We start from the raw sequence: 56,699 nt of genomic DNA on the forward strand, positions 1-56,699 counted from the left end.
GATGTCGGACGATCCGTATGCCATTGCTTCCTTTGCGGATGACATTTTGATCCGACCCACAGCACGGACAGCATTGCTTTTCGCTGACGGGGAAAGCTTCTATGTGAAGTTCATCGGCATCGATGGACAGGATTTGGCGGATTTTTAGCTCTGGTATGTCGAGTAATTCATTGATATACTGGTTTTGCATCTGTCTATTCCTTTTTCGTTGTTCGGTGAGACTTACAACATTACAGGATTAGCAGATGTTTTTCCATTTTCAGCCTGAGATTATTTCGTCAAGCACTGATTACGGTTTTGAGCCGAAAAAAATAGTATTAAATTCATATTCTTCTCGGGGGATCCATCCATTAAAGGATCTGCATCTAATGTCTGCCTACTGCAAAGACATATTTAAAAATTTTATTAATAAGTATAAGGAAAAAATTTCTGCTGAGTATTGGTCAAAAATTGATATGTTTAATTTGTCCACCGTATACCAAGATCATGAAGTATGGCCTATGCTGAAAGAACTAGGGGCAAATAAGATGTTTATTATTACTGCCGGGTTGGCAATAGGTCTTGGTTATGCAGATGCGACAAGAGATTATTTTATTAGTTTTACTGAAATTCACAGACAGAATGACCCTTATCAACTATATCGAAAAAGCTCTCCTATCGGATTTACACCCGTTAATGAGACGCCGGGAAACTGGGTGGTTATCGATAAGGTGTATACTGCAGGAACTATTAATTTGGCTGCGGATGTTATCAGAGAGAAAGTAGGTTCGACCGTTACAATCACTCGAGTGGGACTGTTCCCGAAATCATACGATTCATTAAAGTCTTTAGACTGGTTTGTTTATGGCGGTCGTATATATAGATGTGCTGAGATTCTGCCAAGAATAACCAAAAGTGATTGGCATAAAAGCATATTATTTCAGGAGAGCAATTTTGAAGATCATTTTAAAAACAAGGTGTTTGATGCTTTCGACGGCCAGAATAGAGATAGGTCAGGTACTTATTGAAACTCAGACTGGAAAATCACGCTTTAAATGAACTAGGGGAACGTTGCAGAGATGAAGAGAACTGCGGCTTCCTGAATTCAGGTACTGAGTTTAATCCCGACTAAGCTTACTGGATATGCGAAAGACGCATTAGTTATTGACTAACCATCTCCAACGTTGTAAATTAAATGTAAGCTCGATATAGTCATTAGTGAATAGAATGTAGCTTTGAATGAGGGAAGAATTGGGTTTCCTTATCGAACTGCATTCTTTTTGTTTTTTTAAAGGTAGTTCACACGCGGATTTGGGCCACACACCAGTTGGCGGAAATGAGTGTCAGAACAGGATGGAGCAATGGCGTTTAGCGATTAGTCATTAGAAGCCGTTACCGTTACTACTATTTATAGTAAAGCAGGTGCGGAAATGCAGATAGCGGAACCAAAGGAAGATCATCACGCCGTGTATGTGGGCGGCGGGACCTTAACGATCCGGCAGGTCGTAGAGGTCGCCCGCTTCCATGCCAAGGTGGAGCTGCGCGAAGAGAGCATCCGCTGCATGGCGAAGAGCAGGGCTTATGTGGAAACGCTGTTGCGGGAGAAAAAAGTGGTGTACGGCTTGACAACCGGCTTCGGGAAGTTTTGCGATACGTATATTTCCGGCGAGGATGTCAAAGCGCTGCAGTTGAATCTCATTCGAAGCCACGCGTGCGGGATTGGCGAGCCGTTCTCGATTGAAATCGCGCGAGCGATTATGCTGCTGCGTGTCAATGCGCTTGCGCTCGGCTACTCCGGCATCCGGCAGGAAGTGGCGCAATTGATGGTCGGCATGCTGAACGAGGGGGTAACGCCGATCATCCCGGAAAAAGGCTCGCTCGGCGCAAGCGGTGATTTGGCGCCGCTGTCCCATTTGGCGCTCGTCCTCGTCGGCGAGGGCGAAGCTTATTATCAGGGCAGGCGGATGCCGGGCGGTCAGGCGATGCAGCTTGCCGGGCTTGTTCCCGTCACGCTGGAGGCGAAGGAGGGGCTTGCCCTCATCAACGGGACGCAGGCGATGACGGCGGTAGGCGCGTTGGCTTGCCACGATGCTATGAATCTGGCGAACTGGGCAGACTGCACGCTTGCCTTGACTTGTGAAGCGCTTTTCGGCGTTCGGGACGCCTTCGATCCGCTGACCCACCTCATTCGCCCGCATCAAGGACAGCGTCAATCCGCCGAAAATGTGATCCGGTTGACCTCCGGCAGCAAATTCATCACAAGCCAGGGGGAGCGGAGGGTGCAGGATGCCTATTCCTTGCGCTGCGCGCCGCAGGTTCACGGGGCAAGCCGGGATGCGCTGGCCTATATTGCCGGCAAGCTGGAAATTGAAATTAATTCCGCAACGGATAATCCTCTTATTTTTGTGGACGAGGGGAGAGTAATCTCGGGCGGGAATTTCCATGGGCAGCCGATCGCTCTGGCGATGGACCATCTGTCGGTCAGCGCAGCGGAGCTGGCCAACATTTCCGAACGGCGGATCGAAAGGCTGGTCAACCCTCACTTGAATGAGCAGCTTCCGCCTTTTCTAACGAATAATGGCGGGCTTCAATCCGGGTTCATGATCGCGCAGTACGCAGCCGCGTCCGTCGTGTCCGAGAATAAGGCGCTCGCTCATCCGGCCAGCGTCGATTCCATTCCGTCCTCGGGCAACCAAGAGGATCATGTCAGCATGGGGACGATTGCCGCCCGCAAAGCGAAGCAGATCGTTGAGAACGCTTACGCCGTCCTCGCCATTGAGCTGCTGTGCGGGGCGCAAGCGGCTGATTTCCGCGACCCGCGGGGGCTTGGGCTCGGGACCAAATGGCTCTATGATCAATGCCGCAAGCTTGTCCCCGCCGTCGAGTCGGATCGCGTGCTTGCCGATGATTTTCAGAAGGTGGCGGATTGGATGAGAGGGACGGATGCCGCCGCGAGCATTGCGGACGTAGTCAAGCTTCAATAGGAGGACATGGATTCAAGTTTAGGCAGCGCTCCATTTCTCTAACTGGCCCGAGTTTGGCTTTAGATGGGTAACATTTTTTTAAAATACGGGGCTATTGGTCAAGAAGGGAGGTTGGCTATGAGTAACGTGAATGAAGGAAAGCGGTTCGACTGCGGCAATTATACGATGGGCAAGCTGACCTCGCTGTTGGTCATGCTGCATAACGAAGAAGCGGGCGCGGAAATTGAGCAGGAAATGAAAAAGAGAGGCTACCGCTATACGATCGGCAAGGTTGGGGCCATGGAACTGGTCAAAGTCGTGACCGCGATAGAAACGAGCGCCAAATCGAATAAGGTGATTGACCCGAACTCCTATCGGGAAGTTCATTCTCTATATCACGCCATTATCGAAGCGCTGCAGGGGATTGGAAGAGGAACGGTTCAATTCGGGGATATTTTGCGAACGGTTGGCTTAACGTTTTGCATTGCGAGAGGGATCGTCGACATTTCGGGGTATTCCGAGGAATGGTTAAGCGTCTGCGTGTACGGCACGATTGGCGCCCCCAAAAAAGGATTCGAGCACGATGTGCTCGGTTTCGGGTACAACCATATTTAAACAGCGTCATCTTGCGATGTCACCTATAATATCATGCTGCTTTGACGCAACCTGGACGGCAGGGATAGTGAGATACTTTTCTATTGAGTGGTTTTGAAGACATGGAAGCGGGCTTTGCTATGGTTTGTCAATCCGATTATAAAGGAGTGGCTAGTTGTGAAGCAAACGACCAAGCGTATCATCAGAGCGGCACATGGAACGGAACTGACGGCGAAAGGCTGGCAGCAGGAAGCGGTCCTGCGAATGCTTATGAACAATCTGGATCCCGACGTGGCCGAACGGCCGGACGATCTGGTCGTCTATGGCGGCATCGGCAAGGCGGCGAGGAATTGGGAGTGCTTCGACAAAATCGTGGAGTGTCTGACGAACCTGGAAGCGGATGAAACGCTCCTGGTGCAATCGGGCAAGCCTGTGGGCATGTTCCGGACGCACACGCATGCGCCGCGGGTTCTCATCTCCAATTCGGTAATCGTGCCTGCCTATGCCAATTGGGATACGTTCCACGAGCTGGATAAGCAGGGATTGATGATGTACGGGCAAATGACGGCCGGAAGCTGGATTTACATCGGGACGCAGGGCATTTTGCAAGGAACGTATGAGACCTTCGCCGAGGCGGCCCGCCAGCATAGAGGAGGCACCCTGAGAGGAACGTTGACGTTAACGGCCGGACTCGGCGGCATGGGAGGAGCCCAGCCGCTCGCCGTTACAATGAACGATGGCGTCATGATTGGAGCGGAGGTCGATCCGTCCCGGATCCAGCGCAGAATCGATACGAAATACTGCGATATTATGGTTCGCGATCTGGCTGAAGCGTTGAAGCTGGCGGAGGCTGCGAAGGCGGAGGGAAGAGCGCTCTCGATCGGCCTGGTGGGAAATGCGGCAGAGGTGTTCCCGGAAATAGTGCGGCGGGGGATTCGCCCCGATTTCGTCACCGATCAGACATCGGCCCACGATCCGCTTAACGGCTATGTGCCGGCAGGCTATTCGCTGGAAGCGGCGGCCGAACTGCGTGCGGCCGATCCGGCGCAATATGTGAAGCTGTCCAAAAAGTCGATGGCTATCCATGTCCAGGCGATGCTCGATCTTCAGAAAATGGGCGCGATTGTCTTCGATTATGGCAATAATATCCGCCAAGTGGCCTTCGATGAAGGGGTGAAGGATGCGTTTCAGTTCCCTGGCTTCGTTCCGGCCTATATCCGCCCGCTTTTCTGCGAGGGGAAGGGGCCGTTCCGCTGGGCGGCCTTGTCCGGCAATCCGGACGATATTTATAAGACGGATGAGCTTGTCTTGAAGCTGTTCCCGGAAAATACTCATCTCTGCAAGTGGATCAAGATGGCCAGGGAGAAGGTCGCGTTCCAGGGCTTGCCGGCCCGTATCTGCTGGCTCGGCTATGGAGAACGGGCCAAGATGGGCTTGGCCATCAACGAGATGGTGCGGAATGGAGATATTTCTGCTCCGATCGTCATCGGCCGGGATCATCTGGACTGCGGCTCCGTCGCTTCGCCGAACCGCGAGACGGAAGCGATGAAGGACGGCAGCGATGCGGTCGCCGACTGGGCGATATTGAACGCGCTGGTGAATACGGCTTCCGGCGCGAGCTGGGTATCCGTTCACCACGGCGGCGGCGTCGGCATGGGGTATTCCCTGCATGCGGGCATGGTCGTCGTCGCGGACGGTTCAGCCGAAGCGGACGAGAAGCTGGCCCGCGTCTTGAACACGGACCCGGGCATGGGCATTATCCGTCATGCCGACGCCGGTTATGAGCTTGCGATACAGACGGCGAAGAATCGCGGAGTCCGCGTGCCGATGCTGGGCATATAACGATGACGCGCAGCACGCCCGGCCGGGCGTGCTGCCTTCGAGAGGGGGATCAGGATGGAACAAAATCGTATCGACCTGTTGATCCATAACATAGGAACGCTCATCACCATGCAAGGAAGCCGGGGACCGCGGTCAGGCCGTGAAATGTCAGAGGTGGGGGCCGTGCGCCGAGGCGCGGTGGCGATCCGGGACGGCCTCATCGTTGCGGCGGGACCGGAAGATGAGGTGATGGCGCATATCGCCGGCCTGCCGATCGAGCGCAAGCATGATGCCCAGGGCTTGCTGGTTACGCCGGGGCTCATCGACCCGCACACCCACCTCGTTCACGGCGGCTCGCGCGAGCATGAGCTGGAGCTGAAGCTGAAGGGCGTTTCTTATTTGGAAATATTGGCTCAAGGCGGCGGGATTTTGAGCACGGTTCGAGCCACCCGTCAGGCAACGGAAGAGGAACTGTACGTGAAAGCGAAAGCGAGCCTGGATATCATGCTTTCCTTCGGCGTGACGACGGCGGAAGCGAAGAGCGGCTACGGGCTGACCTTGGAGGACGAGCTGAAGCAGCTCCGGGTCGCTGACCGGTTGAACCGGGAGCATCCGGTTGATTTGGTATCCACGTTTATGGGAGCCCATGTGGTGCCGGAAGAATATAAAGGCCGCTCCGGAGACTTTGTGAAGGTGGTTATCGAACAGATGCTGCCAGAGGTGAAGCGGCAAGGGCTGGCCGAATTTTGCGATGTGTTCTGCGAGCACGGCGTATTTTCCGTGGAAGAATCGGAGCAAATTCTGCTTGTCGCCAAGGAATTGGGCTTTGGCCTCAAAATTCATGCCGATGAAATCGAGCCGATCGGAGGCGCGCAGTTGGCCGGCAAGCTGGGCTGCATTTCCGCCGAGCATCTGATTGCCGCCTCGGACGAAGGCTTGGAAGCGATGCGTCAGGCGGGCGTCGTGGCCGTCTGTCTGCCTGCCACTTCCTTCAACCTGCGGCTGACGCATCACGCCCGGGCCCGCGCCATGATCGAAATGGGGCTCCCGGTAGCCCTGTCCACGGACTATAATCCGGGAAGCTCTCCTACGGAATCCATCCAGCTTGTCATGACCTTGGGCTGTCTGAACTTGGGCATGACCCCCGAGGAAGTGCTGACGGCCGTGACCATCAATGCGGCTCATGCCATCGGGAGAGCCGATGCCGTAGGAAGCCTGGAGGCCGGCAAGCAGGCGGACCTCGTTATTTTCAAGGCCGATAACCTGGCCTACTTGCCGTATCATTTCGGAATCAATCATGTTCATACCGTGTTCAAACGGGGGAACGTCGTCGTGTCTACAGGCAGTTGATCATATCCCCGGCGATCAGCGAGCCGGGGAAGGAACGGCTTGCGGCGGCGCGGTCGCCGGCAAGGCCGTGAAGATAGACGCCGAGGGCCGCGGCAAGGCCGGCGTCGTACCCTTGCGCGAGCAGGCCGGCGATCAGGCCTGCCAGCGCATCGCCCGCACCTCCGGTAGCCATTCCCGGGTTGCCGGACGCGTTCACGTACACGTCCCCGGCGGGGGTGGCGGTTACGGTGCGGGCGCCCTTCAGCACGAGCGTCACGCCGTGCTGGACGGCATAGCGGCGCGCCAGGCCGATGCGGTCGCGCTGCACTTCGCGCGCGTCGAGGCCCGTCAGGCGCGCCATTTCGCCCGGATGCGGCGTCAGGATCGCGGCTCCGTCCCGCTGCGGCCATGCATCGAGGCCGCCCGCCTCCGCGATCATGTTGAGCGCATCCGCATCGGCGACGAGCGGGCATGGCGCGCCCGTCCAGATCTCGCGCAGCCAGGCGCCGTCGCCGGGGAAACGGCCCATGCCCGGGCCGATCGCCAGCGCCTTCTTGCCGGCAGCGAGCCGCAGCACCGCCTCGGCCGGCACGGCCGCCCAGTCGCCGCGTCCGCCGTCGGGCATGCCGTGCAGCATCGCTTCCGGAAGCCGCCCAATCATCGGATCCAATAGCCGTTCCGGCAGCGCCCAGCTCACGAGTCCGGCTCCGGAACGGAGCGCCGCGGCGGAGGCCAGCAGCCCGGCGCCGCTATATTGCCGGGTGCCGGCCGCCACCAGCACATGGCCATACGTGCCTTTATGCGTATCCGCCTTGCGCGTCAGCGGCAGCGTCAGCCCGAAGCGCCGCAGGAACAACTCTTCATTGGTCCAAAAGGTCCGAATGCCTTCCTTTTCCGCCAATTCGCCCGGAATGCCGATCAAGCGGACAACGACGCGACCTGCCCGTTCCGCGCCCGGATATTGCGTCAGCCCGCGTTTGAGCAAGGCGAGGGCCACGGTTATATCCGCATGAATGCAGGGATCATGCGTCTCCCCAGTATCCGCGTCAATGCCGCTCGGAATATCGATGGCGACGACGGGCAATCCGCTCCCGTTCGCTTCCCGGATTAACGAGGCGTACGGCTCGCGCGGGGCTCCGGCCGTGCCGGTGCCAAGGAGGGCATCGACAATCCCCGCATACTCCTCCCACCGGATGCAGTCCTTCCCATAGACGGAAGCGGCGATGCCCATTATTTTGATCATCTTCGAACCGAGTTTTGATTTCGCGAATCTGGATTGCCGACGATATGAGGGGATGGTACACTATGAAGGATACACATCAGCACGGTAGAAAGAGAGTGGTTGAAATGAAGTCATATCTGGCGTTATTGCAGGACATTTTGGATCACGGGGTGAAAAAGGAGGATCGGACCGGGACAGGCACCTTGTCCGTGTTCGGGCGTCAGCTTCGCTTCGATCTGGCCGAAGGCTTTCCGCTTGTCACGACGAAGCGGCTGCACCTGAAATCGATCGTTCATGAATTGCTCTGGTTTTTGAGCGGAGATACGAATATTCGTTATTTGAAGGAAAACGGCGTCCGTATCTGGGACGAATGGGCGGATGAGAATGGCGACCTGGGACCGGTATACGGATCGCAGTGGCGTGCCTGGGAGACCAAGGACGGACGCACGATCGACCAGATTGCGAATGTGATCGAGCAGATTAAGACGAATCCGGATTCGCGCCGGCTGCTCGTCTCCGCCTGGAATGTCGGCGAGGTCGATCAGATGAAACTGCCGCCATGCCATTACTCGTTCCAATTTTATGTCGCCGGAGCCAAGCTGAGCTGCCTGCTTAACATGCGTTCGGTGGATACGTTCCTCGGACTGCCGTTCAATATCGCCAGCTATTCGCTGCTTACGCATATGGTGGCCCAGCAATGCGGTCTGGAGGTTGGAGAATTCATCTGGAGCGGCGGCGACGTTCACATTTATTCGAATCATATGGAGCAGGTGAAGACCCAGTTGGAGCGGGAGCCGCTGCCGCTTCCGAAGCTGGTCATCAAGCGCAAGCCGGATTCGATTTTCGATTACCGGTTCGACGATTTCGAATTCGTGGACTATCAGCATCATCCGACGATTAAGGCGCCGGTTGCGGTATAGGCTTTGAACAGCGGCTCAAGACTCGAATGACGACGGGTACTATAGAAGATAGTCTCGGGAGCCTTTATTAATGGAATAAAAGAGACAGAAGGGAGACGCACCGCGATGCCGATAACGATGATCTGGGCGATGGACAAGCGCCGTCTTATTGGCAAGGACAACGGGATGCCATGGCGGCTGCCGAGCGATATGGCTTATTTCAAGGCGATGACGCAGGGAAAGACGGTCGTCATGGGGCGCAAGACGTATGAATCGCTGGGGAAGGCGCTGCCGAACCGGCGCAATATTGTGCTTTCCCGCAACCCGGGCTGGACCGTGCCCGATGCGGAGGTATGGCATCATATCGAGTCCGTGCTGCCGCTGGCGGCGGAGGAGGAAATTATGGTGATGGGCGGCGCTCAAATTTACCGCGAGTTCCTTCCTTATGCGGACAAGCTTCTGGTGACGCGGATCGATGCCGAATTCGAGGGCGACGAATATTTTCCGCCTTATGACGAGTCGCTCTGGGAACTGGCGGGCGAGGCCGAGGGACCGATTGACGAGAAGAACCGGTATCCGCACCGCTTCCAGATCTATGTCCGGAAGGAAGCGTGACGCGAGATCAACCTCGCAAGCGGGCAGCGGCCCCTTTTCATATGTATTGAAATGCAAATCATTCGTGATCGACTCCATATGTTCCGGGATATCGTTTAAGGTACGATCATTGGCACAAACATGCCGGACCGTCCGATGTCCGGACATGTCATCAATCGGCACAATTGCGAACAGGCTTTGCGATTGCTACGCGAACGGATGGAGGAGTCAGCATGTCAACGCCGACCGGATTTATGGAGTATTCTCGACAAATACAAGCGGAACGGGACCCGGCTGAACGGGTGCTGGACTGGAAGGAATTCCATCTGCACCTGACCGAAGAGGAACTGCGGACCCAGGCGTCCCGCTGCATGGATTGCGGCACGCCCTATTGCCATACGGGGATGGAGCTGGCGTCCGGCACCTCCGGCTGCCCGGTGAACAATCTGATTCCGGAATGGAATCATCTCGTGTACCGCGGGCTGTGGCGGGAAGCGCTCGAACGGCTCGAGGCTACGAATAACTTCCCCGAATTTACGGGAAGGGTCTGTCCGGCGCCCTGCGAAGGGGCATGTACCGTCGGGCTTATCGGCGAGCCGGTCACGATCAAGTCAATCGAGGAAGAGATTATCGAACGCGGTTTCCGCGAAGGCTGGGTGACGGCGAAGCCTCCGCAGCGCCGGACCGGCAAGCGGGTCGCGGTCGTCGGATCGGGACCGGCGGGACTGGCCTGCGCGGATGAGCTCAATCAGGCCGGGCATTCCGTCACGGTATATGAGCGCGACGATCGCATCGGCGGTCTGCTTATGTACGGCATTCCGACGATGAAGCTGGACAAGGAAGTGGTGGAGCGGCGGGTGCGGCTGCTCGCCGAGGAAGGGATCCGCTTCGTGACGAATATCGAGATCGGAACCGATATTCCGGCCCGCGAGCTGGTCGAACAGTATGATGCGGTCGTGCTGTGCGCCGGGGCGACGAAGCCGCGCGAGTTCGTCATCGAAGGCAGCGATCTCGAAGGCATTCATTATGCGATGGACTATTTGAACGGAACGATTAAGAGCTATCTGAACTCCGGCCTGGAGGACGGCAGCTACGTGTCGGCGGCAGGCAAGGATGTCATTGTCATCGGCGGCGGCGACACGGGGACCGACTGCGTAGCGACCGCGCTGCGCCACGGCTGCCGCAGCATCACGCAATTCGGCACGCGTCCGCAGGCGCCAGCCGTGCGCGACGAGGCCGCCAATCCTTGGCCGCAGTTCCCGAATGTGTATACGCTCGATTATGCGCACCAGGAAGCGAAGGCCTTGTACGGACGCGATCCGCGCGAATTTTCCATCATGACGACGCGCTTCGTGGGCGACGAGGAAGGGCGCGTGAAGGAGCTGCACACGGTTCAGATTGAGCGGATCGTCGACGAGCAGGGACGGAAGACGTATCGGCCAATCCTGGGAACGGAGCGGGTCTATCCGGCGCAGCTCGTTATTATCGCGGTCGGCTTCGACGGCCCGGAGGCGACGCTCATCGATCAGCTCGAGCTTGATACGGATCGCCATACCAATGTGAGGACGGTCAGAGGCAAATACGGGACGAAGATTCGCAATGTCTTTGCCGCCGGAGATATGCGGCGCGGACAGAGCTTGGTCGTCTGGGCCATCCACGAGGGACGGGAAGCCGCCCGCGAAGTGGACAGGTATCTGGCGAATGACTTGTCATCCTGCCCGGAATGAGGAATAATAAATAGAAGAGAACGCTGCAAGAAGCTGCGCTATCCATAGCGCGGCTTTCTGTCGTTCGCCAGAGAGACGGGGGGAGCAGATGAAGACGCTGATTATTGCGGAGAAGCCGGATATGGGACGGAATATCGCTGCCGCCATAGAACCGAAAGCCAAAAATCACCGTTCCTATCTGGAAGGGGACAATTATATCATTACGTGGGCGATCGGGCATTTGGTCGGGCTCGCCGAGCCGGAAGCTTATGATATGAAGTATAAGAAATGGAATATCAACGACCTTCCGATTATACCCGGCGACTTCAAGCTGATCGCATACCGCAAGACGAAGGATCAATTGAAGATCATCGCCGAGCTGGCCAAGCGCAGCAATCTGCTGGTCAACGCTTGCGACGCCGGAAGGGAAGGACAATATATCTTTTCGCTCATCCAGCGTTATTTGAAGTTAAAGCATCCGGTGAAGCGGCTCTGGATATCCGATCTGACCCCGGAAACGATTCGGCGGGGCTTCGCCGAGCTGAAGGACGGATCGGAATATGACAATCTGACCAAAGCGGCGAGCGCCCGCAGCGAAGCGGATTGGCTGATTGGTATGAACGGGTCGCGCGCGTTCACGACGAAGCACAACGTGCTGCTGTCCGTAGGCCGAGTGCAAACGCCTGTATTGGCGCTTATCTATGAACGGCAGAAGCAGATTGAAGCCTTTACTTCGTTGACTTATTTCGAGGTCGAAGGCCATTTCTCCCAAGGGGATGGCACATACCAGGGTCTATGGCAGGGCGAGCGGATCACCGACCGGGCCCAAGCCGAGAAGCTGGCGGCGAAGGTGCAGGGGAAGCCGGGACGGATCGCCTCCTATCAGGCGAAGGAGACGAAGGAATATCCTTTTCGCCTGTATGATCTGACCTTGCTGCAGCGGGAGGCGAACAGCCGCTACGGGTTCTCCGCGAAGAAAACGTTGGATATCGCCCAGTCGCTGTACGAAAAGCACAAGGTTATTTCCTATCCGCGGACCAATTCGAACTATGTGACGGAGCAGAACATTCCGGAGATGCACAAGGCGCTGTCCATGCTGCAGGGCTCGGCATATGACGAGTGGGTGAAGGGCGCGAACCGGGCTCTCGTTCATAAAGGGAACAAGTACATATGCAATCCGGCCAAGGTCGAGGATCACCATGCGATTCTGCCGACCCAGCGGAAGGCCTCGGGCCTGTCTCCCGATGAACAGAAGCTGTACGATCTTATCGTGCGCCGCTTCCTGTCCCAGTTCTATCCGGCTGCGGAATACAAGATCCATACGGTCATGACGGAGGTTGAACGAGAGACCTTCAAAACCTCGGTCAAAGAGCTGCTCCATATCGGCTGGAAAGCCATCTATGCCGATTTGAAGAAGGAGAAGCCCAAGTCCGGCAGAGGGAAGCGCAAGGATGAGGAAGAAGCGGAAGAGATCGAGGTCGAGGTGCCGTTCCGGGTCAATCCCGACGAGGCGGCGCATTGTGTACGCGCCGTGGTCAAGGATAAGGAAACCCAGCCGCCCAAGCCCTATACGGAGGGCACGCTGCTCAAGGCGATGGAGAGCGCAGGCAAGCAGATTGAAGACGAGGAGCTGCGCGATGCGATGAAGGATTCCGGTCTGGGCACGCCGGCTACTCGGGCCGCCACGATTGAGCGTCTCAAAAAAGTGGGCTATATCGAGATGAAGGGCAAGACGATCCAGGTGACCCAAAAAGGCCGCACGGCGGTCGAGCTTATCCGGGCGGCAGGCATTGATCTGCTGACCTCGCCGGAAATGACCGGGCAATGGGAGCGGCGGCTGACGGAAATTTCCCGGGGCGCGGCTTCCGATGTTCAATTTATGGAAAATGTCAAGAAATTCGCAACGATGATTGTCGACAAGGTGAGGCTGCAGGCGCGGGCGGCGAAAACCTCCTTCGAAAGCGCCGAGCCGAAGCTGGGGAGCACGCGCCGGCGCAAGAGCGCAGCCGGACAAGCGTCCGCCGCGGCGCAATCCGCGCAGGACAGTCCGGCGGCCGCCGGGACCCGGCCATCTTCGAAGCGGAGTGCAGCGGTTAAGTCGGCGGAACCGCAGCGGGGCGAGGGGCCGTCTATCGTCGGGACTTGTCCGCGCGCCGGCTGCGGAGGCGTCATCTTTATGGGGCGCAAAGGGTACGGCTGCTCGAATTACAAACAGGGCTGTGGCTTCGTTATCTGGAAGGAAAGCTTCGGCCGCAAGCTTACCGATACGCAGGTGAGGGCGCTGATCGAGAAGGGCAAGACCGCAAAGATGAAGCTGGTCCTGCCGGACGGCTCCGAGACGCAAGCCCGCATCGTTCTGGCGAGCGCGGAGACCGGGAAGTTAGGGACAGAGGCGTAGCCTGTCCCGGAATGCCGTGCGGCATGCGCAGCCAGAGCGAGAGTTGTTCCGACGAACCAAGTGCAGCGTTATGGCAAATACAACAGAAGGCCGGCTCTCTCGAAGCCGGCCTGTCTCCTTACCGCGGGGTCAATATCCAATTGTGTATGACGCGTGGCACCTCGCTCAACTGCTCGATGGTCTCGAAAGCGCCGTTCGGCTCGGCATTGATATCGACGATGTTAAATGCCCATTCGTTCGCCTGCTTCAAGTAAATGGCATTCAGACCGGACAGCAGGGCGGGAATCACGTCGGTTCGCAGCGAATTGCCGATCATCCAGGTGCTCTCGGCCGGGAAGCCTTGTTCCCGCACGATAGCGGACAACGCCTCCGCTGTCTTGTGCCGGCGAATGAATATCCGATCTCCGAAATAGTCGGACAGCTTCATCTGCGCAATTTTGCGCTCTTGAATGACTTGTTCCCCGCCGGTATACAGGAAGAGCTCATGCCCGTCATCCCGCAGCCGATCGAGCGTCTCGATCATGCCGGGATAAGGCTCGATCTCGAACTCGTAGACGCTCATTCCCAGCTTCCAGAGCAGCTCGGACTCGTCGGCGGACGAGGCGCGTCCGGTCAATGCAGTGAAGTGATCGTATGTCTGGATCAACGAGCGCGGGAAATGCTCGCTCTGAAAGCCGTTGTCCTGCACGCCGGCAATATCGATGCGGACCTGCACCGCGCGGATATCCTCGGCCCGCAGCTTCCACGGCGCGAACCACGTCATCATCGTGTCGAGAAATTGTTGAATGACGATGTCAAAATATTTGTTGCAATGGACGAGCGTATCGTCCAGATCGAATAATATCGTTTGTCTCGGCATCACGGTCATGCCGAATCACCTCCTTGACGCTATCAAAGCCGCAACAGCGCAAGAGGCTGCAATCAGGCTTGCTGTCATTGTCATGAATGTATGTAGGCTTCGAGAAAAGCGGATAAATCCGCAAGCCCTTCCGGCCGCAGCGCGATCCGCTGCACCTTGCCGTTCCAGTACGTCCGGATATAGCCCGCGGAGCGCAGGACCGCCAGATGATGCTTGAGCGCTCCCGTCGACAGCGGTATATACTCCTGGATTTCCTCGAACGTATACGGCTTCTGTCCGACCAGACGCAAGATGCGCAGCCGCTTCTCGTCTGCCAATGCTTCGGTCATGCGGCGCAGGTTGTGCGACGGAGTCATCAGATCCGGTTCCGGCTTGTCCGCCGGGTACAGGACGAGAATCCGTCTTCGGAACGTACAGTTATTATTAATCGGACGATAGTGCCACATCGGGGCAAGAATCACTTCGTCAACCGAATCATGCTCCGGAATGACGACGCCGTTCGTGGCCAGCTCGATGAGATCCTGCGGCTTTATTTTGTCCAATAGCCGCCGCTTCTCTTCCGCGTCATGCAGAAGTATCGGTTCCCATTCCGGAAGCGAGTGACGGATATAGTGTTCATACCAGAATCGGAGCGCCGGAACATACAGCTCCAGGCAGCGTTCCAGCCGGAAGGAGGGGAGGCGCAGGCCATTCTCTTGTCTGACTCTGTCCCACTCGTCCGGTGTCAGCCGTTCCAGCTGGTCGAGATAGGAAGGAATATCGTTGTGATTCCGCTCCAGCGCAAGCGCGTAGAGCATGTCGAAGTCGCTTAACGAATGCTTCCGGATCTTCTCGCTGTACGCATTCGATTGCGGAGGGAGCTGCTGCTCGATGCTGCGCGCCCATTCCATTCCGTTCTCTACGTTGCGGATCCACTTGCGGTGAACGAACAACATAAAGCTTCCAATAAGTTCATATACCGATGAATAGTCGATACGAACATGGTAGGTCATGCCTTACGGAGCCCCCTTGGATAACATTGCGTTACTCTATCATTATGAATTGTGTTGCATCCTATTGTCTACTATAATGTTGAAATGTTGGTGTCATATGAAGCTTGGGGGGGCGGCCGCGCGCCGCAAGCTTCAAGCGTTCAAATCATAGTTTTGCGGAGGAAAGTCCATGTCAGCAAGACGCTTCACTACGAGTTCTCCAAGCATGCAATTTTTAATTCTTATTATTGTTGTCACATTTACCGGATTGAGTCAAGGGATGCTGCTCCCGCTCTTAACGATCTTCCTCGAGCGGATGGGCGTTCCTTCCGATCTGAATGCGCTGAATGCGACGGCTTTGTACGTCGGCGTATTCGCCATGATGTTCGCCGTCGAACGGATCCTGCTCCGGGTGGGATACAAGCGGATGCTTCTCGGCGGGCTCATCGTCGTAACGGCAGCGATCGTGCTGTTCCCGCTGCTGCCCAATATTTATGTCTGGTTCGCGCTCCGGATGATTGTCGGCCTGGGGGACAGCGCGCTGCATTACGCGACCCAGCTATGGGCGGTCTCCGTCAGCCCGGCTCACCGGCGCGGACGGAATATTTCGCTGTACGGGATGGCGTATGGACTTGGCTTCAGCTTCGGTCCGCTCGGCATTAATTTGCTCCGCGTGCATGATTCCGCGCCGTTCCTGGTGATGGCCGCGCTGTTCGTCGTTGTCATCGGACTCGTTACGTTCGTGCTGCCGAATCAGCCGGTGGAAGGCTTGCATGAAGGCGCCCGTCCCGAGAAGCGGTATGTCCGCTCTTATCAATGGGCCTGGTTCGCCCTGCTGCCTGCCTTCTTGTACGGCTATATGGAAGCCTCGATGAACAGCAACTTCCCGATTTATGCGCTGCGCATCGGCCTGGAGGAGCACTGGATCTCGTTCCTGCTGCCGTTCTTCGGCATCGGCGGCCTTATCCTCCAGCTTCCGCTCGGCATACTGAGCGACAAGCTGGACCGCAAAAAGGTGCTGATGGCTTGCGGTCTGACCGGAGGAGCGGGATTTCTCCTCATCCCGTTCGTCGGAACGAGCGTCTGGGGAATTTTGATTCTCTTTCTGCTGGTCGGCGGGTTGGTCGGCTCCTTTTTCTCGCTTGGCCTGGCCTATGCCGCGGATATTTTGCCGAAGGCTTACCTGCCTTCCGCGAATGTGATCGCATCCGTTCACTTCAGTCTGGGCAGCATTATCGGGCCGAATCTGGCCGGCTTGGGGCTGCAATATGTGTCGATGGGCAGCATGTTCTACTTGCTTGGCCTCTGGTACATCGGCTTCTCGCTGCTCGGCTTCATCTTCAAGCGGCAGGCAAAAACGCTTGCAAGTTAGGTCTCATCTTCCTTACACTTATAAATATATGTTCACAAGCGTGCAAGCCGATTTTTGGAACAGCCCTGAAAGGAAAGAAAACGGAATGCCTTCTACGGATAGAGAGGAGTCTATGCCATGATTAAAGTAGAACGTCTGGTCAAGCGGTATCCGCCGGCCCCGCCGATATTGGATCGGCTGAGCTTCGAGCTCGAGCCTGGCGAGTTCGTCGGCGTCATCGGCGCAAGCGGCAGCGGCAAATCGACGCTGCTCAAATGCATCGCGATGCGCGAGAGCTGGACGAGCGGCAAGTATAACGTCGACGGCGTCAATATTTTCGAGAATCAGGTCAACGGCAAGCGCAAGGTGATGCGCGAGTTCGCTTATCTGGAACAGAATCCGGTCCTCAATCTGAATCGAAAAGTGCTGAAGAATGTGCTCATCGGGCGCTTCCATCAGACGCCGATCTGGCGGATGGCTCTCGGCATCGTTCGTTCGGATGATTATATGGGCGCGATGGATACGCTTGAGATGCTCGGCTTATTGGACAAGGCGCATGAGCAGACAAGCAAGCTTAGCGGCGGGGAGCGCCAGCGTGTCGCCATCGCGCGCGCCCTCGTGCACGGGGCCAACGTTCTCTTGGCGGACGAGCCCGTGCTCGGCCTGGATCCGAAGGCCGCCGAGTCGGTGCTGGAGACGTTCCGCGGCTTGTGCCAGCGGGAGCGGAAGATCGTGATCGCCGTCTTCCATCAGGCCGAGCTGGCCGAGAAGTACGCGACCCGGATCTGGGGAATGAAGGAAGGGCGGATCGCGGTCGACGTGAAGGGACGCCGCCTGCTCCAATCGGAGAAGGCGCTTATACATTAATGTTGCGGCATGCCGCTTAGGCCAATGTCACGCCGCGCCTCTCCTCGCATATAGTGAGATTATGACCAATGATGAAGCGAGTGGATAGGGATGAGCACATCAACGGAAGCGGATGCCACGACGATGTATCCGCTGCCGGTCCAGGCGGATACGTATGTCATCCGCAGACCGAAGCTGACCGTCTACGTGCCTCAGATTCGCGGGCGTGACGGGGACGAAGCGGTATCCCGCATGAATAAGGCGATCCACCGCCAGGCGGTCCGGCTCATTCGGATGACCGGCTACGGCGAAGCGCCGGAGACGGAGGTAACGGGCTCCTACGAGATCAAGCTGAATGAACGCCATTATATCAGCCTCACTCTCATCGTATACGGATATACGGCGCATGCCGCGCACGGGATGACGTATCAGGCCGGGATGACGATGGATGTCAGGAACGGGCGGGAGCTGAAGCTGGCGGATCTGTTCAAGCCGGGAGCCCCCTATGTGAAGGTGCTGTCGGAGCAGGTAGCCGCCCAGATTCAGGCGCGCGACATTCCCGTGTTGGAGCCGTTCACCGAGATTCGGCCGGATCAAGATTTTTATATGACGGACAAAGCGCTTGTCCTGTTCTTCGGCCTGTATGAGCTGGCTCCATACGCCTACGGCTTTTCATATTTCCCGATATCCATATATACGTTGGAAGATATCAAGGCAGAGAACGGAATTATCGACGCGCTCTGGTATTAGCGCGGGGTTTGTCATGGTATTGTCACCTTTCGGTGACAGTTTTTTTTTATAATGATGGAGTATGTATTCTGTTAAGATATAATCATAATCAGGATAAATCTGAACTGATGAAAGAGTGATATGCGGAATGACAATGCGGTGGATACGGAGCGTGTCGCTTCTTCTCTTCGCCTGCATCCTGCTCAGCGGGTGCGAATGGCTGCAGGATCCCAAATCGTTAATGAGTCCCCCCCGGCTTCCGGAGGATAAGGCAAAGATAATGACGATTATTTCCTCGCAAATGCCGAAGGGGGCCGAGATGTTGCGGCCAGCCAATGCCGAGGATGCCAGCCGCATAAGGCTCGCCGATCTGAACAATGACGGGCGGGCGGATACGGCCATCGTATTTTACGAGACGCCGGACAAGGATGTGCGGCTGCACGGACTCGTCTTCCATAGCGACGGAGAGACGTGGAACAAGGTGGTCGAGTTCGATGGGGTAGGCGTCAGCTTGGATCGGGTCGAGCTCGTGGATCTGACCCATGACAACAAGCTGGATCTCGTCGTCGGCTATGGAGGCAGCGACAAGGATCTGAACAAAGGATTGGTCGTCTACACGTTCACGCAGGACGGCATCGTCAAAATATTCGAGCAGCCCTATTCCCAGTTCGTCATCGATGATCTGAACGGGGACGGGAAGAATCAGTTATACATCGTCAACAACCGACGCGAGATGCCGCCGGTGCTGACCATGTATGATTTCAAGGACGGGAAGATGGCCAAGCAGAATGAATTGACGCTGGACAAAGACGTGAATACGTATACGAACATGATTTCCGGCTATATCAGCAAGAACCAAAAAGGAATTGTGCTTGACGCAGTGGCCGGGGCCAATTACGGCGTAACGGATATTATCAAGTTGACACAGGATAATCAGCTCGTCTCTGTCCTGCCGGAAGAGATGGCGATCAAGCCGTATAACATCTCCAGCAGTGACATGAATGGAGACGGCATCATCGAGATTGCGATTCCCGAGAGGCCGCCGGGCTGGGATATTTATGCATCGTACGATGTTCCGTATTTCACGGGCTACTATCAGTGGGACGAGAAGAACGGGCTGAAGCTCGTCGAGAAGCAGTACCGCGATTATCAGGATCGGTTCCAGCTGAAGCTGCCGAATTCGTGGTATGGCCGGGTAACGATTGATACGAAGTCGAAGAAGGATGAATATATCCGGTTTATGGACATGCATACGAATGAGACGCTGGCCGAGATCAAGTTTTTCAACCCGGAATTATGGGAGACGTACAAGGAGAAGTGGACCTATCTCAGCTCGTATGGAGATACCATTATCGGGGTATTCAGCAAGGAGCCGCTGATGCTGAACAGAGGCACCCCGAAGATTCCGGATATCAACCGGGACAGCAATGAATGAAAGAAGGAGACGGGAAGAGATGACGAAGATACTCATTCTGGAAGATGAAGAATCGATTCGCAGCTTTATTGTCATCAACCTGAAGCGCAACGGATTTGATGTAGTCGAGGCTGCCAACGGCAACGATGCCTACCAAATTCTTGTGAACGACAATACGATTGATATTGCGCTGCTTGACGTGATGGTTCCGGGCATTGACGGCTTTGAGGTATGCCGCCGCGTCCGCCAGTTCAATGAGCGGATGGGCATCATTTTCCTGACGGCCAAGGTTCAGGAGCAGGATAAAGTATACGCGTTGTCGGTCGGTGCAGACGATCATGTGAGCAAGCCGTTCAGTCCGACGGAGCTGGTGGCCCGCATTCAGTCTCTCCTGCGCCGGGTCAACGCCTATCAGCAGCCTTCGCAGAAAGTCGTTTATCATTCGGGGCCGTTCACGCTCGATCTGATCGCGAAACGGTTCACGAAGCATAACCAACCGATTGATTTGACTCCGACGGAGTTCTCGCTGGTGCAGTTCTTCATGGAGAAGGAAGATATGACATTAAGCCGCGATGTGCTGCTTGATTATGTATGGGGCAAAGATTATATGGGCGATCCGAAGATTGTCGATGTGAATATCCGCCGCCTGCGGCAGAAAATCGAGGATGAGCCTTCGTCGCCTAAATATTTGGAAACAGTCTGGGGACATGGATATAAATGGAAAGGCTCCTCTTCATGCTAAAGCCGGGAATTCGGCGTTCCGTAGTAATGCACTATTTTATCGTCGTGTTTTTGACGATGCTTATTTTGGAGGCGATATTTCTTATCGCTGTCCGCTCCTATTATTATGATTCGATTTCTGCCCATATGTCGTCCCATTTGAGTGTGACGTCGTCCTTCTATCAGCCAGTTAACGCGGGCATCAATACACAGGACAGAAGCTGGCTTCCTGTCCTGCTGAAGCAGTACAATTTGAAGACGGCGGAAGTGCAGATTCTGAGTCCGCAGGGCGAGGTGCTGATCTCGTCCAGCTACTTTCGGGTGGACAAGCCGGTCGCCACGGCTGACGTCATCAGCGCTCAGAGCGGCACGATGGGACAGTGGATCGGCAAGCAGCCGGGGACGGGGGAGGCGGTTATGTCGATCGCGTCCCCGATCTATGCGAAGGGAGATATCGTCTATATCGTCCGTCTGGTGACTTCGCTGGATTTGGTCAATGCGCGCATTAACAGCATCGTGCTGCTGTCTGTTGTCATTTCGATCGCGGTTCTCATCGTCGTGCTCATCATCAGCATCGGCCTGGCGAATTCCATCGTGAAGCCGATTAATGAGATTACGAGCGCTTCCGCTCAAATGGCGAAGGGGCGCTTCGATGTTCGCATCAAGGAAGAGTACAAGTATGAGATCGGCGAACTGGCCCGGACGCTCAACTTTATGGCTCATGAGATCGTCCGCAGCAATCAACTCAAGAACGACTTCGTCTCCTCGATCTCGCATGAGCTGCGAACGCCGCTTACCGGGATTAAGGGGTGGAGCGAGACGCTTCTCTCCGGACAGTTTAATGAAGAAGAGAGCAAGCTGGGGATGAACGTCATCCTGAAGGAGACCGACCGGCTTATCGGGCTGGTCGAGGAACTGCTTGATTTCTCGAAGCTCCAGGAGAACAAGCTGCAGTTCAACTGGTCGCCGGTCTGCCTGTCGGGCGTGCTGGAAGAGACGGTGCTGCAGGTAAAAATGAAAGCCGAGCAGAAGCAGATTCATATTGAAGTGCGTTCCCGCGGCGCGGAGCAGCCTATCTCCGGCGATGCGAACCGGCTGAAGCAGGTCTTTCTCAATCTGATCGACAATGCGGTGAAGTTCTCTCCGAATGAATCGGTAATTACGGTCCATTCGACGTGGGACGAGGACAAGGTGGTCGTGCGTATCGTGGACCAGGGCATCGGCATCAGCAAGGAGCATTTGGCCAAAGTCATGGATAAGTTCTATCAGGTGAATCCGAGCCACGGCGGCACGGGCCTGGGCTTGGCCATTACGTACGAGCTGGTGAAGGCGCATCATGGCGACATGAGTATCGAGAGCAAGCCGGACGTGGGCACGACGGTGATTGTGACGCTGCCGATACATCAGCCGGCCGTAAGCGAACCGGAGGAAGAGAAGCAGTAATCCCATGACTTTTTGTATAAAAGAACAAGACTTTTGTATAGATGAACATATACAAAAGTCTTTTTTTATGGAAAATGGAAGATATGATATCTATGTTCGACAAATCATACTATAATGAGATCGAACTTCATCGCAGGAAATGTCGCAAATCATCGCTTCATGTCATTGTCCAAGATTGTAATCCGTTAGTATTTAGAGACTGGGCTCTGGCGGGGCAGAAATGAGAGCCGCCGAGCCAAACGGAGGCTGTTATGTTACGGACGATTCACCGGCAGATGATGGTCCGCATCGTTGTGACCGTGATTGCCGCACTTGCTGTCATTTCATTTTTCTCCCATCAGGCGGTACAATCAATTATTCAGCGAAATATGACAGAGAATTATTTGAATCAGGTGAAGCTGGCTGCGAACGAAGTGGATTCGGCACTGCTTCATCACAAGAAGTCGGTAGAAACGTTTTCCCGTTTTATTCGCGAGCTGTACCGGCTGTCGGATGACGTGCAGGCCGACGTCAGGAGCGCAACGAGGCTCTTTGCGGGCAGCCCCAACAAATTCGTCAACGGCTACTGGTTCACGGCGCAGTCGAATTATCGCAACCAGGGGAAGTATTTCATCTGGTACGGATATGACAAGAATGGCAGGCCTGTCGAGATGAAGAGCGGACAGCATATCGATGCCTCTTCGCCCGTCTACGAGAGCGATTCGCGCTTCGATTACTATCATGGGGCAGTGAAGAGCGGGAGGACGCATATTACCGCCCCTTTTATCGATCCGTTTACGCATCAGCCCATGCTGTCCATCAGTACCCCCGTCTACGACGAGGAGGAGCTGCTGCTGGGCGTGGCCGGCATTGACATTCATTACAACGATTTGCAGCAGGTCGGCTTGCGGCTCAGTTTCCATCCGGACAGCAAGACCTTGCTCATTACGAGAGAAGGGGATCTGCTCTACGACCCGGATGAGCGGCAAACGATCTTCGCCAATCTGTACCGTGACTTCGACGAAGATTTGATCCCGATTTTCGAGCAGGTCAAAAAAGATATCGAGCAGACCGCAGAGACGACATCCATGACCCGATATCAGGATACGAAAATGATTGTCTTTACAGTGGGCTTGAAGGAAGCGGACTGGATTGCGATGATTATGCTCCCGGCCGCGGTAATCGACTCCGTTCTTTACCGCGTCGCTTGGGTGACGTTCGGCACCTTCACGCTGGTTGCGGTTGTCGTCGCACTGCTTCTGCATATGTGGATTCGCCGTCTCATCCATCGGCCTTTGCGCAGTCTGGTCGATGCCTCGTCCCGGCTTGCGAGAGGGGATTACAATGTGCGGGTGGAGCATGATCAGCATAATGAATTCCGGCTGCTTAGCGAGCATATGAACCGGATGACCGATTCGCTACACAAGCAAGTGCAGCTCGAGCAGGAGATGAAGCGAATGGGCGCCTTGAAGGTTGTGGGCGAGATGGCGGCGGCTATCAGCCATGAGATACGCAACCCGTTGACGACGGTCAAAGGGTTTCTGCAGCTGCTCCGAAGCAAACCGGAGCATGCCAAGGAGCATGTTTATTTCGATACGATGATGGAAGAGATCGAGCGTGCGAACTCCATCATTACGGAATATTTGACCCTGGCTCAGCACAAAGTCGTCGAATTCCGCAAGCAATCATTGAATGAGGTGATTACTCATATTTATCCGCTCGTCCAGGCGGCGGCAACGACGGATTGTCAGGAGATCCGGCTTGAGCTCAATCCGGTGCCGGAATTCGATATGGATGAAAAAGAAATTCGCCAGCTGCTGCACAATCTGATCCGCAACGGGCTGGAAGCGATGGAAGCAAATCAGACACTGACCGTTCGGACCTGGCATGATGAGCACGCAATACATCTTGAGGTCGAGGATGAAGGACCTGGCTTCGATTCCGCGGTATTGCAGTCGCCGGGAACCCCTTTCCTGACCACGAAAGCGGGCGGAACCGGCTTGGGGTTGTCCATCTGCTACCGTATCGTGCATCGTCATGGGGGGAGCATGGAAATCTCCTCCGTTCCGGGCAAGACACTTATACATATCCGGTTTCCGCTTATTCCAGAGAAGCCTGCTGCTCAGTAAAGGAGAGCGACGGGGAGCGCGTGTTCAATAACATGTTCTTCCCGTCGTTTTATACGTAAATATATACATGATTATACATATTGGATCATTCAGTCACATAAGCTTTGGAATAGAAATGAATATTCCAAAAAATAGAGCACAAGCGGCACAGGAAAGGGATGATGCTGCCCATAAAGGGAGAAAAAAGATGGCCGGCCTGTCGAATTTATACAAAAAATGAGGTGTTCATTGCGGGAATGAAGAAAAAAATATGAATTTCCAGTTATAGTTAAACAGTTGGATGAAAAACAGAAAATGTGCACATTTTAGTAATAATGCGGTTGCCTAGCAACAATTGACCACCGTTTATTTGTTCAATTGGTGAATTCTCCCGGAAAAATGGCCATTCCAGCATTTTTTTGTTCTGAACCATTGTATATCTATACATCATCATGTATAATTGGGAACGACCGAAATCCTCCTATCATGGGAAGGAAGGATAATCAGAGAAGTGGGGATGAAGTATAGTGAGAACAATGAAGATTTTAGCGGTATGTACGCTATTAATGGCCATCCTGGTTGGCTGCGGAGCCAAAGGAGATAGTTATGATAATATTATGAGCAAAAAGACGCTCGTTGTCGGCGTCAGCGCCGATTATCCGCCATTCGAGTTCCACAAGACGATTAACGGCAAGGATGAAATTGTCGGGTTCGATATCGACTTGGCGAACGAGATTGCGAAGGATTTGGGCGTTGAGATGAAAATTGAAGATATGAAGTTTGAATCTCTCATTGGGGCGCTGAATTCGGACAAGCTGGATATGGTCATTTCGGGAATGGATCCTGATCCGGAGCGGGCCAAGGCGGTTGACTTCTCCGATCCGTACTACGTGGCTGAGGCAGGCGTTATCGTGCGTGCCGCGGACAAGGACAAGTACAAGACGCCGGAAGATCTGAAAGGGAAGAAGATCGGGGTTCAGAAAGGTTCGACTTTCGAGAAGGTCGTGACACAGATTCCTGAAGCCCAGCCTGAATTGCTGTCCAAGGTAAGCGATCTTGTGTTGGCGCTGGAGTCGAACCGAATCGAGGCGGTCATCGTTGAGAAGCCGGTCGCGAAGGCTTATGCCTCGAACCGTCCTGAACTGGAGATGTCGGATGCAGTGCTTCAGCCGGCGAGCGATGGCTATGTCATCGGCTTCCGCAAAGGCAGTCCAAAGATGGTCGAAGCCGCGAACAAGACGATTGCCCGCCTGAAATCGGAGGGCAAGCTGGACGAGTTCATTACGAAGGCGACCCAGATGGCGGAAGAGCAATAATGCCCGATACACACGGGGAGAAAGAGGCGGCGCAAGCCGCTCTTTTTCGTTCCGACACATGACAGGCAGAGATTGGAAAGGGGAAGAGGCTGTTGTTGGACTGGCTCTCTATGCTATGGGACTATAAATGGGATTATTTATCAGGAGCCGAGATTACGGTGCTGCTCTCGCTGGTGGCGGTGCTCGCCGGCTTCGTGCTTGGCATTATTATTGTATTGATGCGGATCGGGCCGTTCAAGCCGTTGAACTGGTTCGCGGTCGTCTATATCGAGCTGCTTCGCGGCACGCCGCTGCTGGTGCAATTATTTATTATTCATTTCGGACTGGCGCAGTTCGGCATCGAGTTCAGCAAATTCACATCCGGCGCCATCGCCGTCTCGATTAATAGCTCGGCTTATTTGGCGGAAATTTTCCGTTCAGGTATCCAGGCGGTGGACAAAGGGCAGGCCGAAGCGGCACGTTCCCTTGGCATGACCAAAGGCATGACGATGCGATATATTATTTTGCCGCAGGCATTCCGTACGGTCATTCCGGCGATTGGGAACGAGTTCGTCACCATTATCAAGGAGAGCTCGATTGTCAGCCTGATCGGAATCGCGGACATTATGTTCCAGACGGATATTATCCGCAGCAAGACGTATACGGCTATGGGACCGCTCCTTGGAGCAGCCATGATGTACCTCGTGTTGACGATTCCATTGTCGAAGGCAATCGGCCTGCTGGAAAGGAAGTTGAAAAAGAATGATCGAAATTCGTGACCTGCATAAATCGTACGGAGAGCTGAGCATTTTGAATGGCTTGAACATGACGATCGAGCAAGGGGAAGTCGTCGTTGTTATCGGCCCTAGCGGCTCGGGCAAGAGCACCTTTCTCCGCTGTCTCAATCTGCTGGAGACGCCGACCGCAGGCGATATTTTGTTCGAAGGCATGAAAATTAATGACAAAAAGCATGATATTAACGCAACTCGCGCAAAAATGGGCATGGTCTTCCAATCCTTCAACCTGTTCCCGCATATGTCGGTGATGGATAACATTACGCTGGCTCCGATTAAAGTGATAGGGAAGAGCAAGGCGGAAGCGGAGACGACCGCAATGGCGCTTTTGAAGAAGGTCGGATTGGCGGACAAGGCATCCGCATACCCAGATCAGTTGTCCGGCGGACAGAAGCAGCGGATTGCGATTGCGCGGGCATTGGCGATGGAGCCGCATGTCATGCTGTTTGACGAGCCGACATCCGCCCTCGATCCCGAGATGGTCGGCGAAGTGCTGGAAGTGATGAAATCACTCGCCCGAGACGGGATGACGATGGTTATCGTCACGCATGAGATGGGATTCGCGCGCGAGGTCGGGGACCGCATCGTCTTCATGGATGGCGGGCATATCGTCGAGCAGGGACCTCCGCAGCAGTTGTTTTCGGCGCCCCAGCACCCCCGCACACAGGAATTCCTCGGACAGGTTCTGTAGATGCTCGTGAACCGGCAGAACTAAACATAGATGGAGAGGGAGAACGATCGATCGCTCCAAGGTCGCTGCCAGTCGGAACTTCCGGCTGGTTTTTTGTATAGAGGCCACCAATAAATAAATATATTACGTTCCTCAACCTGTGAAAATGAAGCTCCGTAAATAACCCCACGTTTCCCACAGTAATTCCCTTGCCTTTATGTACATTATCCCAATGGAGCAGGCAGCGGAAGAATCCGTGCCGGTTTCTTATAAGTATTATCCCAATCGAGCAGGTATCTAAAGACTCTTTTTGTTCTCTTATGAGCAGTATCCCCATCAAGCAGGAGAAAAAGGTTCAGGAGAATTGTCCCATGGACACTGGGATCTTATTCGCTGAAGCTGTCCATAGCAGGGAAACCTGACAAATGGGGAGAGTGACCCAAAGGCTGCAAGACACCTCACCGCCGGGGGGGAGGCGACAGACAGCGAGACACCAAGTGGAGCGGGGGAGATTGCTAAAAAGCGGCGAGGCAATCAGTAGATTGGGGTTGTCCAATAATAGGAAGGGCCAATACTGTTTACAAATTTGTAATCTATGATATAGTAGTAATCGCTGGTTACAATTTTGTTACATACCTGTTCCCTTTTGAACCGGATGAAGCGCTTTTATACGTTATTTTGGTCCAGTTTGTTGGTTAAAGAGACATGTTATTGTTTGCTTGCCATTAACGCATGCGCATAGGTTACAAAATTGTGATATGATGCACTTCGAGCCGAACATAGTACGGGGGATGATTGACCGGTGTTCATTTCGTAACGGGATGAGCGCCTTGGGGTGAATCAGAGCTGGCGGATCGCCAGCATGTAGGGTACTCCTTGACCCGAATCCGACAACTAACCTCGCAGGCTATCTTAAGGAGGAACATACACCATATGCGGAAAAGAACGACATTAAAGCTTGCAGCGGCATTGCTGGGATTGAATCTCGTATTTCAAATGATGCCGGCTTATGCTGAGCCTTACATCGCTCAAGACGGGGATACTTTCTATTCGCTTGCGAAGAAGCATGACATTGATCTGGACGTCTTGATGAAGGCGAATCCTAACATCGATCCGACGAATATTTACGGAGGGCTGAAGCTGGAGCTCCCAAAAAAGACCTTGCAAGGTCTTGCAGTGGAAGAAGAGAGCCCTGCATTGATTGAAGCCGACATGGATAAGGGCGCGTCGGAAGCGGATAAGGCTGAAGCGCCAGCGGACAAGCCAGCGGCTGCCGAAAAAGCTGCGGCACCGGCAGTGAAGCCGCAAGCCCAGGAGAAAGCAAAGCAGGCAGCGTCAGCTGCGAAGAAGAACGTAATTACGGTCTCCGGCAAGGAGATGACATATAAAAAGAAAGTAAACATGAAGGCCACGGCATATACGGCCCATGCCAGTGAAAACGGAAAATGGGGCGCGGTCGACTACTTCGGCAACCCATTGAAGTTGGGTACGATAGCCGTAGATCCGAAGGTCATTCCATTGGGAACGAAGTTGTTCATCACCGGCTATCAGTTCAAGCATCTGCCCCAAGGCGGATTTATTGCGGAAGCCCGCGATATCGGCGGGGCCATCAATGGCAACAAGATTGATATTTTCGTCCCGGTTAGCAAGCAGATCGGCAGCACTTTTGGTATTCAAAACGTCGAAGTATACATTATGTCCTAATTTTATATCAGCATAGGTTCAACCCCTGTCCATATAGCGGCAGGGGTTGTTTTTGCGTTCGACGCGGTTTCAATTGTCTTTTTTATCCTTGCGATCCTGCAGCAGCTCCGGCACGGTAACGAAGCGGTAACGCTGTTTCTTCAATTCCTTTATGATGGAGGGAAGAGCTTTGACCGTTCCTTGCAAGTAATGGTTTTGCTTGCTTCCTCCCGCATGTTGAAGCACGATTGAACCGGGCCTGACACCGCTTATTACGTTGTCATATACTTCTTTTGCGTTCAGGCCGCGCCAGTCATTGGAATCGACGTCCCAATTGACGACCAGATAGCCATGATCCCCCGCCCATTTCAGCTGCTCTTCATTGATCTCACCGAAGGGAGGACGATAAAATCTTGGCTTGTAACCGATAATGTCTTCAATTACCCGTTCCGCGTCCTTCACTTGCTGCTCGAAGGCAGGCATCGACAGCTTCGTCATTAACGGATGGCTATAAGAATGATTGCCGATAATATGGCCCTCCCGGACAATTCGCCGAACCAGCTCGGGATGGGCTTTGGCCCGAGAACCCACGAGGAAGAAGGTAGCGCGAATGTTATGGTCCCGCAAAATATCCAGCACAAGCGGTGTTATCCGGTTATCGGGGACATCATCGAAGGTAAGGGCAACTCGGCGAAGTCCGCGCTTGGAGCCATGAAGCTTGAAAATATGCGGATATTTCATTCTAAGCTGTGCCAGGCTTAAATGGCGCTGGCTTATTCCGGATTTCGTATTTTGCGAAGCGGATTGGGCTGGCTCCGGGAGCGGCTGTTCCTTTTGCTTCATGGCGGATTTCTGTTCTGCGTGCTTCTGTACCAAGGTGTCGGAACGGAGCTCTTCATTGGCGGCTTCCTTGGGGGCAGAACCCTTCATCGTCAAGCGGAACTTGGGCAAAGGCAGAGGCTGATGAGGGCGCGGGCGTTGCTGGTCCTGCAGGACGAAGGAGATCGTGATTTTGCCCGTCTCAGGCCGTCTTTCCAATTGATGGCGCGGCTGTCTCGATGCTATCCCCAACTCCGCAGTTGGCTGGTTGGTGTCCAACGAGTTCAGCTTCGGATCCGGGGCAGCCTGATGCGAGCGCGGAAAGCAGCCGGCCACTCCTACCAAGCACACCAGCAGACAGCATATCTGTTTTGTGCGCAATGATCTTCCTCCCTTCCCGATTACACCTGTCTTCTTGTTATGTCCGTTCCGGGCCCGATTTATGCCCAACGTGACCTGCATCACAGATGAATGGCGCCGTTACAGGCATAGTAGAATTGCTAAAGGTGAACAAAGGAGCAGACACGTGCATAAGATTCTTTCCAACAATCAGATAGCTCAAGATGTTTATCTCATGACAGTAGAAGGCGCTTTTGCAGGCCGGATGGGGCAATTCTATATGCTCCGGGCATGGAACCATTATCCGGTTCTCTCCCGCCCGATCAGCATTCACAATTTGGAGCCGGGCTTTATCCAGTTTTTGTACAAAGCCGGCGGCGAAGGAACGTCCCGGTTCGCCTGTCTTCGCCCAGGCGATACCATTCAGCTCGAGGGGCCGTTCGGCAACGGGTTTCCCGAAGTGGAGGGGAAGACCGCGTTAGTTGGCGGAGGCATTGGCATCGCGCCCCTGCTGTACACGGCGAGACAGCTGGACAAGCCGGATATTTATCTCGGATTTCGGGGAGCGTCCTACATGACGGAAGCATTCGTTCCCTATGCGCGCGAGCTTGTCGCCCGGGTCGATGCGAATCTGTTGCTTGATGTCGATATGAAGAAATACGACAATATTTTTGTATGCGGACCGCTAGGAATGATGGAGGCGGCAGCCCGCATGGCGGAAGGGTTGGAGACGAAGCTGTTCGTGTCTCTGGAGAAAAGAATGGCTTGCGGCATTGGAGCCTGCTACGGCTGCTCCGTGCGAACGGCAGGTGGCAACCGCAAGGTCTGCTCAGACGGACCGGTATTTCAGGCACAGGAGGTGGCGTGGCATGAGAAGCTTAGCGTGTAAAGTGGCGGGGATCGAATTCAAAAACCCGCTTGTCATGGCTTCCGGCACATTCGGCTTCGGGCAGGAATATGCCCGATACTATGATATCAATCAGCTTGGCGGCATCGCCTCCAAAGGACTGACCTTGCAACCGCGTCCGGGGAACGAGGGAACGCGCATATTGGAGACGGCAAGCGGCATACTGAATAGTGTCGGCTTGGAAAATCCGGGCGTCGATGCGTTTCTTCAGGAAGAGATGAAATTCTGGGAAAAGATTGAACCGGTCAAAATCGCGAATCTTGGCGGGAGCACGATTGAGGATTATGTGCTTGGCGCGTTGAAGATTACGAAGGATGCCGAGGACCGCCGCAAATTGAGCCGGCCCGCGGTCGATATGATCGAATTGAATATATCATGTCCCAATGTGAAGGAGGGCGGCATGGCCTTCGGAATCCGGACCGAGGTCGCCCGGGAAGTGATTCGCGAGGTTCGGCAGGTCACATCGCTGCCGCTGGCGGTCAAGCTGTCGCCGAACGCGGAGAATGTGGTCGATATGGCGGTCATGTGCGAGGAAGAGGGAGCGGAATGCGTGTCGCTCGTCAATACCTTTTCCGGAATGAAAATTGACATCTACCAGCGGCGCAGCGTGTTCCAGAACACGTATGCGGGGCTGTCCGGCCCGGCTATCAAGCCGATCGCGCTGCGTATGGTTCATCAAGTCGCGCAGGCGGTCACGATCCCCGTTATGGGGATGGGCGGCATTTCCTCCTCAGAGGATATCATCGAATTTATTATGGCGGGAGCCGAAGTGGTGCAGATTGGAACGTACAACTTCATGAATCTGCGGGCAGGCGAAGAGCTGCTGCACGGTCTGAGGGAGTTCATGGAAAAAGAGAATATTCACAGTCTGGATGAAATCCGGGGAATTATCTCATGAGCGGGGCATGGAACGAGGACGCTCCTCCTGGAGCCGATATCCGGGTCGAGGCGATTCGGCAAGGTCGGGATTGGCTGTTCCTGGTAAGTGGGGGAGACGCGCATATCGGCGCCGTATCGACCTCGTGGAATGAAGCGGGGCAGTGGAAGGTGGCCACGCATGCCGTTCCGGGGCATCGGGAGGACGAGCTTGCCGCGGCCATGGCCCTTCACGCCTCGGAAGCGCTGGGGACGACCGTAACCGTCGCCGCCGGCATTCATTACGACCAGCTCCGGAAGGACCTTATCGCGTTGGTCGTGGAGCAGGCGTGGCGGAGGTTCACCGCCGAATTGGACCGGATTCGCCGGGAAATCTGATTAATAATGCCGGAGCCGCTTTGACGGCCCCGGCATTTTCTTTTAGGCCCACACATGCCGTGACAGGTATCCTTCTCCTTTTCCGCGTGATAAAATTAGGAAGAGCAAAAAAAAGTGAAACAACGTCGGATTCCATTCGTATGTATGGGTATAAAGACGGATTAACAACATGCCCAGGAATCCAAGGTTTCCAGGATATACTGAGGATAAGACTGCATAGGGAGGAACTGTCCATGTCATTATTCAAACGCTTGCGTGATCTCACCATGTCCAACATTTATGCGCTGATTGAGAAAGCCGAAGACCCGATCAAGATGACCGATCAATACTTGCGCGACATGCAAGAGGATCTGGAGGAAGCGGAACGTGCGGTAGCTCAGCAGATAGCGATCGAGAAGCGCTTCAAGCAATCGTACGAGGAGCAAGCTGCATTGGTGAAGAAGCGCGAGGAGCAGGCGCATATCGCCGTGCAGGCCGATAATCTCGATCTCGCCCGCCGGGCGCTGGAAGAGAAAAAAGCGGCCGAGGAAAAGATGAATGAATATAAGGCGAGCTACGAGCAGAACAAGGCTTCCGCCGACAATCTTCGCGCGAAGCTGGACGAGATGCGGAAGCAGTATTCCGACATGAAGAACAAGCGCGAGACGCTGGTCGCACGCTATAACGCGGCAAAGGCCCAGACGGAAATCAACAAGGCGATGGCAGGCTTCAGCTCCGATACGGCCATGTCCGGATTGAAGCGGATGGAAGACAAAATGCTGGCGATGGAAGCTCAAGCAGAGGCCTCGAACGAGATGAACGGTTCTTCCAAGTCGCTTGACGATGAGTTTGCCAAGCTGGGCAAGAACAAGGATGTCGAGGACGAACTCGCGGCCATCATGAAAAAATACAATAAATCCGCAGAGTAAGATTAAGGACGCTTGCCAACAGGGCAAGCGTCCTTCTTGACCAATAGGTACGGAGATCTCATCGAACGGTAAGGGGAGTGCAGTATAAACATGATTCTCGACAATATTGCCGGGATCGCGGTATGGACGGCAACAGGAGCCTTGCTCCTGTTCTTGCTCATGTTCGTGGATTCGCTGTTCACGGGTTACAATGACATTCAGGAGATGCGAGCCGGGAACGTCGCCGTGACGACCCGTTTCGTGATGAAGCTGTTCTCGCAAGGATTCATCCTGTCGAGCTCGATCAAGGTTGCGTATAGTCTGGGCGAGGCGCTGTTCATGTCGGCCGTCTCCTTCATCATCCTCCTTATTTTGGAGTTCGTTCTCCGTCTGTTGTTCCGGAGCGTGTTCGCCATGAACCTGGAGGAAGGCACGAAGGAGGGGCGCATGTCGTACGCCCTGGTGGCCGGTTCGATGCATGTCGTAGGCGCGCTCATCATCGCCGCTTGTCTGTAATTGACAGAGGGGTACGGAAGGAGAGATACGGATGAGCTTGTGGAAACGGATCAAAAACATAGTGGCCAAGCCCGAGGCGCCGAAGCCGGAGAAAACACCGTCCATGCTGGAGCCGGGAGATATTTGCGAAGTATCTCTAATTAGCTATGAAGTCGTCGGACGTACCGATTGGCGGGTTCGCCCGGGCGCTTGGGTTACCTTGCGTGACGGGGCGAATATCCGGTACCTGCATGTGGAGCAGCGGGAGCAGCCTTATTACAGCTTGTATCAAGTGATTGATGGACGGCTCGATTCCGTGGAGGAGGTTCCGACCGAGATCGAGCTGGACGGTAGATGGTTCTATCTGGAGGATCAATATGACGGCAGAGTGATCTGCACGGGGCAGACGCCGTTCGGCACAGCCGGGGAGCAATATGTATGGCAGTACCAGTCGGACGACCGGAAGCTGCTTCGCATTGAATGGCAGGACGGCCGCTTCCAGTTGTATGAAGGCGAAGCGGTCATCGCGGCGGATGTGCGCATCATCCGCCGATCATGAGGAGCTCCGCCATGAATACACGGGGTTGGAACGCCGTCAAATGGATCATTATCGCCAGCCTTCTCTTCCCGCTGCTGGCGGCGTGCGGACAGATTGATCTGTCCGCAACGTATCCGCTGGAATCGGTGGCAAGGGACGGAAGCAGCACCTCCTATGTATATCGCGCTGAAAATACGCCGGTGCCGGAGGCGGCCGAGGCGATTGCCGAACAGCGCAGGCCGGAGCAAATTTCCGAAACCAGTACCGAGCGAATGTTCCTGGTCTACCGCGATCAGCTGATTCAGATTCAGCAGGACCCGGAAAAACCGGAAGACAGCCTGATCGAAGTCGATTCCAAAGAATATGTGAAGAACAATTACGATCGCAGCTTCCTGGAAATGTATCTCCAATATCGGCTGCTGGATACGCTGTTCGACTCGCTCCGGGGAACGGGGGGCTATCGGGGGTATACGGATCGGGGAGATTACAAGCCTGCGAAGCCGTACCGGACGCCGACGACCGAGGAGAAGAAGAAGATTCCTCCTCTTACCGTCGAGCGGAAGGGCTCGATCTTTCGCCGCGGCACGAACAGCAACGACTCGACGGTCGGCAGCGGAGGGAGCATCTTCAAGCGCACGCCGTCGGACAGCAATACGCGTGGCTCGATAACAAGGAATAAAAACGAGTACGGCAATTCATCCAAGTACACGCCGCCGAGGGTGAAGAAGTACAAACCGCCGAAGACGCGAAGCCGCTCAGGAAGCATCTTCCGGCGAAGATAACCCAACGCCGCCCCTCCCGTTGCCTCACGGGAAGGGCGGCGTTTGTCTGACGAGAAGGGGAGTTATACGCTAGACTCGCGTTCGGGCCAGAGCCCATCCGCCTAATTCTATCCCCGGCGCTCGATCGCTTCGGACATCGTTTTGTCCGTTAAATGGGCGTAGATCTCGGTCGTCTCTGTCGAAGCATGGCCGAGCTGCTCCTTCGTCTTGTAAATATCATTATGCAAATAATAGTCCGTCGCGAAGGAATGTCGCAGCTTATGAACGGTCAGAGCCGGCTTGCCGAACCGCTTCGCGTATTTGAGAATCATCTGCTGCATGGCCCGCTTCGTCATCCGCTTGCCTTCCTTCTCCCCGTTCTTGATGGCGAGGAAGAAGGCGCGTTCCTTCTTCGGGGCCGCATAGCGCTCGGATCTGAGGTCAATATAATCCTGCAGATGCTGCTTGGCGCTATCACGGAAATAAACGGGCGTCTTGAAGGTGTCGTCATTATGGCCTTTGCGGTAGACATTGACCAGCTTCCGGTTCATATCGACATCGTCCATATTTAAGTTGACGACTTCGCTTACCCGCAGCCCGGAGTTCAGAATCAGGCTGACGATTGCGGCATCGCGCACCGCGTTGAGAGCATGGGCATGGGATGCCTGCTTATTGTCCAAGACATCATGAGCGTATCCGTTGCGGACATAGTCGACGAATTCGTCCAGTTCCTGCTCTTCCAGCAGCTTGCCCTTCAGCTTCGCCGCCGTGTCCTTCGGCTTATGTACGCGCTTGATCTCGATCTTCGCCATGACGTTCCGCTTCAACAACGGGTAAAATTGCTCGTCCTCCGCAATCTGGCTTAGATAATGGAACAACGAGCGCAGGGAGGACAGCTTGCGGGCTACCGTCACTCTGGAATTGGACGCTTCTTTGTAGGTCGTCAAATAGATGCGGAAGGACGTAATATGCTCCATCCGAAGCTGCTCCAGATCGGCAAGCGTCACATCCCGCGTCTGCTCCGCTTCGGTGAGCCGCTCCGCCACGAGCCAACCCAAAAAAATCTCGTAATCCCGCACGTATTCCAATAGCGACGACGGGGAGAGATCGGGTAGCTTATATTCGATAAATTGCTGGATATACCATGGCAAGCCAGGCAGCTTGGCATCCAGCGCCGCCCGATCCTTCGCTTTCTGAATCGTCATCATCGGTCGAGCACTCCTTTCCTTCCTCTACATTGTAACCGAACCTGCGTTCTCAAGCAAAAGATTCCGTTTGATGTTACAATGGGTGAGGTGTTCGACGCTCATGCAATCATCTCCTTGTCGCCGGGGCAGAGCGGCCGATATCGGCCTTATGCGAGCTGACACAATATGTAAGATAAGGAGCAGGCAACATCATGAAGCAAACGTTTACGCTGCAACAAAAAATCGTTCAACTGCTGCATATTTTATTGCCAATCTTCGTTACGCAGGTTGCCATGCAGTTAATGTCCTTTTTCGATACGGTCATGTCCGGCAACTACAGCGCCACCCATCTTGCCGGCGTCGCGATCGGCGGCAGCATCTGGGCTCCCGTCTATACCGGCATTAGCGGCATCTTCCTGGCCGTCACTCCGATCATCGCCCATCATATGGGGGCGGACCGGAAGGGGGAAGTGGCTCCGAGCGTAACTCAGGCAGCGTACCTGTCCGTCATCGTCGGCGCCGTCGTCCTTCTGGTTGGCTCATTCGTTCTCGAGCCGATTCTGTCGGCCATGAGATTGGAGGCGGAAGTTCACCGAGTCGCGAAGGATTATCTTATCGCGCTTGGCTTTGGCGTCATTCCCGCATTTCTCTATACCGTCTTCCGGGCAAGCATTGACGGACTGGGGCAGACCCGGGTTACCATGTTCATTACGCTGCTGTCCTTCCCCGTCAATGTGACTCTCAACTATTTCTTTATTTTCGGGAAATTCGGATTTCCGGAAATGGGGGGCGTCGGCGCCGGGATCGCGACAGCAATTACATATCTCATTATTGCCGTTATCGCTTTTCTGTTCCTGCGCGGCAATGCGATGATGCAGTCGATGGGCATGCTGAGGCAATGGGGAGGAATTTCCTTGCCCCGCTGGAAAGAGATTCTTCACATCGGAACGCCGATCGGGCTGTCCATCTTTTTCGAGGTCAGCATCTTTGCCGCAGTCACGCTGTTCATGAGCGAGTATGACACGAATACGATCGCGGCGCATCAGGCGGCATTGAATTTCTCGTCGCTGCTCTATATGCTGCCGATGAGCATCGCGATGGCCTTGACGATCGTTGTCGGCTTCGAAGCCGGCGCGAAGCGGTTCACGGATGCGAAGCAGTATACCCGCATTGGCATTTTCTCTGCCGTGACCCTGGCTTCCTTGTTCGCCGTGCTGTTGTTCCTGTTCAACCACAAGGTCGCAGGCATGTACTCCGATGAACCGGATGTGCGGCTGCTGACCGAGTCGTTCCTCATCTATGCGATATTTTTTCAACTGTCCGATGCGGTGGCGGCTCCGGTCCAAGGTGTGCTGCGTGGGTACAAAGATGTGAACGCGGTCTTTTTGATCGCCTTGATGTCCTACTGGATTATCGGGCTTCCGGTCGGATTCGTGCTGGCTAAGTTCACCTCGCTTGCGGCATACGGGTATTGGATCGGGCTAATCAGCGGTCTGGCCGCCGGTGCGGTCTGTCTGTTCACGCGGCTCGCGATTATGGAACGCCGCTATGCGAAGGCTGGAGGAGCGGCGGCGTAGCAGAGGCATTGTACTTTTTGGCATTAGCGAATTGCTTGTAACGCTTATTACGATGAGGAGGATGAACATGTACGATTTCGAGAAAATTATTGATCGGGCGGCATTGGACGCCCTCAAAGCAGTTCCTTCCAGCCAATCAAAGGAAGGGTGCATCCCGCTGTGGGTGGCGGATATGGATTTCCCGGCCGCGCCGGCGATTCGGGAGGCGCTTCTCGCCCGGATGAGCATCCCGAGCTATGGATATACCTTATGCACGGACCGGTATTATACGGCCGTCATCGACTGGATGAAGCGCCGGCATCAGTGGAATGTGGCCAAGGAATGGTTCGTGCTGACGCCAGGCGTGGTGCCGGCAATGGCGTTCGCCGTCCGGGCCGTGACGGCGCCGGGGGACAAGGTGATGATCCAGACGCCGGTCTATCCTCAATTCGCCAAAATGGTTCAATCCAACGGGGCGACGCTTGTTACGAACCCTCTCAAGCTGGTTGACGGCCGATATGAGATCGATTTCGAGGATTTCGAACAGAAAGTGAAGGACCCGGCCCTGAAGCTGTTCTTCCTCTGCAACCCGCACAACCCGGTAGGGCGCGTATGGAAGCGGGACGAGCTGCAGAGATTGGCTGACCTGTGTCTGGAGCATGACGTCATTATTTTCTCGGATGATATCCATCATGATTTCACTTATGGGGAGCATCAATATATTCCGATTGCGACATTGTCTCCGGATGTGGCGGCTCGGACGATTACGGCGACATCTCCGACGAAGACGTTCAGCATTGCAAGCTTCAAAGTGGGCAATATTTTCATTAAAGAAGAAGGGCTGCGCCAAAAATACCGGAAGGCGGTGGAAAGCGCCGGTGTCGCTGAGCTCGATCTGGGCGCCATTGAGGCGACGATTGCCGGGTATACGAAGGGAGAGGCGTGGTTCGACGAAGCTCTGAAATATATTGAAGGGAACAGCCAGTATATTGAGCGGTTTATCGCCGAGCGCATTCCGCAGGTGAAGACGTTCGCCCAAGAAGGAACGTATTTGAAGTGGCTCGATTGGCGGAGCTTCGGCATGACGGACACGGAACTGAATGATTGGGCGCTGAAGGAAGCGAAAGTATGGTTAAGTGAAGGCTATGCTTTCGGGAAGGAAGGCAGCGGATTTATGCGGCTCAATATGACCTCGCGCCGGGCGGTCATCGAGGAAGCGATGGAGCGTCTGGCACGGGCGGCGGAGCGGCGGTAGCTAAGCGTACGGACAGGGGCCGCCGCTCGGCGCCCTTGCCGGCCCATACCCGGGACCGCGAATTGTCGGGAACGTAACATACAACAAGGCCTCTTTCAACGAAAGAGGCCTTGTCTTTTTCCGGTTTTTTCTTTAAACGATGGTAACTTTGGACAGGTCCGCTTTGTAGCCTTTCAGCAGAGCATACGTTACTTTATCCATCACGGCGCCGTCGAATATCGCTTTTTTTACCTCCGTTTTAAATGAGACATTGCGAAAAACGGCATTCCGGAACGAAGTCTTCCTTAACCCTGCATAGTCGAACACGGTGCCCTCAAATCGTTGGTTATCAAAGCTTACGCCGGATAAATCGGAAGATTTGAAGCTCGTGCCGTTGAATATGCAGTCCTTGAACTGTGCGCCGACCAAGTTCGACTTCAAGAACTGCGCGCGGGCCAGATTCGCTTCGTGAAAAAGGGCGTTCTGGAGGTTGCTGCACTTGAAAGAGCTATGCGTCAGATCCGACTCGCTGAAATCCGAGTCCTGAAGGTTGCTGTAATTGAATTGGCCGTCATGCATGCGCACCCCCCGGAAATCGGAGTGGCGCAGATCGCTCATCGACAGATTCATCTTGGATTGAAGCTGAACCATCGCATCCCGATCGTGAATGCTCTCAATCAACTCTGAAATATCTCCGATGGAACCGATCGTCATATGAAACGCTTCTTCCTCATCGATTCCCTCCCGCCGGAGATCCGCCAGTCTATCCTCCAGATCGCGAAGCAGCTCCTCCTTCAACTCGTTCACTTGCTCTACATCCTTATAAGGGAGAAATACACGGTCCAAATATTGCGCCAATTTTCCGTTTGTCATATGAAATACCCCGCCTTTCTTAAATTAACATATCGAGAATTTGCTTGGCATGCTCCCAGTTCTGCTTATTGGCGGCATGTGTCAGCTTGCCTTTTTCCGTGATGCGGTAATACTTTCTTCGCCCGCCTTGGGTTTCGTCTCCCCAGTAGGATGTAATATTCCCTTCCTTTTCCAGGCGCTTGAGGCTGGAATACATCGTTGCTTCCTTGAGCTCGTATTGACCGCGGGAACCGGCATGCACCAGCTTCGTAATCTCATACCCGTACTTGTCCCCGCTCAACAATAGCTTCAAAATAATGGTATCCGTGTGTCCTCGAAGCAAGTCGGATGAAATATGCATGTTCACCAAAGGATCGCCTCCTGAGATATAACATACAACATATTACTATGACAGTCAAGGTAATGTGGTGACAGAAGTAATTATGATTCAATGGCGGATTGAAATTGGCGCCTCTGAAGGTGCTCTTCTTCAGGAAATTGCGAGGAGGCGGAGAAACATGACGACAGGAAAGTTCCACTGCTTAAAATTTCGGGCACCAACGGGTGCGGGATATGTGAGAAAGGTGGAAGGAGGGGAGCGAACATCGCCGGGGGTATACTAGGTCGCCGATCCGGCCAAAGTATGTACATCGAAATCGCTTACAAATTACTTCTTTACAGATTCCCGAGAACAAGGTAAGATAGGAACTGCGAAAAGTTGTATACAAGTATACTTGTAGTGTAATTCAAGGAGTGAAGAGACAGCATGAATATAGGCATGATAGGACTCGGCAAGATGGGATTCAATCTGGTAAGCAACATGCTTCGGCATGGGCACCAGGTTGCGGCATATGACGTGAATCCGGAGCCGCGGCATAAGGCGGCGGAATTGGGAGCGATGGCGGCGGACTCGATTGAAGATCTTGTATCCAAGCTGCCTTCGCCGAAGATCGTGTGGATGATGGTCCCGGCCGGCGGAATCGTGGATAATGTCATCGCGACGCTTATTCCGCTCCTGACGCAGGGCGACATCATTATTGACGGCGGCAATTCGCATTACAAGCAGTCGGTCGCTCGCGGCGAGAAGCTGGAGCAGCATGGGATTCATTATATGGATGTAGGCACATCGGGCGGAACGGAAGGCGCTGCCCAGGGCGGATGCTTCATGATCGGCGGCAAGGAAGAGGTATTCAAGCTGCTGGAGCCGCTCTTCCGCGATATCGCGGTCGAACAAGGGTATCTGTATGCGGGCCAGAGCGGCAGCGGACATTTTCTGAAAATGGTCCATAATGGTATTGAATACGGGATGATGCAATCGATCGCCGAAGGCTTCGAGCTGTTGGATAAGAGCGATTATGAATTCGACTATGAATCGGTCGCCCGCGTGTGGGCGAACGGATCGGTCATCCGCGGCTGGCTGATGGACCTGACGCAAAATGCATTTTCCAAGGCTCCCCGCCTTGAAGGTATCCGCGGCGTGATGCAGAGCTCGGGCGAAGGCAAATGGACGGTCGAGACGGCCTTGGATCTGCAGGCAAGCGCGCCGGTCATCGCGATGTCTCTCTTCATGAGATATCGTTCGCTGGAGTCGGATACGTTCCACGGCAAGGTGGTCGCTGCGCTGCGGAATGAATTCGGCGGACATCAGGTGGAGAAAAAGGGCTAAGCAAGCCTGGGCAAGCTTCGACCTAATGGAATATTCCGGTGAATATATGATAGAATTTGAGAAGATCTGTTTCGTTCATTGGGGACATTATTCATTTCATTAGGAGAGTTGGAGCTCGATGCATTATCCACAAGAATGGCTGCAGGGCGCTTCCCTGGGGGAGTCGATTGCCTGCGAGCTGCGTTTGCACATTATAAATGGAACAGTAAAGCCCGGCGAGATCATCTCGGAGAACCGAGTCGCTGCCGACTTCGGTACGAGCCGCTCCCCGGTCCGGGAAGCGTTGAAAACGTTGTCTAACGAGGGTCTTATCCGGTTGGAACGGATGGGGGCGGTCGTGCTTGGCCTCAGCATGAAGGATGTCGAAGAGCTGTATGACGTCCGGTTCCTGATCGAGAGCTTCGTACAGCAGAGGCTGGCCAGCGCGGATCAGGAGCGGCTTATCGTGAAGCTGAATCAGATCATCGATAAGATGGAGCTGGCTGTGAAGTATCGCGATGTAACCGATTTCGCTTTTCAGGATCTGTCTTTTCACGAGGCGATTATCGCTTCGGCGGAGCATAACCGTATTATGCATCTGTGGACAAGCATCCGCCAAATCGTGATGACGGTCATGCTTATCACGACCGAGGAAATCTTCTCCGAAGGAGAGGGCAAGCTCCGTACGGTCATCGAGAAGCACCGGACCATTGTGCGGGGGCTGGAATCCAAAGACGCGAATAAAATACAGCAGGTGGTTCAAGCTTATTTCGCGGATTCGCGCCGCACGCTTCATATTAGCTTGCCGCAATAAGGAGCAGGAAGCCGATACCGGGCTTCTGCCCGCCCAAGTTGTCGACAAGTATACAATTGGATTTTGGGCATGTTAACAAGGATAGGTACGGTTAAGGGAGGGTTCTGCACCATGAGTACGATATTCGGATTAAGCCACAACGTAACCCTGCTTCTATGGACACTGGTTGCGATCGTGTTTCTTATTCTGTTCATTGCGAAATTCAAATGGAATCCGTTTGTGACCCTGCTTCTGTCCTCCCTGCTGCTCGGTCTGCTGACCGGCATGCAGCCGCTCGAAGTGGTAAAGTCCATCACGGGCGGTTTGGGCGGAACGCTGGGCACGATCGCGATCGTAATCGCGCTCGGGACGATGCTCGGCAAGATGATGGCGGAATCGGGGGGCGCCGAACAGATCGCAACCACGCTGGTTGACAAGTTCGGTGAGAAGCGCGTCCATTGGGCGATGATGTTCGTCGGATTTATTGTCGGGATCCCGGTGTTCTTCGAGGTCGGGGTCATTCTGCTGATTCCTATCGTGTTCACCGTGGCCCGCAAAACGAAAATGTCGCTTCTGCAAATCGGGATTCCGATTCTGGCCGGCCTGTCGACGGTGCATGGGCTTGTTCCGCCGCATCCGGCGCCGATGATCGCGATTGATGCCTATCAGGCCGATCTCGGAAAAACAATTTTGTACTCGCTGTTCATAGGATTGCCGACGGCGATCATTGCAGGGCCCGTATTCGGCAAATTCATAGGTAAGCGTATCCAAGTCGAGCCGCCGGCAAAGCTGGCCGAGCAGTTTGCGCTGAAGAACGAGCGTCAGCTTCCCGGCTTCGGCATCACGCTCTTCACTATCTTGCTGCCGGTCATTCTGATGCTGATCGGGTCGATTGCCAATATTGTCGATCCGGAAGGGGTTAGCGGCTGGACTGTATTCTGCGAGTTCATTGGCCATGAGATTATCGCCTTGCTGATTTCGGTCGTATTCTCGTTCTTCTCGCTTGGCTTCGCCAGAGGCTTCAAGAAGGAGGATATCTCCCGATTCACGAGCGAATGTCTGGCGCCGACCGCGACAATTATTCTGATCATCGGCGGGGGCGGGGCCTTCAAGCAAGTGCTGATCAATAGCGGGGTTGGGGATGCAATCGCTGCCATTGCCACACAGGCTAACATCAATATCATTTTGTTCGCCTGGTTCGTAGCGGCGCTTATCCGCGTTGCCACCGGGTCGGCGACTGTCGCGATGACGACGGCGGCCGGCATCGTCGCGCCCGTGTTGGCGCTGAATCCGGGCGTGAACGTGGAACTGGTCGTGCTGGCGACCGGGGCAGGCTCGATTGTGCTGTCCCATGTGAATGACGCCGGCTTCTGGATGGTGAAGGAGTTCTTCAATATGTCCGTTCCGCAGACGTTGAAGTCATGGACCGTGATGGAGACCGTGCTGTCGGTGGTCGGATTGATTTTTATACTCCTCCTCAGTACAGTGGTATAAGAGCAGGAGAATGACGGGAAAGAAGGTAGCACCTATGAGCAGTAAAAAGTACATGATCGGCATCGATATGGGGACGACGAGCACCAAGGCGGTCTTGTTCGAGGAGAACGGCCAAGCGGTGGCGAGGGGCAGCGAGGAATACCCCCTGTACACGCCGAATTCCACGATCGCCGAGCAGGATCCGGAGCGAATCTTCCAGGCGGTCCTCCGTTCCGTCCGCCAGGCGATGTCGGAGAGCGGAGCCGGACCGGACGACATTCTGTTCCTCTCCTTCAGTTCGGCAATGCACAGCGTGATCGCTGTCGATGCCGAAGGCAGACCGCTGACGCCCTGCATTACGTGGGCGGATAACCGGAGCGGCCAATATGCCGCGCGGCTGAAGCGGGAGCAGGTCGGACATGACTTGTACTTGCGCACGGGAACGCCGATTCATCCGATGTCTCCGCTTACGAAGCTAATATGGATGCGTAATGAAGAGCAGGAACTGTTCGGTAAAACATATAAATTCGTCTCCATCAAAGAGTATGTTATCGCCAAGCTGTTCGGCGAATATGTGGTCGACTATTCGATTGCTTCGGCCACCGGCATGCTGAACCTGGCGCGGCTGGACTGGGATGAAGAAGGGCTGCGGCTTGCCGGCATCTCCCCGGCGAAGCTGTCGACGCTCGTGCCGACAACCTATCAGTTGACGAATTTGAATAAGGCCTATGCGGATGCCATGGGAATCGCTGCCTCTACGCCCGGGATCGTGGGAGCGAGCGACGGCGTCCTCTCCAATTTGGGGGTCAATGCGATTGAGCCGGGCGTCGTCGCGGCGACGATCGGCACGAGCGGCGCGATTCGCACGGTCGTCGATCATCCGGTAACCGATCCGAAGGGAAGAATTTTTTGCTATGCCTTAACGGACAAGCATTGGGTTATCGGCGGACCGATCAATAACGGGGGGATGCTGTTCCGCTGGGTACGGGATGAGTTGGCCGCTTCGGAAGTAGAGGCAGCGAAGCGGCTTGGCATCGATTCCTATGATCTGCTGACGAAGATAGCGGAGCAAGTAAGACCGGGGGCGGACGGATTGCTTTTCCATCCGTATCTGACCGGGGAGCGGGCCCCGCTCTGGAATCCGAATGCGCGCGGCTCCTTCTTCGGCTTGACCATGCATCACAGGAAGGAGCATATGATCCGGGCGGTCCTTGAGGGCGTTATTTTCAATCTGTACACGGTGATGCTGGCGATGGAAGAGCAGATGGGACGTCCGCGCAAAATCCATGCGACGGGCGGCTTCGCCCGCTCGGCCCTGTGGCGGCAGATGATGGCGGATATATTCGATCAGGAGGTTGTCGTGCCCGAGAGCTTCGAGAGCTCCTGTCTCGGCGCTGTCGTGCTCGGCTTATATGCGACCGGAAGGGCAGATTCCTTGGGTGTGGTGTCCGGCATGGTCGGGTCCACGCACAAGCATCAGCCCATCCCTGAGAATGCCGTAATTTATCACGAATTGCTGCCGATTTATATCTCCATCTTCCGCAAGCTGGAAGAAGAGTATGAGGCGATCGCCCGGCTCCAGAGAAAATGGCTCGAGGCATAACCGTTGTTCCTCGCAAGCAATTGAATGATTTGGCAAAACAGGCCCTGAATAACAACGGATAACCGTTGTTCAGGGTCTTTATGCGTTTACGGAGTGGAGTCCATCATACTAATGAGGAACTAACGGCAGACCCAACTTGTCTTTTCACGATTCTCCCTTAGTTCAGGGAAAGTGCACGGATTGCCTTGCGATTACGCTCCCTGGGTCAGTAAATTTGCAGGAATTGCCTTGCGTCACGTTCACTATGTGAATCCGGAGGCCAAATGCTTTGAGTTCCTTATAAACAATCTCCCCGTACGTCAGGAAGGCCGGGTGCTTGGAGGTTCTTATACGCAATCTCCCCGTGAATCAGGAAAGAGCGGAACAGTCAGGTACAGCGGAACAGTCAGGTACAAATGAATCAAATGTAGGGCTGAACCAAAGAAGCGCTCTTGTTTTTTGTAGTGAACAGACTTGCAAACGATGCTCAGAACGGATGGAGACTGATTCGAAGGGAGAGTGTCGCAAAGAACGAGCGTACAAGAACACCCAGACTCAACGGGAGAGTAGCGCAAAGAACAGAAGCGCAAGGTTCACCCTGAGTCGCAGGTTGTGTGGAGCGAGAAGCGGATAGGAGTGCAAGCAAGGCGTTTTTTAGTTATTATGGAAAAAAATCGGAACCGATTCGGCAGTTTGGGCGTATTTACCATTGCAGCTTGATCTCAATATTTGATCGGCAGGAGCAGAACAGGATGGGGAGATGGCGTCATGGGAAGAGCGATTACATTGGCCGACGGCCCCACGGTTGTGGCGGAATGCTTAAGCTGTGCCCTCACGAGCGGTCAGATCGAGCCTCATGGGGGAACGATTGCGGAGACCGAGCATTTCCATGCGCATCAAGATGTCGCTTATCCGATACCGGGACTCGTCATCGTCGCCGCCAAAAGGCATTTCTACGGCCGGGACGAGATGACGGCGGAAGAGCGGTCGGATTTCATCGCTTTCGTCCACAATTTACGGACGGTGCACCGTCGGCGAATGCAAATGGAATCGGTTTACTATTTCTATAATGAAGATACCTCTCATCATTTCCATCTATGGATGGTGCCGCGCTATGAATGGATGCAGGCCTTCGGACGCTCGGTCGAATCGCTTCGCCCCGTATTGCGGCATGCGAGAGATGAGCGGAATGACGAAGCGAATCGGCAGTATGTGCTGAAGGGCATTGAGACTCTGGGGGAAGGCTTGCAGAAATCGGCGCGGGATTCAATGGAAAGGAGGAAGAACGATGAACGTCGATAAGGAAATCGAAGAACTAAAGCGGAGGCTTACGGATGTGGAAGCCCAACTGAAGCAACGGCCGAGGAGAGGAAGCATTACGCGCTCTGGATCATTGTCGGGATCTTTGGCTTGATGTTCTTGATTGGACTTGTACAATTTATTAGTGCGGGGAACGGGTAGAATGAACAAAGTGAAGAGGAAGGAGAAGCGATGAGAGCTTTAGGTTATATCGTCTGGGCCGCTCTCCTTCTGATCCAGCTATCAGGCTGCAGCGTCCAGGATCGCGCCGTATCCTTTCATACGATAGAGCAGGTCAAGAACAACAGGGATGCGGAAGGCAGCCGATTGACCTTCCCGATCCGTTGATATCGAAGGGGGCCGTCAACCAAGAGGCTTTTCGCATAGTGGAAAGCGATGATGTGGTCTATCTCTTTGAGTATGAAGATGATCGGGCCGCGAACAAGGCTGCTCCGGATTTGCATAATGCGCTGAATGAGATCGAGATGAAGAGTCCTCCAATGAAGATTGGCGTCAGCAATATACGCATCGTGTATATCAAAAGCAACCCTGAACAATTCGATATTGAACAAAAATTGTTGGGAGTCATCCGGTAAAGAGGATGGCATGCAGATTGAGCGATTCCATGCAGTGAAAGGTGAGGGGAACCCGATGAATTTGGCCAATTAGATTACGTTGGCAAGAATAGGTTTGATTCCGCTGTTTCTGCTGTTCTATCAGACTTACCCGGATTGGATGGTTGCTGAAGCCCCTATCCTCCGCTTCGCCAATGAATATGGAGCCGAGGTGGCTGTGCTGCTATTCGTGCTGGCATCGGCGACGGACAAATTGGATGGGTATGTGGCGCGGAAATATAATCAGATTACAAATCTCGGCAAGCTTCTGGATCCGCTGGCGGATCGCAGCAATTTGCATCGGCTTCACCTGGATAACCGCTGAATTCATGGCTGCTTCCATCGTTAGCGGAAGAACGAGAAGGTCATGAGGGACGACGAGCGCAATTTATCTGTATCGAGAGGAGGGGTTCCGATGGAGGATGCCCATCAGCGCTTCATTCGCATATCACTGCATCGCATGTGCGATCATTATGCGCCGAAGCTGGATTCGGCCTTGCATTCGCTAAGCACCGAAAACGTATGGCATAAGGAATCCGGGCAGGCCAATTCGATCGGCGGCATCGTGCTTCATATTGGCGAGCATATCCGGCGCCATATTGATCGGTATTCGAATCACGGTCATGCTGCCGCTGGCGGGATAGAGAATTTTTTTCCGGGTGAGTGCATCGAAGTGAATGTACTGAGGAGCCGGACGGTGAAGACGTTCGGCGAGTGGAAACGGCTTATATCCCGGCATCTGGCGGGGGAATTCGCAGTGGAACGGCTGGATACGGCGGACATATATCACTTGGTGGAGCATACCGGATACCATCTGGGGCAGATCATCGACCGCGCACAGCGATTGAGCGGATTAAGCTTCCAATTCATGCAGCGAGGGATTAACGAGCGCAATCTGAAAAAGTTGTTGGAGGATGAGAAGTAACAGGAAATAATGATATAAAGAAGCCCCTCATTGCACGGACTCGGACAAGGAAGCCGCGAGTCATCGTATGCGCGGAAGGGCTTCGCTGCATTTATTGGACGGAAATATGGCCTGAACCCGTCTTAATGCTTATCTCATGAGCCCCGCTTCCCGCGGTTCCCTCGGTCATGCCTTTGCTCTGCCTGTGCTCAAGAAGCGGGATCGCGACGGAATGACTTCCGCTGCCCGAACGCAGCTTCAGACGGAGGTCAGGCTCCGGGGAATTCACAATCAGGCTCACATTGCCGCTCCCGGTCGACACGCTGACATTGCTGTGGAAATCCGCAAATTAAAGCGTAATGCTGCCGCTTTTGCCGGTAATCCGGAGATTCTCAGTGTCCAAGCTGCTGGCGTGGACGTTGCCCGATGTTCCCTGGATGATAATTTTGCCGGCGTAGCCGTTCGGAATGCGAACCTTAAGCTGCGGCAGCATGCCGGGGTTGAAGATACGGAAGTAGCTGCTTTGGAGACCGATCGACAGGCTGCGCTTGCCTTTGTTGAGGATGATGCCCGGACCGTTGTCGTAACGAAGCAGCGACGCCTCCAGCGAATCGATATCCGCAGACTCCAGATGCAGAGCCGTGCTCCCGTGATTAATCTCAATCACTTCGATGCCCGCGAGATCAGTGGCATGCCGATCCCCTTCTTCTCCATTTCGATGTCCGCATCCGGCTAATCCCAGGATAGCCAAGACCAGCACAATGGCGTATAATTTTTTCATCATGATCCACTCCTCAATTTTCCAATCACACAGATAATGATACAAAATGACGCTGCGTCGCTTGCAAGTACGGATTCGAAACGAATGATCGCTTTATTGCAGCCAGGCCAGCGGCGTGAACACGGCCTGATGTCTAAGGCCATTGATAGACAAGGGGGAAATGAAATGATTACATATCCGTCATTGAGGGACAAAAGCACGATTGGCGTAACGGCGCCTTCTTCAGGCGTGCCGGCAGCGCTGCATGAACTGCTTCATCAAGCGCGCGCCCGTATGGAGAAGCAAGGCTATCGGGTCGTATGGGGAGATACTGTATGGACCCAGGACAAAGCCAAATCGGCCCCAGCCCGACAGCGGGCCGAGGAGTTCAACAGGATGATGCAGAACGACGAGATCGGGATTATCCTTCCGCCTTGGGGCGGCGAGCTGCCCATCGAGATTGTCGATCAGATTGATTATGATCAGGCGAAGGCCAAATGGGTGCTCGGTTACTCGGATACGAGCGTGCTGCTGTTGGCCCTGACGCTGCGGACCGGGATCGCTACGGCGCATGGCCCGAATCTGGTAGATATGCGGGGGGAATATTCCGACGACACGACCGCCATGTGGCAGTCCGTCTTATCGACGCCGGCCGGAGCCTCTGTCCGCCAGCGGTCTTCTGCTTCCTATCAGGCAAAGTGGGATCATGCCAACCCGACGCCATGCGTGTTTCATTTGACCGAGCCCACGGCTTGGAGAACCGTCTCGAACCGGGTAGAAAAAATGGAAGGCCGCTTGCTCGGCGGCTGTATTGATGTTATCCGGCATCTGGTTGGCACGCCCTATGGCGATGTCCATCGCTTCAGAAATCAGTATGCGAGCGGCGATCCGGTCATTTGGTATTTGGAAAATTGCGAGCTGTCAGCGGCGGATTTGCGTCGTTCGCTCGTTCACATGAAGTTGGCCGGTTGGTTCGATCACTGTTCCGGCATCCTGTTTGGCAGAAGCGCCGCCAATCATCCGGTCGAGAACTATACGGCGGAAGATGTATACCGCGAGCTGTCCGAGGAGCTTCAGATTCCCGTTGTGTATGATATCGATTGCGGACATGTTCCGCCGCAGATGACATTCATTAACGGGGCATATGCCGTGATCGAAGCAGTGCAGGGACAAGGCACGGTCGTGCAATATTTTACTTAGGCGGCGATCGACCACTTCCGCGGCAATTATGATCGACTCATCTTCGTCAGCAAAAGCTTGGGCACTATCATTGCTGGTCAAGTACGAGCCGTCGCGGCAGCATCTGGAGATTATCTCCCGCGCGGCGGATCATATGCAGGCAATGGTGACGCGGATTCACAGCCAGATGAAGAATGTCGTGCTGCGGGAGGAGCCCTGCCAACTTGATCGGCTGGCTGAGGCAAGCCTGGCGCAGCATGAGCTGCTGTTCGCGAGCCGTCATATCGCAGCCGATGCGGACTATGTATGCCGTCCCCTGGTGCTCTGCGATGCCGTTCATATGACAGAGGCGCTTGGGAACCTGCTGCGGAACGCTGTCGAGGCGATGCCGGACGGCGGAGCGATCCGCATCAAGATCGAGGACAGCCCGAAGGGAGTGCGCTTGTCGGTTCAGGATACCGGAACAGGCATGAGCGCGGAGCAGCTTGCACGCGGCTTTGAGCCGTTTTACAGCACGAAGGGGCATAGGGACAATTTCGGCCTTGGTCTGTCCTATGTATATAATGTGATGCACAAAAGCGGGGGAGAGGTAGATATCGCGAGCAAGGAAGGCGAAGGCGCTTGCGTAACGCTGCGATTTCCGCGCCGCGCAACCATCAGCAGGAATGGAGGGAACGCTCATGAATCCGATTAAGGTGCTTCTGGTCGAGGATGACCCTGATTGGATTAAAGCGATGACCTCGTACCTTAATCAGGAAGAGGACATCCTCGTTATCGGGGCCGCCACGGAGGCCGTAGAGGCCATTCGGCTCGCCCGGACGCTGGCCTGCGACGTCGTGCTGATGGATATCCAGCTCGGCGACAAGCCGCTCGGGGGCGTCTACGCCGCGGTGGAGATTCATGAGGTCAGCGAGGCCAGAATTATGATGCTGACCTCTGTCGCCGATGAATCCGTCATGACGCAGTCCTTCACGGCGGGAGCGGTCAATTATATCGAGAAGAGCAATTTCGAAGCGCTCCCGCATGCGATCCGGAGCGCGCACCGCCATCCCGGGCCGATGGAGGCACTGCTGAAGGATTACGCCCGCCTGAAGCGGGAGGAACAGCTTAAGCTGCTGACTGCGGCTGAGCGGGAAGTGTTCGATCTGATCGAGGCGGGCTATACGCACCCGCAGATCGAGCAAAGGCTGTACAAAGCCGAGAGCACCTTGAAGAATCAGGTGAATAAAATATTGAAGAAGCTCGGTGTGCGCAGCAGTAAAGAGGCGGTAAAGAAAGTGAAGCGGAAAGGGCTGTTCCTCGGAGACGGAGATTAGCCCGGAAGTCAGGCGCAACTGCATTACTTGCAATGGATAGGACTGGAGACTCAGGGTACTACATAATGTGGTACCCTTTTGTCATGCCGTACTACCAGAGTTGGAACTTATCGGAGCGGCTCCTTCCTCTTACAATAAGAGGGGAAAGGGAGGGGTTCGCATGACAAGCAGGCCGGGTAATTCGAGACAACCGATTCTGCTGCTGATGGACGGAGAGTGCCTGCTCTGCCACGGCCTTGCCCGCTTCGTGATCAAGCGGGACGCGAAGAGACGATTCCGGTTCGCGGCGCTTCAATCCGAAGCGGGTCGGTATGCGCTGGAGCGCGCGGGCTGGTCCGGCCGCTTGCCGGACAGCTTCGTCATGGTGCAGGGGACGGCCTGCTATACGAAGTCGGAGGCGGCGCTGCGCGTCTGCCGCGAACTGGGGGGACTATGGCGGCTGCTCTATGGTTGCATCGCCGTGCCGGCGCCGGTTCGGGATCGGGCGTATGACTTTATCGCCGCGCGGCGCTACCGCTGGTTCGGCAGACGAGAGGCCTGTCTGCTCCATGTGCCGGAAATGGCGGGCCGCTGGATCGAGACCGCAGAGGAGGTGCCCCATGATGCGAATGCGAAGGAAGCCGATTTACGTGAAGCTTGATATCCGCACGGACATGGATACGCTTTGGGCCTATACGCAGACGCCGGAGCTGCATGAACAGTGGGATTTGCGTTTTAGCCGGATTACGTATTTACCCTGCGAGCCAGAGGGGCAGCCGCAGCGGTTCCGCTATGAGACGCGGATCGGCTTCGGCCTCGCGATCGCAGGGACGGGATTGACGAAGGCGAGGCGCTTGGAGGACGGGAAAAGGATATCCACTCTCGTCTTCGGCTCCGATCAAGCGTTGTCGCTCATTCGCAAGGGCAGGGGCTATTGGAAATATACTCTGTTCGGTGAAAAGATCTCCTTCGAGACGCTCTATGATTACGAGACGCGCTTTGGCCGGCCGGGCCATGATTCATTACGCCAGCGTGCTGCTGCTGACGCTGCTCTGGTGCTGGCAGGGGCTTGTGCCGAAGCTGCTGTATCCCCAAAGCGGCGAGCTGGCGCTGCTGCAGGCGGCCGGCCTGCTCCCTGGATGGGAGAGGGAGGCGCTGACCCTGCTCGGCATCGCCGAGATCGGGATCGGCTTGATGACGGCCGCCTGCCATCGGAAGACATGGACGTGGCGCGGGCATACCGTCGTGGTGCTGCTGCTCGCATGGGCGGCACTCGCCGGCAGCCCGGAATGGATCAAGGCGCCCCTCAGCCCGGTGACGCTCAGCGCGGCCATGATCGGGCTCGGCGTCATCGCCGCGCTCTCCGGACGGGATCTGCCGCAGGCGAGCCGCTGCGCGCGCACGCCGAGCCGGAGGACCGCGAAGGGAGGGAAGGCCTATGGCGGCGTCGATTTATGAACGGGCGCTCGGCCCCGAGTTCGCCAAGCTTCATCCGCGCATCCGGGAGCGCTTCGGCTTCTCCAGCCGAGACAGGATCGCCTCGATCGGCCGAGGCGTAATGGAGCGGGTATGGTATTCCCGGTGGGCCGCCGTTCCGCTCCATATCGGCACGTTCCGGCACATAATGTTTCCCCAGTCAGGCTGCCGTGTGCCGTTCACGATTGAAAACTATGCGTACCGGGATCGGTACGGACGGGAGACGGTCTCCTGGATTCGAAGCTTCCAGTTCCCGAACCGGACGCGCCGCTTCGACGCGGCGATGATCTTCAGCCGTGATCGGGGCGGCGTGGTCGATTATTTGGGGAACAAGCAGCATTTGGCGGTCGATCTGGCCTTGTCTGCGGATGCGAACGGCGGGCTGCGCATCCGCTCGGGCGATCAGCGTTTCTATGAAGGCCTGCTGCAGTTCCGCTTCCCGCGCCGGTTCACCGGTACGGCCGATGTATGCGAATGGTATGACGAGGATGATGAGCTGTACCGGATTTCGGTGGAGGTGACGAATCCGCTGATTGGGCCCGTGTTTTCCTACCGGGGAGCATTTCAGGCCCGGTTCATCGAGACGCGGCATGCCGCCATTCCGGCGCATATCAAGCCGCTGCGCGAGGAAGCGCGCGAGTAGGGGGGCGGGCCGCGCGATTGCCGCCGCATTCCCCGGATAGGGAAAGCGCATGCGGTCTAACCGGGGGAAGCCGGCACATCGCATCGCTTCAATACGGCTCCTTGCAGAAGCCATGCTGCCGGAAGAGCGGACAAAGGGCTTCCATACGGGAAACCCTTTGTCTTTGTCCCTTCCTGCGTCACGGCGTCAGCCGGTTGCGATCCCGCGGGAAGGCGGAAGCTTCCCGCACGTTGCCAAGGCCGAGCAGCCGTGAGGTCAGCCGCTCCAGCCCGATGGCGAATCCGCCATGCGGCGGCATGCCGTACCGGAACAGCTCCAGGTAGCTGTCGAAATGCTCCGGGTTCAATCCGCGGCTCCGGATCGAGGCGATGAGCTGATCCAGCTCATGAATCCGCTGGCCTCCGGTCGTAATCTCCAGCCCGCCCATCAGCAAGTCGAAGGATGCCGTCAATTCCAGTTCATCCCCGGCCGGCATCGCATACAGCGGACGGATCTCCCTCGGGTAGCGGGTCAGGAAGACGAAGCCCGGCTGGTTGTTCTCCGCGACGTAGCGGCAGAGGAGGCGTTCCCCTTCCGGATCGAGATCGCCTTTGGGCGAGAGCTTGCCGTATTTCCGCTCCAAAATACGATGAGCTTCGGCAACGGTCATGCGCGGAATGTCCCCCGTCAGCGCAAGAGGTTCGACTTCGAGGAGGTTGAACTCGTCTTCGCACTGCCGCGCGACGGTACTGAACATATCCTTCAGCAGTTCCTGCTCCAGGTCCATCAGCTCTTCCTCGGACCGAATAAATCCGACTTCGGCATCCAATGAAATATATTCGTTCAAGTGACGGGACGTATTATGCTCCTCGGCCCGGTAGACCGGCCCTATCTCGAACACCCGCTCATACCCGGCGCCCACCATCATTTGCTTGTAGAACTGGGGAGATTGGGCGAGATAGGCGGTATGCTCGAAATAATTGATCGGGAACAGATTGGACCCGCTCTCCGTGCCGGAGGCTACGATTTTGGGCGTAAAAATCTGGGTAAAGCCGTGCCGGGCCAAGTAATCCCGGAAGGCGCCCGCAAGGGCGGATTGAATCGTAAAAATCGAGTGGGCCTTTCTATGCCTCAGAGACAGCACGCGATGGTCCAGCATCGTATCCAATCTGACCTTTAAATGCTTCTTGTTCAGATCGAACGGAAGCGGGGACGTGGCCCGATTCAGCACTTCCACCCGATCGGCATGGATTTCGATGCCGTTCGCCGCCTTCGCTGCCGGGACAGCCCGGCCATGGACGGCAACGACCGATTCCAGCGTCAAGGACAGGTCAAGCCATTTTCCTTCCAGCACGCATTGAACAATGCCGCTGCGGTCGCGGACATCCACGAAGGCCACCTGACCGAGACGACGAACGCCGTGAACCCATCCTTGGATTGTGACTTCCCGGCCTTCGCAACGGGATACCGTGGAGCAAAGCACACGGACTCCGGGTTCCTTGTTATTAGACATCGTAACATCCTCCTTATTCGCTTGTTCCGTAAGTTGAAGATATTGTTGTTGTCATCATCATCGCCGTCGTCCATGTGATCACCCCCTTTCCCGAAATGCAAAAAAACCCCGTCCCGAAAAGGGACGAGGTCTGATTCACGCGGTACCACCCTAATTATCGCATATAGCGATCACTCTTTCCCTGTAACGGCGGGAGACCGTCCACTCCTACTGGCATCCGCGTTCAGGCGGCGCTCTCTGGTGTCGTTCACGCAATTGCAGCCGCCATCCTTCCAGCCAAGGGACAGCTCTCTGTCGGCTCCAGCTTTACGCTACTGCTCCAGATCATCGCTTTGAATTTGTCATCCATCATATTACAGTGCCGAAGGTGCTGTCAATAGTCTGTTTGCGGACAGATGGCGGTCAGACGCAGCATAGAGAGCGGCGCAGCAGCATCAGCGTCTCCCGACAACCGCCAGGGAAGGGATTGCTATCCAACTCGGCGTCGAATTGGCAGGTAAAATTTCTCTGCAGCAAGAGAAAGGCATTGCCCGTCTGAAATGAGTGAGTCTTGCCGAGAGCACGGACAATCCGGTCCTGCTGTTCCTGCATGGGGGGCCGGGCTCGCCGATGCTCCCCTTCGCCCAGGAGTTCCAACTGCCGTGGGAGTAGCGGGTCACTGTAGTTCACTGGGATCAGAGAAGCAGCGGAAAAACGTACCTTCGCAACGAGCCTGGCCAGGTTACGCCGACCACGACCGTGGAGCGTGGTCAATATGCTGGATAATGAACGGATCGGCTTCGACAAGGCGCTGGCAGCGGCGCAAGCGGCCGGCAACCGGAAAGACACGGAAGCGCTTCTTCGCATGGAGCCGTATCCGCTCCCTCAATTCACGGATGACTGGTATAAGGCCATGTTGAAGCTTCGCAAATATCAGGGCAAATATAAACTCGCGGCAGGACCTTCATTCGAGCTGGTCGCGAGCGCCTTATGTTCCCCGTTTTATTCGTTGCGGGATACGAGCATTTTTTCAAACCCGGTACGGTCAGTACCAGTACCGGGCCAGCGGGCCGATTCGGCGTGCCCAAGCCCGGCCTGCACGCGCAATGCGGGAGGAACGGCATCATTCCGGCCTCACGCTCTGTCAGCCAGTGCCGTCAGCCTCCAGATAAGCGACGACGTGATTGACCTTGCTCAGGTCTCTCGGGTCCAGCTTCAAGGTTGTTGCCGGTTCACCCGTTCCCCCATAGATCCACGGGTATCGATACAGCAGCTTGTCTACGAGGCAAGGCATCGTATGGCCGGCAAGCGGAATCGCCCCCGCCTCATACCCTGTTGCCTCACGCGCCTCAAGCCGTGAGGCGAGCTCCAGCTTGCCGCGCCCGAGCATGCCAGCTAGGGCCTCCACATCGATGCGCCCCCGCGCACCCGATAGAATCAGCACCACATATTCGCCGTCCGCCTTGAGCACCAACGCGGGCGCCGTCTGACCGATATCGATCCCGAGGGCCTGAGCGCCTTCCTTGGCCGTCCGAATGGGCTGCTTATGCCGGATGATGTCGAATGGAACGCGCTGCTCCTCCAATATTTTGCGCACGTTTTCCATATGGCTGCCATCCTCCTTGTCCCCGTTTATTTTTCCTCTCTCCATCCTATCAGATCGAGGATAACCGTACCAGAGCCGGACCGGAATACAGCGGGTTTGACCGGGCAATCTGTATGCTCATCGTGGAGAGAAGGGCCGATCGGGCATGATAGAGCGGGATTCCCTGTTGTCCAACGGCGCTTGACGAGCGGCAGGGAGCTTATTATACTGTTTATATACCTATACGGGTATATGTATATAAATGTGGAGGTGCACTGAAATGTCATGGAAGGAAGTGCTTCCCGGCGAGGCGGAGGAGATGCTGAACGCGGGTAAGGCCCGGTGCGTGGATGTCCGCGAGCCGGAGGAATATGCGGACGGACATATCCCGGGTGCGGTGAATGTCCCTCTAAGTGAATTGCCGGAGCGGATCGGCGAGCTCGATCCGGCGCAGGCCTGGATTGTCGTATGCCAAGCCGGCGGCCGAAGCATGCGAGCGTGCCAATATTTAGCCGCGATCGGCTATACCGGGCTGCACAATCTGTCCGGCGGGATGAATGAGTGGATGGGAGAAGTCAAGTAAGCGAAGAACATCGATTGGGGAGATGAACATGATGAAGGTAACGACTGTAGTGGATACGAGCGGAATGGCCTGTCCGATGCCAATCGTGCAAGCGAAGAAAGCGCTGGAGGCGCTGGAGAGAGGAGAAGTGATGGCGGTCGTCTCGACCGATAAAGGGTCGTTGAACGATTTCCAGGCATGGGTCAAAAAGACGAACCATGA

General features: G+C 55.1%; 55 protein-coding genes, 3 pseudogenes, 1 riboswitch and 1 other annotated feature (1 of these 60 running past the window's edge). Of the genes and pseudogenes, 46 read left to right on the forward strand and 12 right to left on the reverse strand.

Annotation, left to right across the window (positions count from 1 at the left end):
• A pseudogene (locus ABD76_RS30890) lies at positions 1-190 on the reverse strand (ISL3 family transposase); the annotation flags it as partial.
• 178 nt (positions 191-368) lie between these two features.
• On the opposite strand from ABD76_RS30890, the gene ABD76_RS07905 reads away from it, so the two are divergent.
• The 5 genes from ABD76_RS07905 to hutI all read left to right on the forward strand — a co-directional run bounded on the left by ABD76_RS07905 (position 369) and on the right by hutI (position 6,707).
• Positions 369-1,007 (forward strand): hypothetical protein, encoded by a 639-nt coding sequence (locus ABD76_RS07905; protein ID WP_197255767.1) that lies wholly within the window; start codon positions 369-371, stop codon positions 1,005-1,007.
• Positions 1,008-1,409: 402 nt separating this feature from the next.
• Complete coding sequence (gene hutH, locus ABD76_RS07910; RefSeq protein WP_197255769.1) at positions 1,410-2,963, forward strand: histidine ammonia-lyase; 1,554 nt, start codon at positions 1,410-1,412, stop codon at positions 2,961-2,963.
• A 117-nt stretch (positions 2,964-3,080) separates the two neighbouring features.
• Positions 3,081-3,557: a hut operon transcriptional regulator HutP gene (hutP, locus tag ABD76_RS07915; protein ID WP_197255771.1), complete on the forward strand. Its 477-nt coding sequence runs from the start codon at positions 3,081-3,083 to the stop codon at positions 3,555-3,557.
• 156 nt (positions 3,558-3,713) lie between these two features.
• Complete coding sequence (hutU, locus tag ABD76_RS07920; protein ID WP_197255773.1) at positions 3,714-5,378, forward strand: urocanate hydratase; 1,665 nt, start codon at positions 3,714-3,716, stop codon at positions 5,376-5,378.
• 54 nt (positions 5,379-5,432) lie between these two features.
• The gene (hutI, locus tag ABD76_RS07925) at positions 5,433-6,707 is read left to right on the forward strand and encodes an imidazolonepropionase (protein WP_197255775.1); all 1,275 of its coding nucleotides are present in this window, start codon (positions 5,433-5,435) and stop codon (positions 6,705-6,707) included.
• Here the strand turns inward: hutI and ABD76_RS07930 are convergent.
• Positions 6,694-7,917 (reverse strand): NAD(P)H-hydrate dehydratase, encoded by a 1,224-nt coding sequence (locus ABD76_RS07930; RefSeq protein WP_338125072.1) that lies wholly within the window; start codon positions 7,915-7,917, stop codon positions 6,694-6,696. The two genes, hutI and ABD76_RS07930, sit on opposite strands and share 14 nt — an antisense overlap.
• A 116-nt stretch (positions 7,918-8,033) precedes the next feature.
• Here ABD76_RS07930 and thyA point away from each other — a divergent pair, with 116 nt between their 5' ends.
• From thyA to ABD76_RS07950, 4 genes are all read left to right on the forward strand, one after another.
• On the forward strand, positions 8,034-8,828 hold the full coding sequence (gene thyA, locus ABD76_RS07935) for a thymidylate synthase (protein ID WP_197255777.1): 795 nt from the start codon (positions 8,034-8,036) through the stop codon (positions 8,826-8,828).
• Positions 8,829-8,933: 105 nt separating this feature from the next.
• Complete coding sequence (locus ABD76_RS07940; RefSeq protein WP_197255779.1) at positions 8,934-9,422, forward strand: dihydrofolate reductase; 489 nt, start codon at positions 8,934-8,936, stop codon at positions 9,420-9,422.
• 212 nt (positions 9,423-9,634) lie between these two features.
• Positions 9,635-11,128 carry a glutamate synthase subunit beta gene (locus tag ABD76_RS07945; protein ID WP_197255781.1) on the forward strand — a complete coding sequence of 498 codons (1,494 nt, stop codon included), beginning with the start codon at positions 9,635-9,637 and terminating at the stop codon, positions 11,126-11,128.
• 88 nt (positions 11,129-11,216) lie between these two features.
• Positions 11,217-13,505 (forward strand): DNA topoisomerase 3, encoded by a 2,289-nt coding sequence (locus ABD76_RS07950; RefSeq protein WP_197255782.1) that lies wholly within the window; start codon positions 11,217-11,219, stop codon positions 13,503-13,505.
• A gap of 118 nt (positions 13,506-13,623) precedes the next feature.
• Here the strand turns inward: ABD76_RS07950 and ABD76_RS07955 are convergent, their stop codons facing one another.
• A complete protein-coding gene (locus ABD76_RS07955) occupies positions 13,624-14,373 on the reverse strand; it encodes an HAD family hydrolase (RefSeq protein ID WP_197255784.1) in 750 nt (249 codons plus the stop codon).
• Between the two features lie 71 nt (positions 14,374-14,444).
• Entirely contained in the window at positions 14,445-15,356 is a 912-nt protein-coding gene (locus ABD76_RS07960; protein WP_197255786.1) for an ArsR/SmtB family transcription factor, read from the reverse strand.
• Between the two features lie 205 nt (positions 15,357-15,561).
• Here ABD76_RS07960 and ABD76_RS07965 point away from each other — a divergent pair, with 205 nt between their 5' ends.
• From ABD76_RS07965 to ABD76_RS08015, 11 genes are all read left to right on the forward strand, one after another.
• Positions 15,562-16,707 carry an MFS transporter gene (locus tag ABD76_RS07965; RefSeq protein WP_197255788.1) on the forward strand — a complete coding sequence of 382 codons (1,146 nt, stop codon included), beginning with the start codon at positions 15,562-15,564 and terminating at the stop codon, positions 16,705-16,707.
• Positions 16,708-16,824: 117 nt separating this feature from the next.
• Positions 16,825-17,553 (forward strand): phosphonate ABC transporter ATP-binding protein, encoded by a 729-nt coding sequence (locus tag ABD76_RS07970; RefSeq protein WP_197255789.1) that lies wholly within the window; start codon positions 16,825-16,827, stop codon positions 17,551-17,553.
• 90 nt (positions 17,554-17,643) lie between these two features.
• A complete protein-coding gene (locus ABD76_RS07975) occupies positions 17,644-18,282 on the forward strand; it encodes a DUF3298 and DUF4163 domain-containing protein (RefSeq protein ID WP_197255792.1) in 639 nt (212 codons plus the stop codon).
• Positions 18,283-18,409: 127 nt separating this feature from the next.
• Complete coding sequence (locus ABD76_RS07980; protein WP_242069441.1) at positions 18,410-19,696, forward strand: hypothetical protein; 1,287 nt, start codon at positions 18,410-18,412, stop codon at positions 19,694-19,696.
• Between the two features lie 19 nt (positions 19,697-19,715).
• Positions 19,716-20,417, forward strand: coding sequence for a response regulator transcription factor (locus ABD76_RS07985; RefSeq protein ID WP_197255794.1), 702 nt, complete (start codon positions 19,716-19,718; stop codon positions 20,415-20,417).
• 26 nt (positions 20,418-20,443) lie between these two features.
• Entirely contained in the window at positions 20,444-21,838 is a 1,395-nt protein-coding gene (locus tag ABD76_RS07990) for a sensor histidine kinase (RefSeq protein WP_242069442.1), read from the forward strand.
• Between the two features lie 251 nt (positions 21,839-22,089).
• Entirely contained in the window at positions 22,090-23,946 is a 1,857-nt protein-coding gene (locus tag ABD76_RS07995; RefSeq protein WP_197255798.1) for an ATP-binding protein, read from the forward strand.
• Positions 23,947-24,461: 515 nt separating this feature from the next.
• Entirely contained in the window at positions 24,462-25,241 is a 780-nt protein-coding gene (locus ABD76_RS08000; RefSeq protein WP_197255869.1) for a transporter substrate-binding domain-containing protein, read from the forward strand.
• Between the two features lie 95 nt (positions 25,242-25,336).
• The gene (locus ABD76_RS08005) at positions 25,337-25,999 is read left to right on the forward strand and encodes an amino acid ABC transporter permease (protein ID WP_338125073.1); all 663 of its coding nucleotides are present in this window, start codon (positions 25,337-25,339) and stop codon (positions 25,997-25,999) included.
• A complete protein-coding gene (locus tag ABD76_RS08010) occupies positions 25,983-26,705 on the forward strand; it encodes an amino acid ABC transporter ATP-binding protein (RefSeq protein WP_197255800.1) in 723 nt (240 codons plus the stop codon). The genes ABD76_RS08005 and ABD76_RS08010 overlap by 17 nt, the downstream gene beginning before the upstream one ends.
• A 740-nt stretch (positions 26,706-27,445) precedes the next feature.
• Positions 27,446-27,609, forward strand: a riboswitch (cyclic di-AMP (ydaO/yuaA leader).
• Positions 27,610-27,617: 8 nt separating this feature from the next.
• The gene (locus ABD76_RS08015) at positions 27,618-28,388 is read left to right on the forward strand and encodes a 3D domain-containing protein (protein WP_197255802.1); all 771 of its coding nucleotides are present in this window, start codon (positions 27,618-27,620) and stop codon (positions 28,386-28,388) included.
• A gap of 69 nt (positions 28,389-28,457) precedes the next feature.
• On the opposite strand, the gene ABD76_RS08020 is transcribed toward ABD76_RS08015, so the two are convergent.
• Positions 28,458-29,567: a polysaccharide deacetylase family protein gene (locus ABD76_RS08020; protein WP_197255804.1), complete on the reverse strand. Its 1,110-nt coding sequence runs from the start codon at positions 29,565-29,567 to the stop codon at positions 28,458-28,460.
• A gap of 145 nt (positions 29,568-29,712) precedes the next feature.
• On the opposite strand from ABD76_RS08020, the gene ABD76_RS08025 reads away from it, so the two are divergent.
• From ABD76_RS08025 to ABD76_RS08055, 7 genes are all read left to right on the forward strand, one after another.
• Positions 29,713-30,414 (forward strand): dihydroorotate dehydrogenase electron transfer subunit, encoded by a 702-nt coding sequence (locus tag ABD76_RS08025; protein ID WP_197255806.1) that lies wholly within the window; start codon positions 29,713-29,715, stop codon positions 30,412-30,414.
• Complete coding sequence (locus ABD76_RS08030) at positions 30,395-31,330, forward strand: dihydroorotate dehydrogenase (protein ID WP_197255808.1); 936 nt, start codon at positions 30,395-30,397, stop codon at positions 31,328-31,330. The genes ABD76_RS08025 and ABD76_RS08030 overlap by 20 nt, the downstream gene beginning before the upstream one ends.
• Positions 31,327-31,686, forward strand: coding sequence for a prenylated flavin chaperone LpdD (gene lpdD, locus ABD76_RS08035; protein WP_197255810.1), 360 nt, complete (start codon positions 31,327-31,329; stop codon positions 31,684-31,686). The genes ABD76_RS08030 and lpdD overlap by 4 nt, the downstream gene beginning before the upstream one ends.
• 233 nt (positions 31,687-31,919) lie before the next feature.
• Positions 31,920-32,594 carry a PspA/IM30 family protein gene (locus tag ABD76_RS08040; protein WP_197255812.1) on the forward strand — a complete coding sequence of 225 codons (675 nt, stop codon included), beginning with the start codon at positions 31,920-31,922 and terminating at the stop codon, positions 32,592-32,594.
• A gap of 90 nt (positions 32,595-32,684) precedes the next feature.
• Positions 32,685-33,089: a DUF350 domain-containing protein gene (locus ABD76_RS08045; RefSeq protein ID WP_197255814.1), complete on the forward strand. Its 405-nt coding sequence runs from the start codon at positions 32,685-32,687 to the stop codon at positions 33,087-33,089.
• A gap of 31 nt (positions 33,090-33,120) precedes the next feature.
• Positions 33,121-33,627, forward strand: coding sequence for a DUF4178 domain-containing protein (locus ABD76_RS08050; RefSeq protein ID WP_197255816.1), 507 nt, complete (start codon positions 33,121-33,123; stop codon positions 33,625-33,627).
• 11 nt (positions 33,628-33,638) lie between these two features.
• Positions 33,639-34,388, forward strand: a complete 750-nt coding sequence (locus tag ABD76_RS08055) for a DUF4247 domain-containing protein (RefSeq protein WP_197255818.1) — start codon at positions 33,639-33,641, stop codon at positions 34,386-34,388.
• A 107-nt stretch (positions 34,389-34,495) separates the two neighbouring features.
• On the opposite strand, the gene xerS is transcribed toward ABD76_RS08055, so the two are convergent.
• Positions 34,496-35,572, reverse strand: coding sequence for a tyrosine recombinase XerS (gene xerS, locus ABD76_RS08060; RefSeq protein ID WP_197255878.1), 1,077 nt, complete (start codon positions 35,570-35,572; stop codon positions 34,496-34,498).
• A 194-nt stretch (positions 35,573-35,766) separates the two neighbouring features.
• Here xerS and ABD76_RS08065 point away from each other — a divergent pair, with 194 nt between their 5' ends.
• Together ABD76_RS08065 and ABD76_RS08070 are read left to right on the forward strand one after the other, a co-directional pair.
• The gene (locus tag ABD76_RS08065) at positions 35,767-37,131 is read left to right on the forward strand and encodes an MATE family efflux transporter (RefSeq protein ID WP_197255820.1); all 1,365 of its coding nucleotides are present in this window, start codon (positions 35,767-35,769) and stop codon (positions 37,129-37,131) included.
• 67 nt (positions 37,132-37,198) lie between these two features.
• Positions 37,199-38,365 (forward strand): MalY/PatB family protein, encoded by a 1,167-nt coding sequence (locus ABD76_RS08070; RefSeq protein ID WP_197255827.1) that lies wholly within the window; start codon positions 37,199-37,201, stop codon positions 38,363-38,365.
• Between the two features lie 132 nt (positions 38,366-38,497).
• Here ABD76_RS08070 and ABD76_RS08075 read toward each other — a convergent pair whose 3' ends face one another.
• Together ABD76_RS08075 and ABD76_RS08080 are read right to left on the reverse strand one after the other, a co-directional pair.
• Positions 38,498-39,217, reverse strand: a complete 720-nt coding sequence (locus ABD76_RS08075; protein ID WP_197255829.1) for a pentapeptide repeat-containing protein — start codon at positions 39,215-39,217, stop codon at positions 38,498-38,500.
• A 19-nt stretch (positions 39,218-39,236) separates the two neighbouring features.
• On the reverse strand, positions 39,237-39,557 hold the full coding sequence (locus tag ABD76_RS08080) for a PadR family transcriptional regulator (RefSeq protein WP_197255880.1): 321 nt from the start codon (positions 39,555-39,557) through the stop codon (positions 39,237-39,239).
• A gap of 405 nt (positions 39,558-39,962) precedes the next feature.
• Between ABD76_RS08080 and gnd the strand changes: the two genes are divergently transcribed.
• From gnd to ABD76_RS08125, 9 genes and pseudogenes are all read left to right on the forward strand, one after another.
• Positions 39,963-40,862: a phosphogluconate dehydrogenase (NAD(+)-dependent, decarboxylating) gene (gnd, locus tag ABD76_RS08085; protein WP_197255831.1), complete on the forward strand. Its 900-nt coding sequence runs from the start codon at positions 39,963-39,965 to the stop codon at positions 40,860-40,862.
• 118 nt (positions 40,863-40,980) lie between these two features.
• A complete protein-coding gene (locus ABD76_RS08090; RefSeq protein ID WP_197255833.1) occupies positions 40,981-41,655 on the forward strand; it encodes a GntR family transcriptional regulator in 675 nt (224 codons plus the stop codon).
• A 111-nt stretch (positions 41,656-41,766) separates the two neighbouring features.
• The gene (locus ABD76_RS08095; protein WP_197255834.1) at positions 41,767-43,128 is read left to right on the forward strand and encodes a GntP family permease; all 1,362 of its coding nucleotides are present in this window, start codon (positions 41,767-41,769) and stop codon (positions 43,126-43,128) included.
• A 34-nt stretch (positions 43,129-43,162) separates the two neighbouring features.
• Positions 43,163-44,710 (forward strand): gluconokinase, encoded by a 1,548-nt coding sequence (gntK, locus tag ABD76_RS08100; protein WP_197255836.1) that lies wholly within the window; start codon positions 43,163-43,165, stop codon positions 44,708-44,710.
• 747 nt (positions 44,711-45,457) lie between these two features.
• Complete coding sequence (locus ABD76_RS08105) at positions 45,458-45,991, forward strand: HIT family protein (protein ID WP_197255838.1); 534 nt, start codon at positions 45,458-45,460, stop codon at positions 45,989-45,991.
• 189 nt (positions 45,992-46,180) lie between these two features.
• Positions 46,181-46,336 (forward strand): hypothetical protein, encoded by a 156-nt coding sequence (locus tag ABD76_RS08110; protein WP_197255840.1) that lies wholly within the window; start codon positions 46,181-46,183, stop codon positions 46,334-46,336.
• A gap of 38 nt (positions 46,337-46,374) precedes the next feature.
• A complete protein-coding gene (locus ABD76_RS08115) occupies positions 46,375-46,584 on the forward strand; it encodes a hypothetical protein (protein ID WP_197255841.1) in 210 nt (69 codons plus the stop codon).
• 73 nt (positions 46,585-46,657) lie between these two features.
• Positions 46,658-46,891: pseudogene (locus ABD76_RS08120) on the forward strand (CDP-alcohol phosphatidyltransferase family protein); the annotation flags it as partial.
• A 126-nt stretch (positions 46,892-47,017) separates the two neighbouring features.
• Entirely contained in the window at positions 47,018-47,527 is a 510-nt protein-coding gene (locus tag ABD76_RS08125) for a hypothetical protein (RefSeq protein WP_197255843.1), read from the forward strand.
• Positions 47,528-47,618: 91 nt separating this feature from the next.
• On the opposite strand, the pseudogene ABD76_RS08130 reads toward ABD76_RS08125, so the two are convergent.
• Positions 47,619-47,834 (reverse strand): annotated as a pseudogene (locus tag ABD76_RS08130) (DUF4097 family beta strand repeat-containing protein); the annotation flags it as partial.
• A 21-nt stretch (positions 47,835-47,855) separates the two neighbouring features.
• Positions 47,856-48,290, reverse strand: a complete 435-nt coding sequence (locus ABD76_RS08135; protein ID WP_197255847.1) for a hypothetical protein — start codon at positions 48,288-48,290, stop codon at positions 47,856-47,858.
• A gap of 162 nt (positions 48,291-48,452) precedes the next feature.
• Between ABD76_RS08135 and ABD76_RS08140 the strand changes: the two genes are divergently transcribed.
• From ABD76_RS08140 to ABD76_RS08165, 6 genes are all read left to right on the forward strand, one after another.
• Positions 48,453-49,466 (forward strand): S66 family peptidase, encoded by a 1,014-nt coding sequence (locus ABD76_RS08140; protein WP_197255849.1) that lies wholly within the window; start codon positions 48,453-48,455, stop codon positions 49,464-49,466.
• Between the two features lie 70 nt (positions 49,467-49,536).
• A complete protein-coding gene (locus ABD76_RS08145; RefSeq protein ID WP_242069445.1) occupies positions 49,537-50,139 on the forward strand; it encodes a sensor histidine kinase in 603 nt (200 codons plus the stop codon).
• The gene (locus tag ABD76_RS08150) at positions 50,126-50,761 is read left to right on the forward strand and encodes a response regulator transcription factor (RefSeq protein WP_197255851.1); all 636 of its coding nucleotides are present in this window, start codon (positions 50,126-50,128) and stop codon (positions 50,759-50,761) included. Before ABD76_RS08145 ends, ABD76_RS08150 begins: the two co-directional genes overlap by 14 nt.
• 160 nt (positions 50,762-50,921) lie before the next feature.
• Positions 50,922-51,401, forward strand: coding sequence for a thiol-disulfide oxidoreductase DCC family protein (locus ABD76_RS08155; RefSeq protein WP_197255853.1), 480 nt, complete (start codon positions 50,922-50,924; stop codon positions 51,399-51,401).
• 320 nt (positions 51,402-51,721) lie between these two features.
• Positions 51,722-52,198 carry a DoxX-like family protein gene (locus tag ABD76_RS29365; protein WP_242069446.1) on the forward strand — a complete coding sequence of 159 codons (477 nt, stop codon included), beginning with the start codon at positions 51,722-51,724 and terminating at the stop codon, positions 52,196-52,198.
• Positions 52,179-52,859, forward strand: a complete 681-nt coding sequence (locus ABD76_RS08165) for a DUF4166 domain-containing protein (protein WP_197255855.1) — start codon at positions 52,179-52,181, stop codon at positions 52,857-52,859. The genes ABD76_RS29365 and ABD76_RS08165 overlap by 20 nt, the downstream gene beginning before the upstream one ends.
• A 178-nt stretch (positions 52,860-53,037) precedes the next feature.
• Here the strand turns inward: ABD76_RS08165 and aspS are convergent, their stop codons facing one another.
• Positions 53,038-54,351, reverse strand: a complete 1,314-nt coding sequence (gene aspS / locus ABD76_RS08170; protein ID WP_197255857.1) for an aspartate--tRNA(Asn) ligase — start codon at positions 54,349-54,351, stop codon at positions 53,038-53,040.
• A gap of 116 nt (positions 54,352-54,467) precedes the next feature.
• Positions 54,468-54,688 (reverse strand) — a binding site (T-box leader).
• A 786-nt stretch (positions 54,689-55,474) separates the two neighbouring features.
• Entirely contained in the window at positions 55,475-55,936 is a 462-nt protein-coding gene (locus ABD76_RS08175; RefSeq protein ID WP_197255859.1) for an aminoacyl-tRNA deacylase, read from the reverse strand.
• A gap of 259 nt (positions 55,937-56,195) precedes the next feature.
• Between ABD76_RS08175 and ABD76_RS08180 the strand changes: the two genes are divergently transcribed.
• Both ABD76_RS08180 and ABD76_RS08185 read left to right on the forward strand, forming a co-directional pair.
• Positions 56,196-56,498: a rhodanese-like domain-containing protein gene (locus ABD76_RS08180; RefSeq protein ID WP_197255861.1), complete on the forward strand. Its 303-nt coding sequence runs from the start codon at positions 56,196-56,198 to the stop codon at positions 56,496-56,498.
• A 31-nt stretch (positions 56,499-56,529) separates the two neighbouring features.
• On the forward strand, positions 56,530-56,699 hold the 5' portion of the coding sequence (locus tag ABD76_RS08185) for a sulfurtransferase TusA family protein (RefSeq protein ID WP_197255863.1). The gene runs 58 nt beyond the window's last position; 170 of the gene's 228 nt are visible here — the first part of the coding sequence; its start codon is at positions 56,530-56,532; its stop codon lies beyond the right edge, outside the window.

It is taken from the genome of Paenibacillus dendritiformis (genome assembly GCF_015845845.1).
Lineage (GTDB): Bacteria > Bacillota > Bacilli > Paenibacillales > Paenibacillaceae > Paenibacillus_B > Paenibacillus_B dendritiformis_C.

Coding starts and splice junctions, on each gene's coding strand:
- ABD76_RS08140 (WP_197255849.1), top strand. CDS start 48,453: ATGATTACATATCCGTCATTGAGGGACAAAAGCACGATTGGCGTAACG.
- ABD76_RS08065 (WP_197255820.1), top strand. CDS start 35,767: ATGAAGCAAACGTTTACGCTGCAACAAAAAATCGTTCAACTGCTGCAT.
- ABD76_RS08105 (WP_197255838.1), top strand. CDS start 45,458: ATGGGAAGAGCGATTACATTGGCCGACGGCCCCACGGTTGTGGCGGAA.
- ABD76_RS07985 (WP_197255794.1), top strand. CDS start 19,716: ATGACGAAGATACTCATTCTGGAAGATGAAGAATCGATTCGCAGCTTT.
- ABD76_RS07990 (WP_242069442.1), top strand. CDS start 20,444: ATGCACTATTTTATCGTCGTGTTTTTGACGATGCTTATTTTGGAGGCG.
- ABD76_RS08180 (WP_197255861.1), top strand. CDS start 56,196: ATGTCATGGAAGGAAGTGCTTCCCGGCGAGGCGGAGGAGATGCTGAAC.
- ABD76_RS08110 (WP_197255840.1), top strand. CDS start 46,181: ATGAGAGCTTTAGGTTATATCGTCTGGGCCGCTCTCCTTCTGATCCAG.
- ABD76_RS08165 (WP_197255855.1), top strand. CDS start 52,179: ATGGCGGCGTCGATTTATGAACGGGCGCTCGGCCCCGAGTTCGCCAAG.
- xerS (WP_197255878.1), bottom strand. CDS start 35,572: ATGACGATTCAGAAAGCGAAGGATCGGGCGGCGCTGGATGCCAAGCTG.
- ABD76_RS08055 (WP_197255818.1), top strand. CDS start 33,639: ATGAATACACGGGGTTGGAACGCCGTCAAATGGATCATTATCGCCAGC.
- ABD76_RS08090 (WP_197255833.1), top strand. CDS start 40,981: ATGCATTATCCACAAGAATGGCTGCAGGGCGCTTCCCTGGGGGAGTCG.
- ABD76_RS07960 (WP_197255786.1), bottom strand. CDS start 15,356: ATGACCTACCATGTTCGTATCGACTATTCATCGGTATATGAACTTATT.
- ABD76_RS08125 (WP_197255843.1), top strand. CDS start 47,018: ATGGAGGATGCCCATCAGCGCTTCATTCGCATATCACTGCATCGCATG.
- ABD76_RS07955 (WP_197255784.1), bottom strand. CDS start 14,373: ATGACCGTGATGCCGAGACAAACGATATTATTCGATCTGGACGATACG.
- ABD76_RS07995 (WP_197255798.1), top strand. CDS start 22,090: ATGTTACGGACGATTCACCGGCAGATGATGGTCCGCATCGTTGTGACC.
- ABD76_RS07945 (WP_197255781.1), top strand. CDS start 9,635: ATGTCAACGCCGACCGGATTTATGGAGTATTCTCGACAAATACAAGCG.
- ABD76_RS08010 (WP_197255800.1), top strand. CDS start 25,983: ATGATCGAAATTCGTGACCTGCATAAATCGTACGGAGAGCTGAGCATT.
- ABD76_RS07930 (WP_338125072.1), bottom strand. CDS start 7,917: ATGGGCATCGCCGCTTCCGTCTATGGGAAGGACTGCATCCGGTGGGAG.
- thyA (WP_197255777.1), top strand. CDS start 8,034: ATGAAGTCATATCTGGCGTTATTGCAGGACATTTTGGATCACGGGGTG.
- ABD76_RS07965 (WP_197255788.1), top strand. CDS start 15,562: ATGCAATTTTTAATTCTTATTATTGTTGTCACATTTACCGGATTGAGT.
- aspS (WP_197255857.1), bottom strand. CDS start 54,351: ATGTCTAATAACAAGGAACCCGGAGTCCGTGTGCTTTGCTCCACGGTA.
- gntK (WP_197255836.1), top strand. CDS start 43,163: ATGAGCAGTAAAAAGTACATGATCGGCATCGATATGGGGACGACGAGC.
- hutP (WP_197255771.1), top strand. CDS start 3,081: ATGAGTAACGTGAATGAAGGAAAGCGGTTCGACTGCGGCAATTATACG.
- ABD76_RS08155 (WP_197255853.1), top strand. CDS start 50,922: ATGACAAGCAGGCCGGGTAATTCGAGACAACCGATTCTGCTGCTGATG.
- ABD76_RS07950 (WP_197255782.1), top strand. CDS start 11,217: ATGAAGACGCTGATTATTGCGGAGAAGCCGGATATGGGACGGAATATC.
- ABD76_RS08030 (WP_197255808.1), top strand. CDS start 30,395: ATGAGAAGCTTAGCGTGTAAAGTGGCGGGGATCGAATTCAAAAACCCG.
- ABD76_RS08040 (WP_197255812.1), top strand. CDS start 31,920: ATGTCATTATTCAAACGCTTGCGTGATCTCACCATGTCCAACATTTAT.
- hutH (WP_197255769.1), top strand. CDS start 1,410: ATGCAGATAGCGGAACCAAAGGAAGATCATCACGCCGTGTATGTGGGC.
- lpdD (WP_197255810.1), top strand. CDS start 31,327: ATGAGCGGGGCATGGAACGAGGACGCTCCTCCTGGAGCCGATATCCGG.
- ABD76_RS08135 (WP_197255847.1), bottom strand. CDS start 48,290: ATGATGAAAAAATTATACGCCATTGTGCTGGTCTTGGCTATCCTGGGA.
- ABD76_RS08175 (WP_197255859.1), bottom strand. CDS start 55,936: ATGGAAAACGTGCGCAAAATATTGGAGGAGCAGCGCGTTCCATTCGAC.
- ABD76_RS08070 (WP_197255827.1), top strand. CDS start 37,199: ATGTACGATTTCGAGAAAATTATTGATCGGGCGGCATTGGACGCCCTC.
- gnd (WP_197255831.1), top strand. CDS start 39,963: ATGAATATAGGCATGATAGGACTCGGCAAGATGGGATTCAATCTGGTA.
- ABD76_RS29365 (WP_242069446.1), top strand. CDS start 51,722: ATGATTACGAGACGCGCTTTGGCCGGCCGGGCCATGATTCATTACGCC.
- ABD76_RS08000 (WP_197255869.1), top strand. CDS start 24,462: ATGAAGATTTTAGCGGTATGTACGCTATTAATGGCCATCCTGGTTGGC.
- ABD76_RS08045 (WP_197255814.1), top strand. CDS start 32,685: ATGATTCTCGACAATATTGCCGGGATCGCGGTATGGACGGCAACAGGA.
- ABD76_RS07980 (WP_242069441.1), top strand. CDS start 18,410: ATGACAATGCGGTGGATACGGAGCGTGTCGCTTCTTCTCTTCGCCTGC.
- ABD76_RS08080 (WP_197255880.1), bottom strand. CDS start 39,557: ATGCATATTTCATCCGACTTGCTTCGAGGACACACGGATACCATTATT.
- ABD76_RS07940 (WP_197255779.1), top strand. CDS start 8,934: ATGCCGATAACGATGATCTGGGCGATGGACAAGCGCCGTCTTATTGGC.
- ABD76_RS08050 (WP_197255816.1), top strand. CDS start 33,121: ATGAGCTTGTGGAAACGGATCAAAAACATAGTGGCCAAGCCCGAGGCG.
- ABD76_RS07970 (WP_197255789.1), top strand. CDS start 16,825: ATGATTAAAGTAGAACGTCTGGTCAAGCGGTATCCGCCGGCCCCGCCG.
- ABD76_RS08015 (WP_197255802.1), top strand. CDS start 27,618: ATGCGGAAAAGAACGACATTAAAGCTTGCAGCGGCATTGCTGGGATTG.
- hutI (WP_197255775.1), top strand. CDS start 5,433: ATGGAACAAAATCGTATCGACCTGTTGATCCATAACATAGGAACGCTC.
- ABD76_RS07975 (WP_197255792.1), top strand. CDS start 17,644: ATGAGCACATCAACGGAAGCGGATGCCACGACGATGTATCCGCTGCCG.
- ABD76_RS08150 (WP_197255851.1), top strand. CDS start 50,126: ATGAATCCGATTAAGGTGCTTCTGGTCGAGGATGACCCTGATTGGATT.
- ABD76_RS07905 (WP_197255767.1), top strand. CDS start 369: ATGTCTGCCTACTGCAAAGACATATTTAAAAATTTTATTAATAAGTAT.
- ABD76_RS08095 (WP_197255834.1), top strand. CDS start 41,767: ATGAGTACGATATTCGGATTAAGCCACAACGTAACCCTGCTTCTATGG.
- ABD76_RS08075 (WP_197255829.1), bottom strand. CDS start 39,217: ATGACAAACGGAAAATTGGCGCAATATTTGGACCGTGTATTTCTCCCT.